Origin of the sequence: Paractinoplanes polyasparticus (genome assembly GCF_019710575.1) — a bacterium.
GTDB classification, from domain to species: domain Bacteria; phylum Actinomycetota; class Actinomycetes; order Mycobacteriales; family Micromonosporaceae; genus Actinoplanes; species Actinoplanes polyasparticus.
In genome coordinates this window covers 57,672-112,961 of record NZ_JAHWFK010000042.1, presented here as the reverse complement: position 1 = coordinate 112,961, position 55,290 = coordinate 57,672, and the positions used below count along the sequence as shown (strand labels likewise).

59 protein-coding genes and 2 pseudogenes (2 of these 61 running past the window's edge) are annotated in these 55,290 nt (G+C 67.1%); 18 read left to right on the top strand and 43 right to left on the bottom strand.

What is annotated here, in order from left to right; all coding sequences use genetic code 11:
* Positions 1-234, bottom strand: partial view of a winged helix-turn-helix transcriptional regulator gene (locus tag KXC43_RS36110; RefSeq protein WP_438870935.1) — the 5' portion only. Its footprint begins 189 nt before the window's first position; 234 of the gene's 423 nt are visible here — the first part of the coding sequence; it begins with the start codon at positions 232-234; its stop codon lies beyond the left edge, outside the window.
* Positions 235-354: 120 nt separating this feature from the next.
* On the opposite strand from KXC43_RS36110, the gene KXC43_RS36105 reads away from it, so the two are divergent.
* From KXC43_RS36105 to KXC43_RS36095, 3 genes are all read left to right on the top strand, one after another.
* The gene (locus KXC43_RS36105; RefSeq protein ID WP_221380708.1) at positions 355-1,209 is read left to right on the top strand and encodes an NmrA family NAD(P)-binding protein; all 855 of its coding nucleotides are present in this window, start codon (positions 355-357) and stop codon (positions 1,207-1,209) included.
* Positions 1,210-1,274: 65 nt separating this feature from the next.
* Positions 1,275-1,643, top strand: a complete 369-nt coding sequence (locus KXC43_RS36100) for a hypothetical protein (RefSeq protein ID WP_221380707.1) — start codon at positions 1,275-1,277, stop codon at positions 1,641-1,643.
* Between the two features lie 54 nt (positions 1,644-1,697).
* Positions 1,698-2,975 (top strand): glycosyltransferase, encoded by a 1,278-nt coding sequence (locus tag KXC43_RS36095; RefSeq protein WP_221380706.1) that lies wholly within the window; start codon positions 1,698-1,700, stop codon positions 2,973-2,975.
* Positions 2,976-3,525: 550 nt separating this feature from the next.
* On the opposite strand, the gene KXC43_RS36090 is transcribed toward KXC43_RS36095, so the two are convergent.
* The 3 genes from KXC43_RS36090 to KXC43_RS36080 form a co-directional block, all read right to left on the bottom strand.
* Complete coding sequence (locus KXC43_RS36090; RefSeq protein WP_221380705.1) at positions 3,526-4,326, bottom strand: alpha/beta fold hydrolase; 801 nt, start codon at positions 4,324-4,326, stop codon at positions 3,526-3,528.
* Positions 4,327-4,328: 2 nt separating this feature from the next.
* Complete coding sequence (locus KXC43_RS36085) at positions 4,329-5,543, bottom strand: FAD-dependent monooxygenase (RefSeq protein ID WP_221380704.1); 1,215 nt, start codon at positions 5,541-5,543, stop codon at positions 4,329-4,331.
* Positions 5,544-5,633: 90 nt separating this feature from the next.
* Positions 5,634-6,086, bottom strand: coding sequence for a MarR family winged helix-turn-helix transcriptional regulator (locus tag KXC43_RS36080; protein ID WP_221380703.1), 453 nt, complete (start codon positions 6,084-6,086; stop codon positions 5,634-5,636).
* An 83-nt stretch (positions 6,087-6,169) separates the two neighbouring features.
* Between KXC43_RS36080 and KXC43_RS36075 the strand changes: the two genes are divergently transcribed.
* Entirely contained in the window at positions 6,170-6,460 is a 291-nt protein-coding gene (locus tag KXC43_RS36075) for a hypothetical protein (RefSeq protein ID WP_221380702.1), read from the top strand.
* Positions 6,461-6,537: 77 nt separating this feature from the next.
* Here KXC43_RS36075 and KXC43_RS36070 read toward each other — a convergent pair whose 3' ends face one another.
* The 4 genes from KXC43_RS36070 to KXC43_RS36055 form a co-directional block, all read right to left on the bottom strand.
* Positions 6,538-6,933, bottom strand: a complete 396-nt coding sequence (locus tag KXC43_RS36070; protein WP_221380701.1) for a RidA family protein — start codon at positions 6,931-6,933, stop codon at positions 6,538-6,540.
* 259 nt (positions 6,934-7,192) lie between these two features.
* The gene (locus KXC43_RS36065; protein WP_221380700.1) at positions 7,193-7,807 is read right to left on the bottom strand and encodes a nitroreductase family protein; all 615 of its coding nucleotides are present in this window, start codon (positions 7,805-7,807) and stop codon (positions 7,193-7,195) included.
* 89 nt (positions 7,808-7,896) lie between these two features.
* Positions 7,897-8,685, bottom strand: coding sequence for an SDR family NAD(P)-dependent oxidoreductase (locus KXC43_RS36060; RefSeq protein ID WP_221380699.1), 789 nt, complete (start codon positions 8,683-8,685; stop codon positions 7,897-7,899).
* Between the two features lie 326 nt (positions 8,686-9,011).
* Entirely contained in the window at positions 9,012-9,311 is a 300-nt protein-coding gene (locus KXC43_RS36055; RefSeq protein ID WP_221380698.1) for a hypothetical protein, read from the bottom strand.
* Between the two features lie 182 nt (positions 9,312-9,493).
* Here KXC43_RS36055 and KXC43_RS36050 point away from each other — a divergent pair, with 182 nt between their 5' ends.
* Positions 9,494-9,685: an alpha/beta fold hydrolase gene (locus KXC43_RS36050; RefSeq protein WP_221380697.1), complete on the top strand. Its 192-nt coding sequence runs from the start codon at positions 9,494-9,496 to the stop codon at positions 9,683-9,685.
* Positions 9,686-10,126: 441 nt separating this feature from the next.
* Here KXC43_RS36050 and KXC43_RS36045 read toward each other — a convergent pair whose 3' ends face one another.
* Both KXC43_RS36045 and KXC43_RS36040 read right to left on the bottom strand, forming a co-directional pair.
* The gene (locus KXC43_RS36045; protein WP_221380696.1) at positions 10,127-11,029 is read right to left on the bottom strand and encodes a LysR family transcriptional regulator; all 903 of its coding nucleotides are present in this window, start codon (positions 11,027-11,029) and stop codon (positions 10,127-10,129) included.
* 160 nt (positions 11,030-11,189) lie between these two features.
* Entirely contained in the window at positions 11,190-11,546 is a 357-nt protein-coding gene (locus KXC43_RS36040; RefSeq protein ID WP_221380695.1) for a winged helix-turn-helix transcriptional regulator, read from the bottom strand.
* Between the two features lie 123 nt (positions 11,547-11,669).
* Between KXC43_RS36040 and KXC43_RS36035 the strand changes: the two genes are divergently transcribed.
* Positions 11,670-12,335 (top strand): hydrolase, encoded by a 666-nt coding sequence (locus tag KXC43_RS36035; RefSeq protein WP_221380694.1) that lies wholly within the window; start codon positions 11,670-11,672, stop codon positions 12,333-12,335.
* A 48-nt stretch (positions 12,336-12,383) separates the two neighbouring features.
* Positions 12,384-13,032 (top strand): annotated as a pseudogene (locus KXC43_RS36030) (transposase); the annotation flags it as partial.
* Here KXC43_RS36030 and KXC43_RS36025 read toward each other — a convergent pair.
* Together KXC43_RS36025 and KXC43_RS36020 are read right to left on the bottom strand one after the other, a co-directional pair.
* Complete coding sequence (locus KXC43_RS36025; RefSeq protein WP_221380693.1) at positions 13,030-13,620, bottom strand: GGDEF domain-containing protein; 591 nt, start codon at positions 13,618-13,620, stop codon at positions 13,030-13,032. The pseudogene KXC43_RS36030 and the gene KXC43_RS36025 sit on opposite strands and share 3 nt — an antisense overlap.
* A gap of 37 nt (positions 13,621-13,657) precedes the next feature.
* Positions 13,658-14,200 (bottom strand): hypothetical protein, encoded by a 543-nt coding sequence (locus KXC43_RS36020; RefSeq protein ID WP_221380692.1) that lies wholly within the window; start codon positions 14,198-14,200, stop codon positions 13,658-13,660.
* Positions 14,201-14,356: 156 nt separating this feature from the next.
* On the opposite strand from KXC43_RS36020, the pseudogene KXC43_RS36015 reads away from it, so the two are divergent.
* Positions 14,357-14,731 (top strand): annotated as a pseudogene (locus KXC43_RS36015) (LLM class flavin-dependent oxidoreductase); the annotation flags it as partial.
* 106 nt (positions 14,732-14,837) lie between these two features.
* Here the strand turns inward: KXC43_RS36015 and KXC43_RS36010 are convergent.
* From KXC43_RS36010 to KXC43_RS35995, 4 genes are all read right to left on the bottom strand, one after another.
* Positions 14,838-15,794, bottom strand: coding sequence for an alpha/beta fold hydrolase (locus KXC43_RS36010; protein WP_308129417.1), 957 nt, complete (start codon positions 15,792-15,794; stop codon positions 14,838-14,840).
* 183 nt (positions 15,795-15,977) lie between these two features.
* Positions 15,978-16,742, bottom strand: coding sequence for an Lrp/AsnC family transcriptional regulator (locus KXC43_RS51670; protein WP_255645420.1), 765 nt, complete (start codon positions 16,740-16,742; stop codon positions 15,978-15,980).
* A 246-nt stretch (positions 16,743-16,988) separates the two neighbouring features.
* Positions 16,989-18,023, bottom strand: a complete 1,035-nt coding sequence (locus KXC43_RS36000; protein ID WP_221380690.1) for a fatty acid desaturase family protein — start codon at positions 18,021-18,023, stop codon at positions 16,989-16,991.
* A 119-nt stretch (positions 18,024-18,142) separates the two neighbouring features.
* Positions 18,143-19,087, bottom strand: a complete 945-nt coding sequence (locus tag KXC43_RS35995; RefSeq protein ID WP_221380689.1) for a LysR family transcriptional regulator — start codon at positions 19,085-19,087, stop codon at positions 18,143-18,145.
* Positions 19,088-19,672: 585 nt separating this feature from the next.
* Between KXC43_RS35995 and KXC43_RS35990 the strand changes: the two genes are divergently transcribed.
* Complete coding sequence (locus KXC43_RS35990) at positions 19,673-20,419, top strand: acyltransferase family protein (RefSeq protein ID WP_308129416.1); 747 nt, start codon at positions 19,673-19,675, stop codon at positions 20,417-20,419.
* Between the two features lie 5 nt (positions 20,420-20,424).
* Positions 20,425-20,751, top strand: a complete 327-nt coding sequence (locus tag KXC43_RS35985) for a hypothetical protein (protein WP_221380688.1) — start codon at positions 20,425-20,427, stop codon at positions 20,749-20,751.
* A 27-nt stretch (positions 20,752-20,778) separates the two neighbouring features.
* Here KXC43_RS35985 and KXC43_RS35980 read toward each other — a convergent pair whose 3' ends face one another.
* The 3 genes from KXC43_RS35980 to KXC43_RS35970 are packed head-to-tail and all read right to left on the bottom strand — an operon-like array spanning position 20,779 to position 23,325.
* On the bottom strand, positions 20,779-21,444 hold the full coding sequence (locus tag KXC43_RS35980; RefSeq protein ID WP_221380687.1) for a response regulator: 666 nt from the start codon (positions 21,442-21,444) through the stop codon (positions 20,779-20,781).
* Positions 21,431-22,942 (bottom strand): sensor histidine kinase, encoded by a 1,512-nt coding sequence (locus KXC43_RS35975; RefSeq protein ID WP_221380686.1) that lies wholly within the window; start codon positions 22,940-22,942, stop codon positions 21,431-21,433. Before KXC43_RS35975 ends, KXC43_RS35980 begins: the two co-directional genes overlap by 14 nt.
* Positions 22,943-22,944: 2 nt before the next feature.
* Positions 22,945-23,325 carry a hypothetical protein gene (locus KXC43_RS35970; RefSeq protein WP_221380685.1) on the bottom strand — a complete coding sequence of 127 codons (381 nt, stop codon included), beginning with the start codon at positions 23,323-23,325 and terminating at the stop codon, positions 22,945-22,947.
* A gap of 643 nt (positions 23,326-23,968) precedes the next feature.
* On the opposite strand from KXC43_RS35970, the gene KXC43_RS35965 reads away from it, so the two are divergent.
* Positions 23,969-25,219 (top strand): FAD-binding oxidoreductase, encoded by a 1,251-nt coding sequence (locus tag KXC43_RS35965; protein WP_221380684.1) that lies wholly within the window; start codon positions 23,969-23,971, stop codon positions 25,217-25,219.
* A 109-nt stretch (positions 25,220-25,328) separates the two neighbouring features.
* Here KXC43_RS35965 and KXC43_RS35960 read toward each other — a convergent pair whose 3' ends face one another.
* Positions 25,329-26,582, bottom strand: coding sequence for an FAD-binding oxidoreductase (locus KXC43_RS35960; RefSeq protein WP_221380683.1), 1,254 nt, complete (start codon positions 26,580-26,582; stop codon positions 25,329-25,331).
* 476 nt (positions 26,583-27,058) lie between these two features.
* Positions 27,059-28,006, bottom strand: a complete 948-nt coding sequence (locus KXC43_RS35955; protein ID WP_221380682.1) for an NADP-dependent oxidoreductase — start codon at positions 28,004-28,006, stop codon at positions 27,059-27,061.
* A gap of 89 nt (positions 28,007-28,095) precedes the next feature.
* Between KXC43_RS35955 and KXC43_RS35950 the strand changes: the two genes are divergently transcribed.
* On the top strand, positions 28,096-28,683 hold the full coding sequence (locus KXC43_RS35950) for a MarR family winged helix-turn-helix transcriptional regulator (protein WP_221380681.1): 588 nt from the start codon (positions 28,096-28,098) through the stop codon (positions 28,681-28,683).
* 99 nt (positions 28,684-28,782) lie between these two features.
* Here the strand turns inward: KXC43_RS35950 and KXC43_RS35945 are convergent, their stop codons facing one another.
* The 3 genes from KXC43_RS35945 to KXC43_RS35935 form a co-directional block, all read right to left on the bottom strand.
* Complete coding sequence (locus KXC43_RS35945; protein WP_221380680.1) at positions 28,783-29,412, bottom strand: helix-turn-helix transcriptional regulator; 630 nt, start codon at positions 29,410-29,412, stop codon at positions 28,783-28,785.
* Between the two features lie 510 nt (positions 29,413-29,922).
* A complete protein-coding gene (locus KXC43_RS35940) occupies positions 29,923-30,546 on the bottom strand; it encodes a response regulator transcription factor (RefSeq protein ID WP_221380786.1) in 624 nt (207 codons plus the stop codon).
* A gap of 316 nt (positions 30,547-30,862) precedes the next feature.
* Positions 30,863-31,372 carry a MarR family winged helix-turn-helix transcriptional regulator gene (locus tag KXC43_RS35935; RefSeq protein WP_221380679.1) on the bottom strand — a complete coding sequence of 170 codons (510 nt, stop codon included), beginning with the start codon at positions 31,370-31,372 and terminating at the stop codon, positions 30,863-30,865.
* Positions 31,373-31,832: 460 nt separating this feature from the next.
* Here KXC43_RS35935 and KXC43_RS35930 point away from each other — a divergent pair, with 460 nt between their 5' ends.
* Positions 31,833-32,414 (top strand): hypothetical protein, encoded by a 582-nt coding sequence (locus tag KXC43_RS35930; RefSeq protein ID WP_221380678.1) that lies wholly within the window; start codon positions 31,833-31,835, stop codon positions 32,412-32,414.
* Here KXC43_RS35930 and KXC43_RS35925 read toward each other — a convergent pair.
* Both KXC43_RS35925 and KXC43_RS35920 read right to left on the bottom strand, forming a co-directional pair.
* The gene (locus KXC43_RS35925; protein ID WP_308129415.1) at positions 32,398-34,161 is read right to left on the bottom strand and encodes a sensor histidine kinase; all 1,764 of its coding nucleotides are present in this window, start codon (positions 34,159-34,161) and stop codon (positions 32,398-32,400) included. The two genes, KXC43_RS35930 and KXC43_RS35925, sit on opposite strands and share 17 nt — an antisense overlap.
* Before the next feature lie 29 nt (positions 34,162-34,190).
* Positions 34,191-34,877 (bottom strand): response regulator, encoded by a 687-nt coding sequence (locus tag KXC43_RS35920; RefSeq protein WP_221380676.1) that lies wholly within the window; start codon positions 34,875-34,877, stop codon positions 34,191-34,193.
* A 97-nt stretch (positions 34,878-34,974) separates the two neighbouring features.
* Between KXC43_RS35920 and KXC43_RS35915 the strand changes: the two genes are divergently transcribed.
* The 3 genes from KXC43_RS35915 to KXC43_RS35905 are packed head-to-tail and all read left to right on the top strand — an operon-like array spanning position 34,975 to position 37,945.
* A complete protein-coding gene (locus tag KXC43_RS35915) occupies positions 34,975-36,027 on the top strand; it encodes an efflux RND transporter periplasmic adaptor subunit (RefSeq protein WP_221380675.1) in 1,053 nt (350 codons plus the stop codon).
* Positions 36,024-36,737: an ABC transporter ATP-binding protein gene (locus KXC43_RS35910; RefSeq protein WP_221380674.1), complete on the top strand. Its 714-nt coding sequence runs from the start codon at positions 36,024-36,026 to the stop codon at positions 36,735-36,737. The genes KXC43_RS35915 and KXC43_RS35910 overlap by 4 nt, the downstream gene beginning before the upstream one ends.
* Complete coding sequence (locus KXC43_RS35905; RefSeq protein ID WP_308129414.1) at positions 36,734-37,945, top strand: ABC transporter permease; 1,212 nt, start codon at positions 36,734-36,736, stop codon at positions 37,943-37,945. Before KXC43_RS35910 ends, KXC43_RS35905 begins: the two co-directional genes overlap by 4 nt.
* Positions 37,946-37,992: 47 nt before the next feature.
* Here the strand turns inward: KXC43_RS35905 and KXC43_RS35900 are convergent, their stop codons facing one another.
* The 11 genes from KXC43_RS35900 to KXC43_RS35850 form a co-directional block, all read right to left on the bottom strand.
* Positions 37,993-38,172, bottom strand: coding sequence for a hypothetical protein (locus tag KXC43_RS35900; protein ID WP_221380673.1), 180 nt, complete (start codon positions 38,170-38,172; stop codon positions 37,993-37,995).
* A 767-nt stretch (positions 38,173-38,939) separates the two neighbouring features.
* On the bottom strand, positions 38,940-39,563 hold the full coding sequence (locus KXC43_RS35895; protein ID WP_221380784.1) for a response regulator transcription factor: 624 nt from the start codon (positions 39,561-39,563) through the stop codon (positions 38,940-38,942).
* Between the two features lie 221 nt (positions 39,564-39,784).
* On the bottom strand, positions 39,785-40,945 hold the full coding sequence (locus tag KXC43_RS35890; RefSeq protein ID WP_221380783.1) for a serine hydrolase domain-containing protein: 1,161 nt from the start codon (positions 40,943-40,945) through the stop codon (positions 39,785-39,787).
* A gap of 158 nt (positions 40,946-41,103) precedes the next feature.
* Positions 41,104-42,279 carry a helix-turn-helix transcriptional regulator gene (locus KXC43_RS35885; RefSeq protein WP_221380672.1) on the bottom strand — a complete coding sequence of 392 codons (1,176 nt, stop codon included), beginning with the start codon at positions 42,277-42,279 and terminating at the stop codon, positions 41,104-41,106.
* Positions 42,280-42,304: 25 nt separating this feature from the next.
* Complete coding sequence (locus KXC43_RS35880) at positions 42,305-42,709, bottom strand: RidA family protein (protein ID WP_221380671.1); 405 nt, start codon at positions 42,707-42,709, stop codon at positions 42,305-42,307.
* A 62-nt stretch (positions 42,710-42,771) separates the two neighbouring features.
* The gene (locus KXC43_RS35875; RefSeq protein ID WP_221380670.1) at positions 42,772-43,638 is read right to left on the bottom strand and encodes a LysR substrate-binding domain-containing protein; all 867 of its coding nucleotides are present in this window, start codon (positions 43,636-43,638) and stop codon (positions 42,772-42,774) included.
* A 2-nt stretch (positions 43,639-43,640) separates the two neighbouring features.
* Positions 43,641-44,918, bottom strand: a complete 1,278-nt coding sequence (locus KXC43_RS35870; protein WP_221380669.1) for an APC family permease — start codon at positions 44,916-44,918, stop codon at positions 43,641-43,643.
* A gap of 37 nt (positions 44,919-44,955) precedes the next feature.
* Positions 44,956-45,387 carry a DUF2000 domain-containing protein gene (locus tag KXC43_RS35865; RefSeq protein WP_221380668.1) on the bottom strand — a complete coding sequence of 144 codons (432 nt, stop codon included), beginning with the start codon at positions 45,385-45,387 and terminating at the stop codon, positions 44,956-44,958.
* A 193-nt stretch (positions 45,388-45,580) separates the two neighbouring features.
* Entirely contained in the window at positions 45,581-45,874 is a 294-nt protein-coding gene (locus KXC43_RS35860) for an antibiotic biosynthesis monooxygenase (RefSeq protein WP_221380667.1), read from the bottom strand.
* A gap of 44 nt (positions 45,875-45,918) precedes the next feature.
* Positions 45,919-46,401, bottom strand: coding sequence for an MmyB family transcriptional regulator (locus tag KXC43_RS35855; protein WP_221380666.1), 483 nt, complete (start codon positions 46,399-46,401; stop codon positions 45,919-45,921).
* Positions 46,402-46,458: 57 nt separating this feature from the next.
* Complete coding sequence (locus KXC43_RS35850; RefSeq protein WP_221380665.1) at positions 46,459-46,833, bottom strand: hypothetical protein; 375 nt, start codon at positions 46,831-46,833, stop codon at positions 46,459-46,461.
* A gap of 334 nt (positions 46,834-47,167) precedes the next feature.
* Here KXC43_RS35850 and KXC43_RS35845 point away from each other — a divergent pair, with 334 nt between their 5' ends.
* Complete coding sequence (locus KXC43_RS35845) at positions 47,168-47,926, top strand: IclR family transcriptional regulator (RefSeq protein WP_221380664.1); 759 nt, start codon at positions 47,168-47,170, stop codon at positions 47,924-47,926.
* Here KXC43_RS35845 and KXC43_RS35840 read toward each other — a convergent pair.
* From KXC43_RS35840 to KXC43_RS35815, 6 genes are read right to left on the bottom strand one after another with little or no spacing between them, the layout of a single operon-like run.
* Positions 47,900-48,787: an SMP-30/gluconolactonase/LRE family protein gene (locus tag KXC43_RS35840; protein ID WP_221380663.1), complete on the bottom strand. Its 888-nt coding sequence runs from the start codon at positions 48,785-48,787 to the stop codon at positions 47,900-47,902. The two genes, KXC43_RS35845 and KXC43_RS35840, sit on opposite strands and share 27 nt — an antisense overlap.
* Positions 48,784-49,767, bottom strand: coding sequence for a zinc-dependent alcohol dehydrogenase (locus KXC43_RS35835; protein WP_221380662.1), 984 nt, complete (start codon positions 49,765-49,767; stop codon positions 48,784-48,786). The genes KXC43_RS35840 and KXC43_RS35835 overlap by 4 nt, the downstream gene beginning before the upstream one ends.
* A complete protein-coding gene (locus tag KXC43_RS52945; protein WP_221380661.1) occupies positions 49,764-50,723 on the bottom strand; it encodes a zinc-dependent alcohol dehydrogenase in 960 nt (319 codons plus the stop codon). Before KXC43_RS52945 ends, KXC43_RS35835 begins: the two co-directional genes overlap by 4 nt.
* On the bottom strand, positions 50,720-51,685 hold the full coding sequence (locus KXC43_RS35825; protein ID WP_221380660.1) for a C-terminal binding protein: 966 nt from the start codon (positions 51,683-51,685) through the stop codon (positions 50,720-50,722). Before KXC43_RS35825 ends, KXC43_RS52945 begins: the two co-directional genes overlap by 4 nt.
* Positions 51,682-53,331, bottom strand: a complete 1,650-nt coding sequence (gene ilvD, locus KXC43_RS35820; protein WP_221380659.1) for a dihydroxy-acid dehydratase — start codon at positions 53,329-53,331, stop codon at positions 51,682-51,684. Before ilvD ends, KXC43_RS35825 begins: the two co-directional genes overlap by 4 nt.
* The gene (locus tag KXC43_RS35815; protein ID WP_255645442.1) at positions 53,328-54,347 is read right to left on the bottom strand and encodes a Gfo/Idh/MocA family protein; all 1,020 of its coding nucleotides are present in this window, start codon (positions 54,345-54,347) and stop codon (positions 53,328-53,330) included. The genes ilvD and KXC43_RS35815 overlap by 4 nt, the downstream gene beginning before the upstream one ends.
* Positions 54,348-54,436: 89 nt before the next feature.
* Here KXC43_RS35815 and KXC43_RS35810 point away from each other — a divergent pair, with 89 nt between their 5' ends.
* Positions 54,437-55,290, top strand: the 5' portion of a protein-coding gene (locus KXC43_RS35810) for a substrate-binding domain-containing protein (protein WP_221380657.1). 274 nt of this gene lie beyond the right edge of the window; the window shows 854 of its 1,128 coding nt (coding positions 1-854); the start codon lies at positions 54,437-54,439; the stop codon falls past the right edge of the window.

Genomic DNA, 55,290 nt, shown 5'->3' with positions numbered 1-55,290 from the left:
GTCACGCTCGAGCGTCCGCAGGGTTTGGGTGAGCATCTTCTCACTCACTCCCGCGAGTTGTTGCCGCAGCTCGGTAAACCGGCACGCCCCGTTGCGGCCGAGCTCGCCGATCACGAGCACCGCCCACTTGCTGCCGATCTGGTCGAGCACGTCACGTGAGGGGCAGCCGCGTGTGTACGGGTCCCATGCGGATATGGGCTCGATCACATCGTCGGTGGTGGCCACGAACGTCACCTCGAAACTCTCGTCGGGGTGGCCAGCTTACCTCGAAGTCAGTACTTACCAAAAGAGAGTGACCAGGTAATCATGGCTTGCGTACCGCGGAAAAGTCCGCGGCAGGAAGAGGGAAATCCCATGTCGATCGTCGTCACCGCCGCCTCCTCGCATCTGGGCCGGCACACCGTCGAGGCACTATTGACCCGCGGCGTGCCTGCCTCCGACATCGTCGCGACCAGCCGCGACCTCAGCAAGATCAAAGACCTCGCCGATCGCGGCATCGTGGTCCGCCGGGCCGACTTCGCGCAGCCGGACAGCCTCCCCGCCGCGTTCGAGGGCGTGGAGAAGCTCCTGCTGATCTCGACCACGGACGTGGACGAGCGCGTCGCCAATCACCGCCGCGCCATCGACGCCGCGGTGGCGGCAGGAGCGTCGCTGGTCGCATACACGAGCATGCTGCACGCCGACACGGCTACCTCGATCCTCGGCGTCACCCACTACGCCACCGAGCAGGACCTACGCGACCGCGTCCCCAGCGTCATGCTGCGCAACGGCTGGTACCTGGAGAACTACACCGCCCAACTCCCGCAGGTGCTGCGCAGCGGAGCCTTGGCCGGGGCGACCGGCCAGGGCAGGATCAGCGCCGCGACCCGCGCCGACTACGCCGCCGCCGCCGCGGCCGTGCTCACCACCGACGGTCACGCCGGCCAGGCATACGAACTGGGCGGAGATGAGGCGTTCACCCTGGCCGAACTGGCCGCCACGATGTCAGCCGTCACCGGGAAGCAGATCGCCAACATCGACCTGCCGGCCGACAAGTTCACCCAGGCGTTCACCGACGCCGGCTTGCCCGCGGCACTGGCCCGCGTCCTCGTCGACGCCGACCTCGCCATGGGCCGCGGCGAGTTGTTCACCGACTCCGGCGACCTCAAGCGACTGATCGCACGACCGACCACGACTCCGGCCGAAGCGATCACCGCCGCACTCAACTGACCGGCCTTCACGAACCTTCCAGATCCCTTGTTTTCCGGGCACGTCACCGAGGAAAGCCCTTCACGATGTCCACCGGGAGCCTTGTTTCCTCCTACGTCGTTCCCGGCACCGGCGAGCCGACGCTCGCCACCGGTGAGACCCGCCGGATCGAGACACCGGCCCTGCCCAGCGCCGACGGGATCGTGCGGCAAGGAAACAACCTCTCCATCGCCCGTACTGTGAAACAACTAGGCGCGCGTGGGCCGGGTCAATGGATTCGCTCGGGCGGCGGCCAGAGCACGAGGCGTGTCGAGAACCGCAATCGCGTGCACGGGCCGGACGCAGCAGAAACCTCACTGTGCGCGGGAATCGTCGGTGCGGCAAGGGCTGGCTCCAGCGGACCTTCGGGGCAGATCTTGAGCCGTCATAACCGACAATTGGATCATTCAGCGTAAGAGCTAACTCCTCCTGTGCCAGTTTGAAGCCCACATCGCCAAACAGGAGAACCCATGTCGAAAATCATCGTGGCAGCGCCCCCGGTACCGGGAGAGTTCGGGCCAATGCTCACTCTGGCTCAAGCGCTCGCCGCCCGTGGCCATCAAGTTACGGTCCTGTCGGGCAGCACGTTCCGGGTCGTAACCGAGGCCGCCGGGCTCGCGTTCGCGCCGCTCGCAGGAGAGGCTGACTACGATATCCGGGAAGTGGTCGCCGAGCGTGAGGCGCTGGGGCTGCCGCCGGGTCCAGCGCAGTTGAACTACGACTGGATTCGCGCGTTCGCCAACCCGATGGGCGAGGAGCACCGGGCGCTGCAGGCCTTGCTCGAAGAGGACCCGGACCAATACCTGATCTGCAACGTATTGTTCTTGGGCGCGATGCCGGTGAAGTTCGGCGCAGCGGGTCGGCGGCCGGTCAAATGGGTCGGCGTCAGCGTGGCCCCCCTGGCAGTCAGCAGCGACGATTCCACCTTCTTCGGCCCGATCCCGTCGGCCGACCCGGAGGCAGCCAAGGCCGCTAACCGGGCCGGCAACGCTGAACTCGCCGCAGCCCTCGAGCCGGCCCGCGACCGGGTGGCTACGTTGCTGCGGGAGTTGGGGGCGACGGAGCCGATCACCGCCTCGTTCGTGGACGTGCCATACACGACGCCCGACGCTACCGCCGTACTGAGCGTGCCTGGTTTCGAATTTCACCGCAGCGACCTGCCGGCCACCATTCACCTGGTGGGCACGCTCCCGCCGCAGCAGACCGCCGACTGGGAGCCGCCGGGGTGGTGGTCCGACCTGGACGGTTCACGCCCGGTGGTGATCGTCACGCAGGGCACGTTGGCCAACCACGATCTTTCGCAGCTGGTCGAGCCAACGCTTGCCGGTCTGGCCGACAAGGACGTCACGGTGGTGGCCGCGTTGGGTGGCGCGGATCCCGCGTCGCTGTCGATCCCGGTGCCCGACAACGCTCGCGTGGCGGACTACATCCCGTTCGAGGCTCTCCTTCCCAAGGCGAGCGTCCTGGTTACCAACGGAGGCGCAGGTGGAACGCACCAAGCATTGGCGGCCGGAATCCCGGTGATCGTCGCCGGGCAGAGCGAGGACAAGCCTGCTAACGCCGCCCGGGTCGCCTATCACCGGCTCGGCATCAACTTGGACACCGCGAGCCCGACGCCGCAAGCTGTGGCCGAGGCCACTGCGGCCGTTTTGGGCGACCACGAGATTCGGGACAACGTGGCGCAGCTCGCGAAGGTCTACGCCGAGCATGACGCCGTCACAGCGATCGAACGCCTCGCCCTGGGCTGATCCGCCGCCCTCCGCCGGGACCCGCCCGCGCATACCCAGCCCGGCGGAGGATTGCCGCCCCAACCAGGGCGGGTTTCATAAGTTGCACTGCCGGGTCGAGGTCACGGTGTGGCGGTCATCGATACACGACGAGGTCTCCGAAGCGGTGACGGGGCGGCACGACCTCACCGACGCGCGAGGGGCGCACAGCTTGCCCGGCTGCTGCCTGCCGCGTCGGCCAAAGGCTGCGAACCGTCAGCACGGCTTCTCGAGAGGCGCAGATTCACAGGCCGAGTTCCTTCAGTCGCTCCTCGGTGAGGGAGTGAACCCGAGCTGTGAAGGTTGCGTCGCGGGACTGCTTCGACGATCTCGTAGGCGCCTCCCTCGTAGAGGCCTCCGGTCGGACGGGTGACCTCGGAATCGAGGGCGTGAAGCACACTTCGTCCGGCGGCTTTCTCCGGAGTTGCGACCAGCGGCGGCGCCACCGGTCGGATGATGCGGTCGAGAACTGCCGGGAAACCGCTGGCCATGCGCGCCGGCCCCGAGTTCCTGAAGCACTCGTGCGGGATGACTAATGCGATGTTGCCAATGTCCGGCCGAGGAAATCCGCCACGATGCCTACGGTTTCCTGAGGCGCTTCGTAAAGCATGCCGTGCGAAGCGTCGATCGGGCGGAGCTCGATGGAGGGCTGAGCTCCAGCGAGGGCGTGGAGATCTCGCCACAAGCCGGCGCGAAACGCTGCCGTCAGCGGTTCCCATTCCGCCGGTACGTGAGGTCCGCTGGATTCCGCCACCACCATGAGGAACGGCACGCTGAGACCCTGCAACGAGGTGAAGTTGTCGGCAGCAATGGCGGCGCGTGCCGCTGCGGATGCCGCCGCCTGGGCGGACCGCAGGCGCGACTCGTGCTGGGCGAACGCCGCGTCGAACCACGCCGTGAAGCCGTCAGACAGTGCCACCACGTCGTCGTCCGTATCAGTGCCGAGGTCGCTGGTTTGCGTCCCGGCCACACGGTGGCCGTCGAGGCTGGCCGCAGCCGGACAATCGAGGTGACGACGGGTCCAACGGGCTGCCAGCAAACCCCCCACGGAGTGCCCGACCATGGCCGGTCGCGCCATGCCCAGGGCGGCGACCACCGCCTCCAGGTCGTCGAGCACCTCTTCCCAGCTCCAGAGGCCGTCGCCCGACTCGCCATGCCCCCGCAGATCGACAGCCACCGTGCGATAGCTTTCGGCGAGCGGCGGTCCGACAGCGTCCCACGATGTCCGGTCCGCACCGGCGCCATGCAGCAGCACGAGCGGATGACCGCTGCCGCCGTAGTCGCGATATCGCAGCGGAACTTCGCCCGCGTTGATGGTTTGGTCGGTGACCACGCTCAGGCTGCCACTTCGTGCGAGTGTGCACTACCGAAGTAGTCGGGAAGCGTGAATGTATCGGCCGCGGTCTTCGAAAAGCGGTCGAAGAGCGCAAGCTTCTGCACCGGCCGGCTGCCGAGCACCCGGACAGCCGTACGCAGAACCGCCAGTCCGGCCCGGCCGCTCGGGTAGGCCAGGCCGACCCCGCCGGGCGGCAGCTTCTGCGCTCGCTCGACGTAGGGTCGCAATCGACGCTCGTAGGCGTCGTATGCCGTGGGTAGATCACTGGCGGTGGACAGTTCGCCCGCGAGAACGTAGGCGCCGACCAGGGCGAGGCTGGTGCTCATCCCACTCAGCGGCGAGGCACAGTAGGCGGCGTCGCCGATCAGCCCGATCCGCCCCTCGTTCCACTTGGGTAGGCGAACCTGGCCGATGGCGTCGAAGTAATAGGGCGCGTCGAGCCCGTCCAGGACCCTGGAAGCCATCCAACCGGCATCGGAGAAGGTGCTGCGCAGCAAGGCGGTCACCTGCGGCTCAGGCAGAGTCTCCAACCCGCGCCTGTTGCTGGTGAAGCTCAGCACGGCGCGCGTCGTCCCCAGGTTGTCCGGCCGAGTCATCACGACCCGCGAGCCGGGCGCGTTGTACCAGCGCCAGTAGTCGTTGTCGTCGTCGGTGCGCGGGATGGTCAGGTACGCGGTGTACAGACCCACGCGCGAGATGTCGGCGTCAGGCATCACCATCCGTCGCGTTCGGGAGGTGAGACCCTCAGCGATCACGACGACATCGAAGGACCGCTGGGGTGAGTTCGCGAACGAAACCTCGACATGAGTGCCGACGTCCTCAAGATTGGTGATCTGATCGCCGAATACGTACTCCGTCTCGTTCCGTGTTCCCTCGTACAGGATCCGGGACAGCTCGCCCCGAAGGATCTCGAGCTCGGCCGTCGCACCGTCCACCTTGGTGGCCGAACGGGGGAACACCGCCAGCGACCGGCCGCGGCCGTCGACGAATTCAGTGCCCTCCTCTCCGGTCCGGGAGGCGAGCATCGCCTCTTCGAGTCCCATCCGACGGACAACCTCGCGGGCCGCCCCACGAACATCGATGTTGTGGCCCGCGTCGCGCAGCTGGTCGAACCGTTCCACGACGGTCGTATGCCAGCCGGCACGATTGAGCCAGAAGGCCAAAGCCGGACCGGCGATGCTGGCGCCGGAGATCAGAATGCTGGGTGCAGACATGGCAGCTCGAATCCTTGCCGCAGAGTAGCGTTGACCCGGAGAACATTACTCGATTGTCTAGCTACTAGACAAAGTGTGTGATTTGTGACACTATTGCGGTCTTGTCTCCAGAGCTTGCAGGACTCCCGCCAGATACTGCTGGACGATTCGCCGGGCATCCGGGCTCAAGGCTCGGCCGGCCTCGTCGATCGCGATGATCGTGGGACGGATGAAGTTCAACGCCGCACGATGGGCTGTGGGGGTCGGTGCCACGGTGACGCGGCGGCGATCGTGGGGATGACTGGACCGTTCGACATGGCCGACACTCTCCAGCCGGTCAATGAGGGCGGTCACCGAGGCGGTCCGGATGCCGAGCCGGTTGGCCAGCTCGGCGGGCCCCATCGGTCCGTATTGCTCAAGCAGCGACAGCGCGGCCATGTCGGTGGTGTTGACGCCAAGCTCCCGCGAGGCACGAGCAATGAGCTCGTTCGAGGCGTTCACGGTGCGCTGAACAGCGATCGTGATGTCCAACAGCGGCGGCAGGTCGAGCTCATCGTCGCCCATCGTTCTCACTCCCTACTTGGTGACCACGACAACGCTAACGGGTCTCGGGGAGTCGGTCGCAAGGCCGGCCAGAATGTCTCACGGTGACCGAGATCCGGCCTCAGGGCGCAACCCGGTCCGGCGCCGGTGCCCGGCTCGGCATGGTCCCGGCACCGGCACCGGCACCGGCGCTGTTCGCTTTCGACGGCGGCTATGACCCGGTCCAGTTGACCGTCGAGCTTTGCCCTGCGCCGGGGCGCAAATCGTGGTCCGTATCGGTGACGACCGGGTGTTCTTCGCCCGCCCGCCGTCACGCCTGCCGGGTGGCCGCGGCGGTGCGCCGCTATGCACGGCGCCCGGCTCGCCAGCGCCGACCCGTCGACCTGGCCAGGTGACGGCGGCTGTCTGCATCAGCTGCTCTTTAAGAAACACAGCCGCGGTAGACACACCGGGCCCGACAGCGCAGACGTGTTCAGAGGGCAGCCACGATGTCGATCTCGACCAGGAAGTCGGGCGAGAACAGAGCGGCCACACCGACCATGGTCTGTGCAGGCGGTGGCGTCGTGACCCCCTCTCGCAGCGCCGCGAAGATCGGCCCCGCCACCCCCGGGCGATAATCGGCGACGTAGATCGTTTCTTTGACCACCCGGGACCGATCGGTTCCCACGGCGGCAAGCGCCGTGTCGATGTTGCGGACGATCTGCTCGGCCTGCTGCCCGTGGTCGTTCGCACCGACCAGTTCGCCGGCCTCGTTCCAGGCGACCTGACCAGAAAGGTAGACCAGGCCGGCGTCCGGGACGACGACGGCGTGACTCAGGACTCCCGGCACAGGGTTCAGGCCCTCGGGGTCGACGTGGCGCAATGACATGTCCGGTGAACTCCCACTGTAGGTATGGTGTGATGACCGGTGAACGGGTGCCGCATGTTGAGGACTTCTTGATCGTGCACTGCTGCCGGTGCTCGCACGCCGGAACGTCAGATGAGGCCGGCGATGTCCAGCCGCCGACCCGGCCCTCTCGGCGAGGCTCCGTATCGGTGATGAACTGGCTGAGTGTGCGCTCGCCCGGGGTCCACGGTCTGACCAGGTCGTCCCCCGGGCCGCCGACCCGGCCCGGAGGACAGCGCAGCTAGACCAGGTCGAGCACGTTCGAGACGTGACGGCGGGGCTTCTGCACCCAGTTCTCAGGGGCCGCGTAGCCCAGGGCGACGAGCATCACCGGGAACTCGTCCTCGGCCAGGTCGAACTCCTTGGCGACGTCGTCGGCGTCGAACCCGATCATCGGTCCGGTGGCCAGGCCCATCGCGTGCGCCGCGAAGATCAGCGTGCTGACGCCGAGGGTCGCCGACCGGATCGCCTCATCCCGCTGCCGCTGGGGCTGCTCGTCGTAAAGCCGCTTCGCCGCCCCCGCCCAGCCTGTCGCGACGGCCTGCGGCATGATGTCGGCGTCGACCGCCGGCTTGAGCCGGTCGGGCACCAGCTGGTGGTCGGCCAGCTGGCCGACGACGACGAAGGTCACCGCAGCCTCGGTGATCTTGGGCTGGTCCCAGCCGATTTGGCGCAGCCGTGCCTTTGCTTCGGGCGTCCGGACGCCGATCAGGCGCCAATTCTGCAGGTTGAACGACGACGGCGCCAACGTCGCCAGCCGGACCAAGTCAGTGATCACCTCGTCACTGAGCTCCCGCGTGGGATCGAAATGGTTGACGGTCCGGCGCTCTTCGATGGCCTGGATGATGGGGTGCATGGGATGTTTCCTTTCGAAAGCCGTGCATAGTCCCGCCGCCGGCGATCGCCGGCCGGGCAGATTTCAGTGAGTAGAAGCAGAGACAGCCGTCAGGCGATGGTGTCGACCACGCCACCGTCGACCCGCAGGGCCGCGCCGGTGGTCGCTGAGGCCTGCGCCGAGCTCACGTAGACGATCATGTTGGCCACCTCGTCGACGGTGGCGGCGCGCTGGAGGATCGACGAGCTGCGGTGGGATGCGATGAAATCCGCTGCCACAGTCTGGAGATCGCCACCGGTGCGGTCCATGTCGGCCTGCAGCAGGCCGGCAACCCCCTCGGAAAGCGTAGGTCCGGGCAGCACAGCATTGACGGTTACGCCTGTTCCGGCGAGCCGCTTGGCCAGCCCCCGCGAGATCGCCAGCTGCGCGGTCTTGGTGAAGCCGTAATGAATCATGTCGACCGGAATGTTGAGCGCCGATTCTGACGAAATGAAGACGATCCGGCCCCATCCACGCTCGACCATGGCCGGCGCGTAAGCCCTCGCCAGCCGGACACCGGACATGACATTGGTCTGGAAGAAGCGGTCCCATTCACCGTCAGGAATGTCGAAGAAGTCCTGCGGGCCGTACACACCGATGTTGTTGACGATGACGTCGAAGCTCGGATGCTCGCCGATCAACTTCGAGCAGGCGAGTTCTGTGCCCAGATCACCCGCGAACCCGGTGACTGCCGCCGTAGGGCCGCCCAGCCTCGTCACGGCGTCGGCGACCGTCTGCGCACTGCGTCCGTTGATGACGACACTCGCGCCCGCCGCCAGAAAACCCTGGGCCGCGGCGAACCCGATGCCGCTGGTGGAACCCGTTACGAGGACCCGGCGGCCGGTAAAATCGATGATCACTTGTGCACCTCCTTCCCTCAAGTGGTTTACGTTACAATTAAAATTTGAAAGACATGGTTCAACAGAGTCCCGCTTAATAGGATCGAATCACTGCCGAAGCGACTGCCGGCTACTCGACCAGTGTGGCACTGCGACTCATAAGCGTCCAATACCAAATAGCTCTGACACTGAGAGCAGACCGTGCACAATCGCTGGCAGCGGCGGACCGGTCATCGCCGTTGCCGACCAGGCAGAGCTTCAAGAATGCGTTTGGCGAACAGGCCTGGTGTTTGTGCATCAAGTCGCCGGGGGCAACAACGGCTTCACCACGGAAGGCAAGGATCGGCTCATGCGCCGGCAGCCCGTTCATTACCTTTCCGCGCCTCGCCGATCCTCTCCTTGTAGTCCGGATAGACCTGCAGTGCTGAGGTGTTCCTGCGGAAACCCTCGACGTTCTTGCCGAACGCTCCGGCGGCGGCCTGAACCGTGAGGGCCTGCTGCTGCGACGCCTCAGCCTGGTTGTTCAAGCGGGTCACCGTAGTGATCGCCACAGCGCTCATGCCGGGGCCACTGAAGATCGCAATCAGCACCGCGGCACCGAGCTTCGTACGCAGCGAGCCGTTGTCGAACGCCACACCGAGCTTCATGGGACGGCCCCTCCGAAAGCATGTGGCACACAGCGGAACGGCCGTCGGGTCACCGCACATGACTTACAGTCAGCGACTCTGAATAGTGGACGCTTCCGCGAATCCGTGACGGCGGCTGAACCGCGGCGGCCGGCCGCACAGCGAGCCGGCCCAACACCTAATGCAAGGGCTAGAAGTGGCCGGTGACCGACATTACACATAGGAACCTCGACGTCAACGGCATCCGCATGCACCTCATCGAGGCTGGAGAGGCTCCGCTCGTCTTGTTACTGCGCGGCTTCCTGGAGACCGCATACCCTTACCGCCATCAGGTCGCCGCGCTCGCCGAGGCCGGATTCCACGCGGTTGCTCCGGACCAGCGCGGACATTCTTAACCGAGCAGCCACCATCGGTCGCCGACTACACCATTCACCATCTGATCGGTGACGCCGTCGGTCTTATTAACGGGCTCGACGCTCGGGACGCCGTCGTGGTCGGCCACGACTGGGGTTAGCCGGTCGCCTGGGCGTCGCGCAGAGCCGCCCTGATCTGTGCGCGGTGTCGCCTCGCTGAGCGTCCCGTTCGGGCCGCGCACACCGATCAACCCCTTGGACGCGGTATGTGCGGCACTGGATTCCGCAAGAGCGCCCGGACGAGACAAGCGCGGCCCTGAGCGCCTTCTCCCGCTCGGTCTCGTGACTCGCTGGCGTCTTCCGCTCTCCTTGCCGTGGAGTCGAGCTGGATTTGCAGCTCTTGAGACACCGCACCCGCCATTGGACGCCTCGGTGCAGTGCATCCAGGACGGCCCACACCCGTGGAAGTTCATCCGGCAACGATCAGGACACCGCGGGCGGGGTCGGCAGTTCCCGTTCGGCGATTTCGAGGACGGCCCGCAGAGCCGCCGACGGGTTGTCCGTGCGCCACGCGAGAGCCGCCTGCAGCCACACCGTTCGACCGGCAAGCGGCAGATAGACCAGGCCGCCCTGGCAGACGTGCTCGACAGACTTCAACGTCAGCGTGACTCCCACACCGGCGGACACCAGCGCCAGAACTGTGTTGGAGTCCGGCGCCTCCTGCACGACCTTGGGCGTGAAGCCTGCCTCTTCGCAGGTGCGTGTCATCGCGTCCCGCAGCGTCGAGCCTGAGTTCGCCGGAAGGCTGACGAACGGGTCGTACGCCAGGTCCGTCAGGTCGATTTCTTCCTTGCCGGCCAGCGGATGATCCGTCGGGAGGGCGCAGACGAGCTGGTCGTTCTCGAAAACCCGGGTCTGCAGACCGGGACGGTCCACCGGCATCCGGACGAAGCCGAGGTCGAGCGAGCCGTCCGCGACGCCCTCCAAGGCTACGTTGGCGTACTTCTGCACCTTCATCACCAGCTCGAGCCCGGGGTGCGCGGCGCGAACCGCCCGGGCCAGCCGGGGCAGCGCTGCATGGCTCGACGCCCCGCCGAAGCCGACGACGACCCGCCCGAACTCCCCGATCCCGGCCGACTTGGCGGCCCGCTTGGCCGTGTCGACGTCGTCGAGCACCCGCCGGGCGGGCGCCAGGAACGTCTCGCCCGCACTGGTCAACCGGACACTCCGGGTGCTGCGCTCGAACAGCTGCACACCCAGTTCCTTCTCCAGCTGGCGAATCAACTGGCTTAGCGGTGGCTGCGCCATCTGAAGGCGCCGGGCCGCCCGGCCGAAATGCAACTCCTCAGCTACGGCCACAAACGCCGTCAGGTACCGCAGTTCCATGATCACCCTTGTCGATTGGGTGGCGAGGTGTCTCGGCCGACCCACAATTGGGCTTGGTGAAATGAACAATCCGGCGGGTCCGCACACCGCTTGGTGGTTAGCCTACTTCACCTCGCAGAACTCATCCGCAAAGACTTCCTCAAGTCATTCGAGGGACGGCTCAGGCGGCCACCCGCTCCTCGTCCGGGACCTCGACCGGAGCCGGGAGCCACGTCTCAGCCCACCGGGAGAGCTCCCGAACTGCCGCTTCGAGGGCGAGGCCCTTCTCGGTGAGGTAGTAGTCGATCGTCACCGGAGTGGTCGGCTGCACCACGCGCTCGACGATTCCCTCGCTCTCGAAGCGCTTGAGCCGCTCCGAAAGCAGCTTGTCGGTGATGTCAGGGATGGCGTCGCCGATCTGGCGGAAGCGCGTAGCACCTCGGAGCAACTCACGCAGGATCACGCCGGCCCATCGACGGCCGACCATCTCGACGGCCAGGTGGTATCGGGGGCAGAAGTCAGGCTCGTAGGTGGACATGTGGCTAGCTTACCCAAAGATAGCGACTTGCACATCGACACTCGGCCCGCTAATTTCGATGGCAAGCCGCTTTCACATGGAAAGCGACTATCAAGCCATAGTTCGTACTGGAAGGTGTAACTCGTGACCAGCAGCAACACCCACGCGGACCTGCCCGACAGCGCCATCAGCAGCCTCTTCAATGCCGAGGACACGGCATTGCTCCTCGTCGACCACCAGCCCCAGATGATCTTCGGGGCGCGCAGCAGCACGGACCCGCAGGCTCTTGTCAACAACGTGGCCGCTCTGGCCAAGCTGGCCAAGCTGTACGAACTCCCCACGGTCCTCACCTCGATCTCCGCCGAGACGTTCGGCGGTGCTCTGATCCCGGAAATCACCCGGGTGCTGCCGGAGATCGACGTCATCGACCGCTCGCACATCAACGCCTGGCAGGACGGCACCTTCCGGGCGGCCGTGGAGGCCACCGGCCGGAGGCGGCTGTTGATCGCCGGGCTCTGGACCGAGGTCTGCCTGACCTTCCCGGCGCTCTCTGCCGTGGAGGCGGGCTACGAGGTCTTCGCAGTGGTTGACGCCTCCGCCGGCTCGAGCACAGCCGCGCACGACGCCGCGATCATCCGGATGACCCAGAAGGGCGTCGTACCGGTCAGCACCGCGAGCGTGATCTCCGAACTGCAGCGCGACTGGGCCCGTACGGAGACCTACGGACCCGTCAACGACATCATCCGCGACCACATGGGCGCCTGGGGACAGGGCGTCAACTACGTGACATCGGGCTTCGTCAAGGGCTAGGTTCTGTCCCGCGGATCGTGCGTGGCGATCATGGATGACGGTCGTTGAATCGGTGCGGCGCGTGGTGATCTGAGTAGCGAGGAATGGGTTGTGCTGGAGCCGTTGCTGCCGGCGCAGCCCGTCCGGGGCGGGCAGTGGCGTGATCACCGGCAGGTCATCAACGCGATCTGCTGGGTCAAGCGCACCGGCTCTCCCTGGCGTGACCTGCCCGAACGTTACGGCCCGGGGAAGACCGCCCATCAACGTTTCACCCGGTGGGCGGCCGATGGCACGGGCGCGGCCGATCCTTGGCCACGCTCATCACACCCGGGCAGGCCGCCGACACCCGGCAGCTGATCCCGTTGCTGGACCAGGTCCGCGTCGCCCGGCCCGGCGGGATTGGCCGGCCGCGCAGCCGACCGGAGTCGGTGACCGGCGACAAGGCCTACTCCTCGCGAGCCAACCGGCAGGCCCTGCGCGGCAAGCGGATCCGTACGACGATCCCAGAGTCCAACGACCAGATCGCGAACCGGCAACGCCGCGGTTCGCGCGGTGGTCGACCACCCGCGTTCAAAACGCCGATGCCTATCCGCATCGCAACCAGGTCGAACGCGACTTCAACCGGCGTAAACACCGGCGAGGGCTCGCCACCAGGTTCGACAAGCTCGGCGTCAACTATCAAGCCACCCTCGACCTGGTCGAAATGCTGGACTGGCTACGTGCCGTGCCCGACGGACATGATCCGCGGGACAGAACCTGGGCGCGCCGGCCGGATGCGCGCGGCATCCGGCCGGCGGTAGCGGCTGCGCAGCAGTGTCACACACGGCGGAGGCAGAAGCTCATTTGCGTTCCGAGACCGCGAGATCCGGAGTGAACACTCGATCCGTCCGCGACCGTTACCTTTGGCTCGATAGAGGGTGAGATCGGCGTTGTGGACGAGCGCCTCGGCGCCGACGGTGTGCGAAGCCGACACGGCGATGCCGACCGAGACGCCGATTCGCACCGTCTGCCCGTCGATCTCGACCGGCCGGGAGGGGTCGCCACGAATGCGGTCGGCCGTCGCGTAGGCCAGGTGTTCGTCGCCCATCCCCCGGCCGAGCACCAGAAACTCGTCGCCGCCGAAGCGACTTACGACGTCCTCGGGCCGGATGACCGCCACCAGACGCCGGGCCACCTCAGCCAGCAACGTGTCGCCGGCCGCGTGACCGTATCTGTCGTTCACCGGCTTGAATCCGTCAAGGTCCAGGAACAGAACCGCCACCGGCCGCTTCTGCGCGAGCGCGTTTTCGGCTTCGGTGCGGAACAACGTCCGGGTTGGGCAGCCCCGTCAGCGGGTCGTGCAATCAAGTGTGTGCCAGCCTAGCCGAGCTGATCAGGGTGGCGGCGCCGATGACCAGGATCAAGGTGACCGTGGCGGCGAGCTTCTCGTCGGGAATGGGCCGCCCTACCGGCGTGGCGTCCGAGGCGATCACCGTGGCGCCGGCGTTGTCGATGACGTAGGTCCGGCCGGTGGTCACGTTGAGGGCGCTCCGAAGAAGGCTTGCCACCTCGGCGACCGTCGCAGGAACGACTAGGACCCGCGTCCCGCCTGAAGCGCTGAACGGCTGGAATCCGTACACCACCGGCCGGCCGTCTTCCACCTTGACGTCGCCGTAGGTGAGGTGACCGGTGGTGACTGCTGTCCGGAATCCAGGGTCGGTCCCCAGGGACGCGGCGAGCGTGTCCATTGGTCGAGGTGAGGCGCCCAGCACTGTGCCGTCCTCGCGGAGAACTACCAGCCAGGCAATGCCGACGCTGCTGGAGTCCAGGACCTTGCCCAGGCCGGCGGCGGGGCCGGTGAAAGTCGTCGACGCCCACTCGCGGGTCTTGGCGTCGCTGGCTGTCATCGTGTCCCCGGTCCAGCTGGGTCACCTCGTCAGAGGTGGGTGCGTCGAAGACGAGGCGCCGTACGGCCCGGACGTGGCCGGGCGCGGCGCGCTGGATGGCGGCCCGGCCTTCCTCGGTGACGCGGACGAAGGCGCCGCGGCCGTCGTCCGGGCAGCCCGACCGCGCCGCGCGACCGCGTGGCCGAACTGGCCGAGCAGGCGGTCGTAGCCGACGAGGCCGGCGTGGCCCTGCCTGGCGTCGGCGAGCACCACCGGTCCCACTTCGTCGCGTCCACCCCGCTGGTCGTCCTGGCGGCGGTGGCGATGCGGACAAAGAACATCAGACTGACCAGCGGCGTGACCGTGCTGGGGTCGGAGGACCCGGTTCGAGTTTTCCAGAACTTTCGCGACCGTCTATCTGGTCTACGGCGGCCGCTAAGAAATCATCGCCGGTCGCGGCTCGGCACCCTGGTCCTCAACGGGGAGATGTACAGCCACATCGAAATCGGCCTGCGCGACATCATGCCGGCGCTGAAGGCGTTGGCCGGTTAAGGCTGCTCACCGCCGAGAGGACGACGACCGGGAGCCACCCACGGCGGACTCGACGTTCTTGCCGCCGCGGACATGGCCTCGACGCCAGCTGTCAGGGAACAGCGATTCACGACACCGACCGCGCGAATTCGAGCAGGGCCGCGCTCGTCTCAGCAGGGCGCTCCTGCTGGATCCAATGTCCCGCATCGGCAATCATCGCGTAGGAGGTGAGGTTGGTGACCGCCGCAGCCATCGCCTGACGCAGCAACGCGGGGTTGTACCAGTTGACCACCGGATCTCGGTCACCTCCGATGAACATCGCCGGCCTAGTGATCATGAGGCCGGCCCAGGAACTGGTCAGCTCCCAGTTGCGGGTGATGTTCCGGTACCAGTTCAAAGATCCGGTGAAGCCCCGCTCGGCGAAGGCGTCGGCGTACACAGAGATGTCTTGTTCGGAGAGCCACGCCGGTAAGACATCCGGCATGGGCAACGAACCGGTCATCCCGTTCTCGTCGCACATGAGAGTCTGGATCTCCGGGGCGTCACCGGAATACCAGTAGAACATCCGCCGGAACATCTCGGCCGTTTCGGTTTCGAATTCCCGCTCTGCGACGCCCGGCTGCTGGAAGTACAACTGATAGAAGTTGTCGCCGTAGGCTGCCCGAGCCGTGTTCAAGGGGTCGACCGGTGCGCGCGGCGCGAACGGAACGCTCAACGAGGCGACGCCTCTGACCAGATCGGGCCGACATTGCGCTACACCCCAGGCCACCGGCGACCCCCAGTCGTGGCCGACCACAACCGCGTCCGATACGCCGAGCCCGTTGATCAACCCGACCGCATCGCCGATCAAGTGGTGGATCGTGTAGTCGTCGACCGACGGCGGCTGCTCAGTCAGCGGGTAGCCGCGCTGGTCCGGGGCCACTGCGTGAAATCCGGCCTCGGCCAGTGCGACTACCTGATGCCGATACGAGTACGACGTCTCCGGGAACCCGTGCAGCATCAACACGAGTGGCCCGGTACCAGCCTCGAGCATGTGCATACGGATGCCGTTGACCTCGAGGAACCTCTGTCCGATATCGATCACGGCTTATTCCTATCGCCATCCTCAATGGCGCCGCTAACCGGCTGGCCCAAGGAGGAACCATCGGCCCCTGCGGTGTGCCCATAGGTCACGGGCCGCCTCCGACCGGCCGACGGTGCACCCGACCGCAGCGACGACGCTTTCACCACCGAACAAGACTGCCGGACCCAACAAGCCGGAAAGCGGTCAGTCGGTGAGAGGCTCAATGGTGGTCTTACCAACGTGCTGGTAGATAACGGAGCTGCGGAACCCGGCGATCTCGCGACGGCCGCTGAACTTGTCCATGAGAAAGGCGTGCAGGCTGTCGACGCTGGGCACGGCCACGTGAACGAGGAAGTCGTCTCCACCGGCCACGACAAAGACAGAAAGCACCTCCGGCAAAGACAAGGCGTACGCCTTGAACCCGTCGATAACTTGCCGGCTCAGCGGCCGGACCTGGACATGCAGCATCGCCTGCACGTCACGATTGAGCGCGGTGAGGCTGACCGACGCGTGAAAACCAGTGATGACCCCGCGTTCCCGTAAGGTCCGAACCCGTTCCAGACAGGTGGAGGGAGCGATGCCAAGCGTTCGCGCAAGGTCCCGGTTCGTTTGCCGGGCATCTGTTTGGAGGTAAGTGATGATCGCCGAATCAAGTTCGTCCACAGACTGTATTATCCACAGGACTTGCTGACTTGCCCCTCGGTCCCGCTGAGTGACCGTCCGGCGACCGCGGCTTTGATCAACAGGAGAGACCGGGCTCCGCAACTTTTTCGGTGCTCCGGCGTCCGCCAAAACATCATCGAACCCTTTAGCCGACGACGTGACAAGGCATGCGGCCCAGGCGGTGAACAGCCGCGACCACGTCAAGATGCCGCGTAAGTGAAGAACAAACCACGACCCAGAAAGAAGCACAGTTCCCAGTGCAGCGACGATCGGCAACGTAGGGATCTCGAACTGGGCATCAGACATGAAGGCTCCATGGGTGCGACAGCGACAGCCCCGACCTACCACGTTCATCGATGGCTTATCGCGCCGCATCGGCCACAGGACGGAGACTTCCGACTCCCCGGTAGGCCCAACGTATGATCGCTGACGTCGGCCCCGCCGCGGAGCCACAGCGCGATCGCACCGAGATGTCGAGAGGCACCACCCGTTGAGCCCCTCGCGCGGCGTTCCCCAGACAGGAGGATCGCTCTGCACTCGGATGAAATGGCTTCACCGCGGCATACCGGCTTGGCCACGAAGAGCAGCGCCTACTTCATGCAAGTGGCGAAGCGCCTCACGGTAGGAGTCGATCAGCCCGGTCACCTCGTAGGACACATCGATCTCTCGACAGTACGCCTGCACGATCGGTTGGGCCCGGCGCAGATTCGGCGTCGGCATGGAGGGGAACAAGTGGTGCTCGATCTGATAGTTCAGACCGCCGAGCAAGGCGTCGGTCAGCCACCCTCCGCGAACGTTGCGTGAGGTCAGGACCTGCTTGCGCAAGTAGTCCTCATCGCCGGTGGGGTGCGGCATGCCCTTGTGGTTTGGCGCAAAGGTCAGACCCAGGTAGACACCGAACAGCGCTTCGTGAACGACGAAGAAGGCTAGTGCCTGCAACGGCGACAACACGGTCACGAGTGCCACCAGATAGCCTATGACGTGCGCACCGAGCAGGACCGACTCCACCGCACGATGTTTCCCGCCGCCCCGCCACAGGGCCTTGATGCTCGCCTGATGCAGGCTGACCCCGAGCAAGGTGAGTAAGGGAAAGAAAAGATAGGCCTGGCGCCGGGTGAGGAATGCCGCCAGCCCGGTGCGCCCGGCTGCGTCCTGCTCGGACCAGATCAGCGTCCTGGGGGCGACGTCCGGGTCGAGGTCATCATGGTTGGGGTTGTTGTGGTGGCGGGTGTGCTTGTCCATCCACCAGCCGTAGCTCATACCGATAGCGAGATTGGCCACGATCACTCCGACCCGCTCGCTCAACGCCTTGGTGCGAAAAACCTGCCGGTGCGCCACATCGTGCGCGATCAGCGCAACGTGGGCGTAGGTCACAGCCAGAGCAGCCGCCACGGCAAGTGTCCACCAGGAGGAGCCGACCAGGAAGAAGGCGAGCCAGGTGCCGGCCAGTATCAGCGAAACGACCGCCAGCCGCCAGGCGTAATAGCCCGGCCGCCGCTGCAGCAACCCCTCGGCGTTGACCCGCTTGTTCAATTCAGTGAAGTCGCTACCGGAGGTAGCCGGCGGTTGTCGTGACGTTGTCGTCATGCGTCTACTTCCCCACGCTCGTCCGGCGCGATCTGCTCTGGTACTGCCGTCTCCCGTCGACTCCTGCCGGTCGACGACTCCACTCTCCGACACCGGCAACAACAGGGACCCCGGGCAAACTACGGGTGGAGTCCCGTGTCTCGCACAGAGGTGTCGGCGTCTTCCGACTCAGCCGGCTGCGTGGGAAGCGCCTGCTCAGCGACCGCAAGCACCTCTCGCAGGACCGCCGACGGGTTGTCAGCCCGCCACGCCAGTGCAGCGTGAAGCCAGACCGTGCGGCCTCGCAGGGGCAGATAGACCAGTCCGCCCTGGCAGAGATAGTCCGCCGACTTCAAGGTCAGCGTCACGCCGACACCGGCTGAGACCAAAGCCAGCACGGTGTTCGTATCCGGTGCTTCCTGCACGACTTCGGGAGTAAAACCCGCGCTCTCGCAGGCCCGCATCATCGCCTCTCGCAGGGGTGACCCCGTATTCGCGGGCAGACTGACAAACGGGTCGTGGGCCAGATCGGCGACATCGATCTCGTCCTTGCCCGCGAATGGATGGTCCGCCGGAAGTACGCAGACGAGCTCGTCGTTCCCGATGATTCGGGTGCGGAGACCGAGCCGGTTGACCGGCATCCGGACAAATCCCAGGTCCAGCTTCCCCTCCGCCAATGCTTCCAGTACGGCACTGGGGTCGGGCTGTACTTTCAGCATCAGATCCAGCCCCGGATGCGCGGCCCGAACGGACTGGGACAGCCGGGGCAGCGCCGCGTAGCTCGATGCGCCATCGAAGCCGATCGTCACCCGACCGCACTTTCCGGCTTTCGCCCCGTTCGCGGCTCGCTTGGCCATGTCTATGTCGTCGAGTACTCGGCGCGCGGGCTCGAGGAACGTCTCCCCCGCGCTCGTCAAGCGCACGACGCGGGTGCTGCGCTCGAACAACTGCACGCCGAGTTCCTTCTCCAACTGCCGGATCATCTGGCTCAACGGCGGCTGCGCCATGTGCAGCCGGCGTGCGGCCCGGCCGAAATGCAACTCCTCGGCTACGGCGACGAAAGCGGCGAAGTACCGCAGTTCCATGATCGTCCTTCGACAAGTAGTTGGCCATCTCAGCGTGTGTCCGGTTCAGCGACACCCCGCGGGTAGCCGAGCCCCTCCGCGGCTCGGACCGAGCACTTCGACACAACCCTGTTCTGAACTGGTGCGCCGGCGCCACCTCTGGGGGATCGCTGGCCCTGATGGGTAGGCCTGCGGGAGCACAACGGGCAGGGGTGGCAACGCGATCGACCGCCTCGGCGCACACCGCGTCGATGAGGTGTCAAGCAAGAAGACAAGGGCCTTCCAGTACCTGGACGGGCTCGGGACAGGCCGGACCCAAAGTGATCTGGATTACCTGTAGCACTCGGTATCGCGCTGCACATGTACGTCCGGACGCGCTCGGGCGCCCAGGACCCACCAGGAGCAGCCGATGACGACAGCCACGGTCGAGCAGGCGCCGATGCCGCTGCAAGAGCGGGGCTCTCGAGCCGAACAGGTGCCCCGGCTGTATCTGCTGGACGGGTTACGGCTGCTCTGCGCCCTTGCCGTGGCCGGTACCACTTCGGCGACTCGTGGCGACTGGACGGGGTGCACCCGCCGGCCTATTTCCTGCCGGACGCGGCCCCTGTGCTGATCTACGGATTTCCCGGGGTCGAGACATTCTTCCTGATCAGCGGATTCGTCATTCTGATGAGCGGCTGGGGCCGCACCGTACGTGAGTTCGCCGCCTCCCGCGCCGCGCGGCTCTACCCCGCCTTCTGGGCGAGCGTAGTGATAACGACCGTCGTGACCGCGGTGCTGTCGATCACCGGCGGACTGCCTTTCTCGAGCCAATCAGATACAGGCGACGTACTGATCAACATGACTATGCTCGCCGAGCCACTCAACACACCGCTGGTTGACACCGTGTATTGGACACTCTGGGTCGAGCTCCGGTTCTATCTGCTCACGGCGTGCCTGCTCGCAGCCGGGTTCACCCGTCGCGTGGCGCAGAAACCCGCGCGTGAGCTCCTTGAGCGGATCGTCAGCACCGACCGACAGGCCGGCCGCGAACCGGCACCCTCGCGCCGCCGTGCGCCGCGTCTGGCGATTGCCGGCGTGGCGAGCACGGTCGCCGCGGCCGGGGCCTTCGCGCTGGCCCTGGCCAGCATCGGCCCGGCGTACGCGTCGTGGACTCCCGACCCGAGCCCTCTCCCGGCCGCCGAGGTCAGGAAAATTGTGGATAAGTGCCTACCGGCGCGGGAGGTGGCCACCGCGCGAGTAGTCATCGGGGGGAAACGCGGCGCGTATGCGTATCTGAACGCCGTATGGCCGATGGAAGCCGGACGTGCTTCCTCAACCACGACGGAAACGTCACCGAGGCCAGCATCTTGACCGCCTTGAGCAGCACCAGGCAACTGGGCGCCGAGGGCGTCGAGCTGTACACCTGGAGTCAGCTGCGCACCGATGAAGGTTACGTGCGGCTCATGGCGGGACACCTGGGCTCGCAGGTGGTCCGTGTGGACGTCACCATCCGGGCGGAGAAGGACGACTCGTCGCGGACGGCACACGCTTTCGTCCGTGACGGCTACTTCGCCGCGTGGTATCCGGAAGGCGTGGACGAGGCGAACACCAACAGCACCACACTCACGCTCCACCTCGCCGACGGCAGTACGGTCAGCAACATCTCCGCGAGCCGATTGCACGAGCAACCGAAACTCGACTGACTACGTCGCCGGCAAGTTGGCGGCGGACTAGTCGAGCAGACCGCTCCGATGGGCAAGAAGAGCAGCCTGGACCCTGTTGTCGCATGCCAACTTGAGCAAGATTCGGCTGACGTGTGTTTTCACCGTGCTCTCGGAGATCACCAGCCGCTCGGAGATCACCATATTGGACAGCCCCTGAGCGAGCAGTCTCAACACGTCCCGTTCGCGGTCACTGAGCTGATCCAGCCGGGCCTCGACGTCGTGGCCGGGTGGCTCGGGGCGTAGTTGCTCGAGCCGCCGGACGGTCTGCCGGGTGACCGGCGGGGAGAGGAACATCTCGCCGGCCGCCGCCGCACGGACGGCCGGCCCGAGCTCCTCCGCGGCCGAGCTCTTCAGGACGAAGCCGGCCGCACCGCTGGTCAGTGCGTCCTCGATGTATTCCTCCTCGCCGAACGTGGTGAGCATGACGACGGGAACAGAGCAGGCCCGCCGGATCTCGCGCAACGCGGCCAGCCCATCCATGATCGGCATCTTGATGTCCAGCAGAGTGACGTCGGGACGGTGCCGAACAGTGAGGTCACGAGCCTCCGCTCCGTCAGCCGCCTCGGCGACGACCTCGATCCCCGAGATCCCGGCGAGAATCAGCTCGATGCCGCTACGGGTCAATCCGTCGTCGTCGGCGACGATGACCCTCAGCGGTTCACGACCCGACATCGACAGTCTCCTTGGAGATCAGTGTTCCGTCGCGGAAGCAGAACCGGTATTCGCCCTGCAACCGAGCCGGATAGGTCGTGCAGCCCGGATGAGAAGTATCTGAAGCCTGCGACCAAGACCGGGGCGGCAGCTTCGCGCGTGCAGCCGTCTCACTCTCACCTACACGGACGCTTTGGTAGGTGTCACTGTCAACGGTGATGCGCAGCCAGAGGAACACAAAGCCTCCCGCGCACAGGATGCCCAGGGCGAGAACGGACATCACCATGCCCGCCACCCAGGCGCGACGACGCTGATCGCGCCGACGGAGGGCCTCACCCACGTCATCCACAACGACCGGTTGCTCGGAAGACCAGGGCTCACGGCTCTGCGGCCCCGATTGGGTCAGAGGCAGCGTCGCGGCAATCCGGTACCCGCCGTCGGGCTCCGGCCCGTGATAGAGAACACCGCCCGCCAGCCGCACGCGCTCGGCCAGCCCATACAGACCCTGACCGCTGGTCGTACCCTCATGCGGCCGGCCCGGACCATTGACAACCTCAACGACCACCGAGCCCTCTTCGTACCGCAACGCGAGCCGGACTGCACCGCCACGAGCGTGCCGCAGCGCATTCGTGACACCCTCTTGAAGGGTGCGGTAAGCCGCGTGCTCGACCATCGCCGGAAGGTCGATGGGTTCACCCTCGCGAGTCAACTCGATCTCGGCACCCGCTGATCGAGCGTCGGTGACCAGTTCCCCGGCCTGGGCCAGACTGGTCCGCTGCGGTTCCTCGGATGACTCGTCGCGCAGAAGGACAAGGATGTGCCGTAGTTCGTCGATGGCCGAACGTGAGGTGGCGTACAGCAGATCCAGGGTGTCGGTGTCCGCCCGGCCGGAAGACTTTAGCGCGCCTGCATACAGCGTGAGCAGGGTGAGCCGGTGCCCGAGTGAGTCGTGCATCTCCCGGGCGATCCGGGTGGCCTCCCGGACGCGGGCCTGCTCGGCGATGATGCGCTGCTGGCCGGCCAGGTAAATCGTGCGCTCGTGCAGCAGATCGAGAATCGCGCGCCGCTGGGCCGACATCCGCGCGACGACGGCCGGGACGACCGCACAGCATAGAAAGATGCCAACGGAGAAGGCGAGCCCGGGGAGTCCGAATTCATCGCCTCGCAGCCGGCTGCCAGTCAGGAAGCACACGGCCGCAGCGACCAGGATGGCGCTGAGCCGGCCGGGCGGCAGCCGGTAACCGGCCGACCAGCTCAGAACAACGAGTAGCAGACCGTCCGGCCGCCCCGACGCCAAGGTGGCCGCCGAAAAGACGACCAGCGCCCCCATCGGGTACGACTTCCGGGCCGCGACGAGCACCAGGTCGATAACCGCCAACGCCAGAACGGCGGCCACCGGGATACCCAGGAGCAATGACATCCCGGCGGTGCTGCCCGCGACCAAGACGGCGAGCGTCGACTCGTACGCCAGGCGCGCCCTCCCCAGCCCGCGGACAGTGGCCACCATGCGGCTGATCATCACTACTCGGTCCTGATCTTTTTCTTCTCGACCAACTCACCAGCAGAGAAACAGAATCGGTACATCGGCTCATCGCCGACCTCCGTCAGCGGCTTCACCGGGTGGTAGACGCAGGAGGCGCCATTCGGCATACCTTGACGGGTGGGGTCAGTGCCGTAGTAGCCCGCCTCTGCTTCCTCGCTGAGTTCCAGCGGTGCCGGGAGCGCATCCTGGACCTCCTTCTGGGACTTGCCGATCTTCTGCGCATCGAACTGCGCCGCGGTGATGGCGGTATCGGCGTATTCCCTTCCCATACCGATGCCGCTGTACACCAGCGCGCCCCCAGCGCCGCAGACGAGCAGCGCGGCGACTCCGCTGACAATCAGAACGACCTTCTTACTCATAACCGGTTTCTCCTCGGAGTCCTGTCGAACGGAACGACTCCAGACTCGCGCCGTGGACGCGCCGGAACGACCGCCGATCGACGGATCTTGCCGGCTTGCCGGTGGTACGAAAGTGCTGTTGGCGACGACCGGGGGTGAGCCGAGACAGGGCGAAGACCGGTGGATACCCGCGGGACCGGTCCGGTATGCGATGCGGCGGTAAGCCGCCCGAACCGTACAAGTTGGTTTGCTCGTATCCCGCGTACAACCGCTTACAGTGCCCCGAGGTACTTGAACGCCAGGACCAAGAAGGCACCCGTGGACACAGCGGCTATATGACGCCTGGTTCTGCCAGTACGCTCTTGGGGTGAGCATGTATTGAATGGCGACGAGCGGGCAGATTCACATCCGCCGCCGGCGCCGGCACAGCCGAGCGATGATTTCGTCTCCGATCCCACATTGACCTGAAGGTGACGTGAGGTTCTGACGTCCACATTTCAGCACGGAGACAGAATTGCCGTTCGCCTGTTCCGGCAGCTTGGAATCCGTCGAAGGCCAGCATGGATCAGCAAGGAACCCGCACTCTTCCGAGCAATTCAAGGCAGTGCCGCGGGCAAGGTGGAATGCATTCCACGCAACTATCGATCAAGCAGGAGATCTTGGCATGAAGGTATGGAATCCCGCGGTCGACCACCAACCGGCGGAAGTGCTCGTCAGCGCAACAGTCGACGACGTCCGAGCCGGCCTGGCCAAGGCTACGGCGGCGGGACTCGGCATCTCCGTGCTCGGCGGAGGACACGACTGGCTTGGTCGCTCCGTCCGGCACGGAGGTCTGGTCCTCGATCTTTCCGGGATGCGCACCGTCACGGTCTCGGAGAACATCGCGGTCGTCGGTGGAGGCACCCGGTCCCTGGAGGTGGCGACCATCGTGGAAAAGGCGGGTGGCTCGGTCGTCGCGGGGACCGTCGGTTCGGTGGGTGTCGCAAGCTTCACGACCGGCGGCGGATACGGATACCTCAACAGCCTCGTGGGAACGGGATCCGACAATCTGATCGCCGCCGACGTGGTCCTCGCCGACGGCACACTCGTGCACGCCAGCGAGCAGGAGGATTCGGACTTGCTGTGGGCGCTTCGCGGCGGCGGTGGCAACTTCGGCGTCGTGACTGCACTCCACCTCCGAGTGCACCCTCTCACCACAGCCCTGACCGGGATGGTCGCCTTCAGCTGGGACCAGGCGGCCACCGTCCTGCGAGGCTTCGGGGAGATCTGCGCCGAGGCACCCGACGAGTTCAGCGCCCGGGCCGGCGTCGTCACGCTGCCCGGCGGCCCTACGGTCGCATACGTCGCCCCGGCCTGGATGGGCAATCCGGCGGACGGCGAGGAGTGGATGGGACGGGTCACCCGGCTGGGCACCCCTCTCATCGCTGACCTTCGCATCAAGCCGTTCAGTGACGTACTGCGCGAAGGCGAAGCGATGCTGGCCGGCAACGATCATCACCACAGCATGGCCACGCGCAATATTGCGGCCCTCGACCCGGACGTCGTAGCCGCCATCATCGAAGCCGCCGAGGCACGCACCTCTCCGGCCAGCGTGATCGAGATCGTCCAGTTCCACGGCGCGGCCACCCGAGTGCCCGCCGAGGCAACCGCCTTCGCCCAGCGCAGCCCACACTTCTTGATCCAGCTGATCGGCTCGTGGAACCCCGGTGACAGTGCCGAGAGCCAGGCGTGGGCCCGGGACACGTCCCGCAAGCTTGCACCGTACGCGCTTCCCGGTGGCTACCCGAACGTTCTGGGGCCCGACGACAAAGAGCAGGTGGCACACGCCTACGGTCCGAACGCCGACCGTCTTCTGTCGCTCAAGCGTCGATACGACCCGCAGTCCGTCTTCTCGGCCAGCCCGTTGCCCTACTGACACCGTTGCCTGCCTCGCCGGACGGTGAGGCAGGCAACCACAGTCGCTCCGCGAACGTAATGGGCGGCGTGGGATCTCCACGCCGCCACGTCCTGTTCCTCGGAAACAGTCAGGGCAGAGGGGTAGCGGAGAACACTCCCTCGGGGTCGTATCGCTGCTTGACCTTCAGTAACCTTGCGGCGTTCGACCCGTACGCCTCAGCGGCCTGCTGCTTCCGATCCGGGCCGATCATGTTCGGGTACCCGCCCGGCAGCGCATACGGGTCCAACAGGCGCTCGGTCTCTTCGGCCCACGAGTCGTGTGGCCCCGCCTCGCCCTCGTTCCAGACGGAAATGATCTCGACCATCAGATGCTGACGCCGGTTCGCGAAAGCCGTGCCGGCCGAGGGAACGCGGATGCCGGCTCCATGAAGATGGTGCATGTTGATCGCTGACATCGCTGATGGACGATTCGCCGCCGCCTGGGCGATCGCCGCCACGGCACTGCTGGTCAGGTCCGGCATCGGCAGGCTGCGCGTGCGGATCACATAGCTCCGGTCACTCAACCCGTAAAGCTGATCGCCCGTTCGCAGTCCTTCGCTCAGCGGGACCTGTGCCGCCTGTGACAACAAGGGTTTGCCCAGCTTCTCCAGGCGGGCGAAGAAGGCCGCGCCCTCCGTCTGATCGCCGGCCCAGGTCGAGACGAGATACACCACGGGCGTGCCGTCAGGGCCGGTCCCCATTCCCGGCCGTACGTTCAGTTGGTCCGGCAGGGTGGGCGACATGTCGATCCAGTCGCCCAGCACGTCGATGGCCTGGTCGGCGTGGAACATGATGGTGCCGGCGTACACGGTTGGAAGTGGCAGCAGTTCCACCCGCAGGGCCGTGACGACACCGAAGTTCCCGCCGCCGCCCCGCAGGGCCCAGAACAGATCCGGCTCATGTGACTCGTCGATGGTGACAGTGCTTCCGTCAGCCAGGACGACTTCCGCCGCGATGATGGTGTCGGAGGCCACGCCGCCCACCCCCGCCAGCGGACCGTAGCCACCGCCGAGGGCCAAACCGGTTGCCCCGACACTGCCCTGCGTCCCGGTCACCACCGAATAGCCCGAGTCGACGGCGGCGCCCATGACGTCGAGCGCCCGCGCGCCACCACCGAACACGGCGATCCCGTCACCGACCACGACGTCCCGCATGCCCGACATATCGATGACCAGCGCACCCGGCCGGACAGAGCGTCCGGCCCAATCGTGACCACCGCCGAGAACCGACAGCGGCAGACCACGCGTTCTGGCGTCGAGGACCGCGGCACTCACGTCGCACGCGGATCGGACACGGACCACGTCCGCCGGCTGTGCCGAATAGGATGCGTTCCAGATTCTCATGGGGCTCCTCAGACGTGTGTGCTCGGAGAGCTGCGCAGCAGCCAGCGTCGCGGTTGAGACGAGGCATTCACGGGACCGACGGCCGCGCCGGTGAAGGCGGTGAGATCGGTTCACCAGGCGCACCTTGGATCGGATGCTTTCCGTCGCCGGCGTCGACCAGCCGGTCACGACGAGCGGAGCATTCACGATGCGGGGGGTCAGGCATTCATTCCCCATGCCTCGGCACAAGTGCCACTGACCGTTCCGCATCCAGTCAGCAACTCCAGCGTGCCCTCATAAATGAAGGCCGTCCAATACTGACTTGCTATCAGATCAAGACCAGAAGCTACATAAGGACTCCGAATTCGTGACCAGGGACCAGGGACCAAGAGCCGTGCCGGGACGGCGCCAACACCTTTTACCGGCGGGCGAAGTGCCGCCGGCTACGTCTTGGGTTGGGGGCCGCTGTGCGGGCGGGGTGATGGTTGGGGGTGGGGTCAGGAAATGGTGATGACGATTTTGCCGTGGTTGGGGCCGGTGGCGAGTTGGCGGAGGCCGTCGATGGCGTCGGCGAGGGGCAGGGTGCGGGTGATGTCGGTGTGCAGGGTGCCGGTGGCGGCGTGGTGGGCGAGTTCGGTGAGGGTTTTGTGGTCGGGGTTGGCGATGGTCATGCCGGTGCTGTGGAGTCCGTGGGTGGTGGCGGTGTCGGCGTCGGGGGTGCCGGTGATGGTGGAGACGGTGCCGCCGGGGCGGACGGTGGTCAGGGGGACGTCGTGGGGGTTGGTCGCCCAGAGGTTGAGCAGGACGTCGACCCCGTCCGGGTAGAGGGTGCGGACTTGGTCGGTGATCGGTGCGGTGGTGTAGTCGATGATGGTGTGGGCGCCGAGTTCGCGGAGTCGTTCGGCGGTGGCGGGGGTGGCGGTGGCGAGGACGGTGGCGCCGCGCTGGGCGGCGAGTTGGACGGCGTAGCGGCCGACGCCGCCGGAGGCGCCGCAGATCAGGACGCTCTGGCCGGATTGCAGGCCGGCGGCGTTGATGATGGCCAGGGCGGCGCCTGCGGCCAAGGGGAGGGCGGCGGCGGTGGCGTCGTCGAGGGTGGCGGGTTTGAGGGCGACGGTGCGGGCGTCCACGACGGCGTATTCGGCGAGGGTGCCGGCTTGGAAGGGTGCTTGGAAGCCGATGTGGCCGATCACGGCGTCGCCGATGGACAGGCCGGTCACGTCGGGGCCGAGGGCTTCGATGGTGCCGGCCACGTCGCGGCCCAGGGTCAGGGGGTAGCGGTGTTCCATGGCCGGGGCCAGGGCGCCGGCGGCCAGCACGTTGTCCATCGGGTTGAGCGCGGCCGCGTGGACCCGGATCAGGACCTGTCCGGCAGCGGGTACGGGGGTGGGGATGTCGGCGATCTCGGCGGGTTTGCCGGGGGCGGGGACGATGACAGCGCGCATGGCGGGGCTCCTCAACGGTTCGAACTTCACTCTTGAAGAAGCTACTCCGAACTTAACGCGTGAACAAGTCGGTGTCATAGACTGCCACCATGTCGTCGATCACGCCGCGCAAGACCGCCCGCCAACACCGAGCGCCCGAACCGGAGCACCGGACAGCGGAAACTCGCTGGCTCGACGACGCGCAGCAGTCGGCCTGGCGGGCCAACGCAGCGATCATGATCAGGCTGCCGGCGGTGCTCGACGCCCGGATGCAGGCTGAGGCGGGCCTGACTTTCTTCGAATACACGGTGTTGTCGACCTTGTCCGAAGTGGACGACCGAACGTTACGGATGACCGCCCTCGCGGCTCGCACGTCGTCATCTCTGTCACGCCTTTCCCAGGTGGCCGGCCGCCTCGAGAAGCGAGGATTTCTCCAGCGAAGCCGGGTTCCCGGCTCCGGCCGGCGTACCAACGCCACCCTGACCGAAGCCGGGTACGCCAAGGTCGTAGCCGTGGCACCCGGACACGTCGCCGCAGTCCGGGAGTACTTCATCGATGTACTCGAGCCGGGCGACCTGTCGGCCCTCGGACGGATCGGTAGCGCCGTCGGGATCGCCATCGATCAGAACACCCCCGACCTCGGTGCCGCCGACTCCTCTCCTCGAGGCGCCACGCCAGAAACGGGGTCCGGTGTTTGACAGGACGGCGGTGGGCCGGGCTCGCTACGCCCGCGAAATCCCCAGAGAAGACCGGATGCGATTGACTCGTCGGTCGGACTCGGTGAAGCGGCGGGGGGATCAGATGATGCCCGCACGAAGCGCGTAGGCCACCGCATGCGAGCGGTTGCGCAGATCGAGGCGGTGGGTCATGCCATAGACGATGTTCTTCACGGTCCGTTCGGAGACCGACAGTTTGCCGGCGATCTCGACGGTGTCGAAGCCATCGGCCATGAGCCGCAGCACCTCGATCTCGCGAACGTTCAGCCCGGAAGCATCGAGACCGTTCACCGCGAGAACGTTCTTGTGCAGTCGCTGAATGTGGTTCAGCAGGCTGCCGACCAGGCTCGGCGACATCACGGCACCGCCCTCCGCGGCGGCCCTGATGGCGTGGTGCAGGCGGTCGGCGGTGACCGCCAGGCGCGGCAGGATGGCCACCACCCGGCACTCGACCGCGACCAGCAGTTCCGACTCATCGATGCCATCGACGACCAGGATGACCGGCACGCCCACCTCCCTCGCGGACCGCCGCAGCATGGCAACGACATCGACGGTGAGGCGCCCGGTTCCGACCACGAAGACCTGCGCCTGGTCGGGCCGGTTACCGGGTACGACCACGAACTCAGGCCGTTGCTGAAGAAAACTGACAAGACCCGCCTGGCTCAGGGCGTCGGCGCCCTGGACAGCGACACGAACCTGCTCAACCGCCATTCCTCCGGTCCTTTCGCTGGTACGACCGTCGTTGCGCCCGAAGCGGCCGAACGATGACCGAAGCAGCCAGGTGCGACTGGGACACTTCCCGTGCCACAGCGCCGGCAAGCTCTTCCAGGTCTCATCCCTGCTCCTTCTCGGAGTGCTGCTCGACTCTGCCGACGTTGCTGGGTCGATGGATTCAGCCTGAGCCAGGAGGGCAGAGCCCCACCCCGGGTATGTCACGGGGGGATCCCCGTGTGAATAACCCGGGTCCGTCTCATCGGGCGGTTCCTCCCGCCTCGGCGCCTCGGGGTCGTACTCGCTGAGACGCCATCCCATGACCGTCACCCGCCGCGCACGGAGACCAGCACGCCAGCCACGCTTGACGCGATAACAGCGGCCTCGGGAGTAGCTACTGCACCACCGAACCGCCCCCCGCTGCCGGCAACGGCCGTAAGGCGCCGTGCCGTCACCTTCGAGGGTCTTCAAGACGGTGGCCGGAGATCGGCGCACCCGGCGAAGCCGTTTTCAAATCATGCCGGACCGAAGCGCGTATGCCACGGCGTGGGATCGGTTGCGCAAGTTGAGACGGCGGGTCAGGCCGTGCACGATATTCTTCACGGTTCGTTGGGAGTAGGACAACTTGTGAGCGATCTCGGCCGTGTCCAAGCCCTCCGCCGTCAGCCGCAGTACGTCGACCTCGCGGGAGGTCAACCCGGAGATATTGAGGCCGTTCGGCACCAGTATGTCGTTCTGCAGTCGTTCGATGTGCCGGAGCAACTCGCCGACCAAGTTCGGCGGCATCACACCACCGCCGGCCACGGCCGCCTTGATGGTGTGCTCCAGAAGATCGGCGGTGATGGACGGACGGGGAAGGATTGCGACCACCCGGCACTCCACTGCGACGAGAAGCTCCGACTCGGTGATTTCGCTGACGATCAGAACCACCGGCACCCCGACCTCGGCTGCCAAGCGACGCAGTGTGGTGATCACGTCGACGGTGAGCCGTTCGGTGCTCACCACCTTGACCTGTGCCTTATCGGGACGGTTGCCCGGGACGACCGTGAAATCGGGCCGACTCCGCACGAGGCTGATCAAGCCCTCATGGCTCAGCGGGTCGGTGCCTTGGACAGCAACTCGAAATTGCTCCACAGCCGTTCCTTCGTTGTTCACCCAATGCAGGCGACTCTTCATCGGACGCGGCCACGCCGGCCCTGGTCTGGGCCGGTGGGGCGGATGGTGACAGTTGGTAACCTTGCCCCACCACAGAAAACCTCTCCACAGGACAGCCAGAGAGCCCGCTGCCGTCGCCCTTTCGCGAGCACGATCATGGCAACGTGACGGAGAACCGTCCAATATGAGTTAAGTCCTACAGCAAGACCCGAAACCTCATAGTTGTGAGCTCGGCGACCGGTTTGCCGGCCATCGTGGTGTGCGGGCGCAACCTGGTTGACGCGATCACGCTGGGTCACAGATGCAACCACGCGCGAGACCGGGCCGGATCCGGCCCGCCACCGGCGAGCAGCCGAGTGGCGGCCGTTACCGTCTGCACAGTGTCGGGATCGAGGAGACTCGTGGTGTGGCGGCGGACGCTCGAGGCGTACGACTGCTCGGCGGAGCGGAGCCACTCCAGCCCTGAATCGGTGGCGATCGCGTACCAACCTCGCCGATCGTCCGATACAGGCTCCCGCCGCACGAGATTGCGCCTGACCAACTTCAGCACGGTCCTACTCATCCAGCTGATCGAAATATTGGTCGCCACGGCAAGCTCGTTGATACGCATTCGGTAGCCTTGCGCGCGGGCGAGACGCCGTAACACGTTGAATTCCATGAGGTTGCCGCCGGGCTCGTCCGAAAAGTCGGCTTTGATATTGCGCTGGATCGTGACTGCAGCATTCAGAAGATTTTCGAGGAATGCTTCCTCATCTGCCGACAACGTATCGTTCGTAGTCTGCTCGCTCGAGAATCGACTTTGCATGTCCCCATCTCTCGCGGTGTGCGACTTGCCCAATTTCGGTCATACCCCTGCGGTCGATACCGGTCGGCTACCGCGGAACGCCTCAACTTCTCGACGACCCGGCGAATCGGCTGCCCCGACGCCGGCAGGGAGATTCGATGACGGCGACAATCGAACGGCTTGGAGCAGTCCGGAACCTATATGAATATGTACTTGTCACTGAGCGCACGAACAGGGCACTCAGGCGCCGCCGTTATACACCGACGGCGGTGGGCCCTGGTATTCGGGTTTCCTTGCCCCCGAAACGTTGTGCCCCGACCATGCTGACATGACCGCTCACGCCACGTCCAAGACTGAATCGCTCTTGTGGTGAGAGCATTTACTTCATAATCGGTCAGCCCCGGTCGGGCGCATCCTCCCGTAGGCCGACTGTTGGCGGACGCTAACCAGGTGCTGACATCCCTTTGACACATTCGTCGGCATGACCCACCACAAGACGCTTGCGTTTGTCATGGCGACCGTCGCCACCCTGCTCCTGTCGGCCTGTGGCGACAAGACTGAGCCGCGTGCCGCGGCCGGCAACGAAGCCCAGGTCGCGACGCTGCAGAGCAGCGCGGCGGTCGCACCTTCACCGAGCTCCGACGGCCGACCGATCATCCGGCCGGACGCTACCCGTGAGGACATCGACAGACTCGACCAGGCCTACTTCAAATGCCTGGACGACCACGGGGTCCCGCAGGACAAGGACGAGGACGGGAACTTCGTCAAGGGAGATGCTCTGGAGACCACCAGCAAGGCGAAGGTCGACGCGGGCCGAGCTGCCTGCGCGGACAAGGATCCGGAGAGCTGGCTCGATGTCGAGCGCCGGACCAATCCCGAGTTCCCCGACACGATGCGCATCGCGGCCAATTGCATGAAGGACAAGGGGTACAACGCCCGGGTAGTTAAGGATCCGCAGTGGCGCATCGCCTACGGCACGACCGCTGAGTTCATGCGGGCCGACGAGGACGAGACGAACTGCATCGAGGATGCGTTCGCGGAGCGGATCAAGACATATCAGTGAACAACGCATCGTCTGCATCGGCCTGACCCGGAACCCGGACCGTGACGGTCGTGCCTTGGCCGAGCGTACTGGCAGCGTCCACCGTGCCGCCGTGCGCTCGCATGAGATCACGGACGATAGCCAGCCCGAGGCCACTGCCGCCGGTGGCGCGCTGACGGGAGCCGTCGGCGCGCCAGAATCGGTCGAAGATGTGCGCCAGATCGTCGGGGGCGATGCCCGTACCGGTATCAGTGGTGGTGATGACGAGTTGCTCGCCGATCACTTCGCCTCGAAGCGTGACAGTGCCGCCGGGCGGCGTGTGCCGCACCGCATTGGAGAGCAGATTTCCGACGACCTGACGCATCCGCACCGGGTCCACGGTCACCGGCAGAACGGGGTCGAAGGTCGTGATCAGCCGTAGGCCGGCGGACTCCGCCTTCCGGCTGTGCGCCTCAGCTGCCGGGCCGAGCACATCGCCGAGCCGGACCGGTTCCGGGTACAAACGCAGTGTGCCGGCGTCGGCGGCGGCAAGGTCTCGCAGATCGTCGACGATGCGTGACAGCTGACCGGTCTCGTCGAGCAGTAGTGCGACGAGTCGGGCGTCGGTGGGATTGACTCCGTCCTCGGCCGCCTCCAGCAGGCTCCGAATATTGGTCATCGGATTGCGCAACTCGTGCGCGATATCGTTGATCATCGCCTTGCGCTGCTGTTCGGCGCTAAACCGGCGCGCAGACAGGTCGTTGAGAACTGTGGCCAGCCGGCCGATCTCATCACGACCGGTCACCGGCATCGGCGTCGGGGTATCGATCGGTGCGCCGGCGGCGTCGGTCAGGGCCCGCAGCGGACGGGTCAGCCGCAGACCGACGAAGACCGTGAACGCCACGGTGACAGCGAGCACGCCGCCGGTCACCACAACGATCCTGACAATGTTGGGCCGAGAAAGAGTGAATGCTTCCGGTCGAGAGTTGCCCGCGATCGGGTCGCTCACATAAAGCAACGCGGGCGGGGCCGCGTACCGGCGCAACTGGTCCTGGCGGGAGAGCATGACGCATGCACGGATCTCCGCCTCACTGGCGTGCGTCCTGTCGAAGCTGTCCATGGCGACCTCGAAGTTCGGAAGCCAGAAAGCGGTCGCACCCGGAGCAGGGAGCCCTAAGCACCTCGCCACCCGTCGGGACAGATCGGCGAGCGCCTTCTCCTCGGTCGTCGTCGGCGCACCCACATTGATGATGCCGCAGTTCAAGTCGGAGCGCTTGGGATCGGCGCTGAGAATGCGTACCTCCGTACGCCCGCTGGGCGAGGGCACGATCTCGGCGCGGACTCCGTCGCGGGCCATGCAGTCGACCACCGCGGTGGCTTTCCTACGCAAGGCGTCGCGCTCCCCTGTCGGCAGCCGGTACGGGCCGACGATACGCGGGTCGAGCTGTTGCTCGTCGTTCGGCTCGAGCGGGTCTATGACGGCGGTCGGCGGGCCGTTCGGCGTTGGTAGCCGGAGGTCGGAGTCCGCAATCAGCCGCCGGTTCGAGGTCAACAACGTGATGCGGCTGCCGGTCCGGTCGGCGAGCCGAGCGACCATCGGGCCGACGCCCTTCCAATCGGGGTACGTGGTGGCGTAACCCATGAGCGTCTCGTACACAGCGTTGTCGTCCTCGAGGGAGCGGCCCTGCTCCTGCTGGATCACCCGGGTCGTGGTTTGTACGGCGAGCCAGGACGTGCCGACTGTCGCGCAGATCGCCACGAGCGTCGAGGTCGCCAGCAGCCGCACCACGATGCTGCGGTGTTTCGGCACTGGGCGCATCAGGCGCCCGCGCTCAGTTTGTAGCCGACGCCGTACACCGTCACCAGCAACGCGGGCCGGCGCGGATCTTGCTCGATCTTGCGACGCAGGTTCAAGACGTGCACATCCACCGCGCGCGGGGTCGCGGAGCGTTCGAACCCGCTGGTGACGGTCAGCAGTTGCTGCCGGGTGAAGACGCGTTCGGGCTGCTCGCTCATGGCCTCGATGATCGCGAACTCACTGCGTGTGCATTCGATCCGGCGACCGCCGACGCTGATCTCGTGCCGCCCCGGGTCCACCATCAGCGAACCGATAAGGCGCAAGCCGGTCGGTCCCGGCAGGGCTGTCGCCCGGCGCAGCAGGCTGCGGATCCGGGCCATCAACACCCGTGGGCTATAAGGCTTCGCCAAATAGTCGTCCGCGCCTAGTTCCAGTCCGACCAGCTGGTCTTCCTCGTCGGTGCGGGCGGTCAGCATCAGCACCGGCAACGCCGATTGCCGGCGCAACTGGCGACATACCTGAAGCCCGTTCAACAGCGGAAGCATGACGTCAAGGACCAGAAGGTCCGGTTCGGTCCGCAGCGCATAGTCAAGGGCCGCGCGGCCGTCGTGGACCACAACCGCTCGGTAACCACCCGCCTCCAGGTACTGCTGCAGGACTTCTGCTTGACGTCCGTCGTCCTCGGCAACCAACACGTATGCACCCACGCGGCGAACTATAGGCACATCGGTCCGGTGTTTGCGCCGTCCGGATCGTTGCCCCGGGCTAACCACTTTCTGACCGCCCGGCACGACGATCGAGGAGATGAAAGCGCGAATCGCAGTGACGGCAGCGGTGGTGGTGATCGCCGCGACCGCGGCCGGTGGCTCCTTCTGGAAGGGGCGTCAGGAGTCTGCTCAGGATCCCGCGCCGACACCGGCGGCCGTCGCTTCTGCGAAGGTCATACGGGCCGACCTGGCAGAGACCAAGACTTTGCGTGGGACGCTCGGCTACGGCAGTCCACGACAGATCAAGGGAAGGCAGGGAACGGTAACCTGGTTGCCCAGGCCGGGTGCCACCATCCGACGCGGCGAGCAGATCGTCCGGGTCGACGATCGCCCCGTCACGGTCTTTTACGGTGATCTGCCGCTCTACAGAAACCTGACCGGGCCGCTCATGGCCGGCAACGATGTCGCCGTGGTCGCCCAGAATCTCGAGGCCCTCGGGTACGCGGTCGGTGACCTGGGCGGGAAGAAGACCGCGCCCCGCTTCACCGAGAAACTGACTGCTGCGGTCAAGAGCTGGCAAGCCGACACTCTGCGACCGGTCACGGGAGCGATTGCGGTCGGTGACGTCGTCGTGCTTCCTGGAGCGGTACGGGTGGACTCCGTCGCCGCGCAGACCGGGGACGACGCCACCGCCGCGATCTTGTCTGTCACGCCGACGAAGAAGATTGTCACAGCCCAGGTAGAACTGGGCGAACTGGCCATGGTGAGAGCCGGCCGAACTGTGTCGCTCGCCCTTCCCGATGGCGGCGCGACCCCCGGCAAGGTCACTGATGTCGGCACGACGCTGCGCAGCGAGGCCGGCACGCCCGACAGCCCGCAGACTTTCGCTGTCACGATCACACCCGTTGATGCCCGCAAGTTCGCCTCTTTTGACGCCGGGGATGTTCAGGTCACCATCACGTCCAAAGCTCGGAAGAACGTCCTGGTGGTACCGGTCGGAGCTCTGCTCGCGCTCAGCGAGGGTGGGTATGCCGTCCAGCTCGGCGACGGCAGACTGGTCGCCGTGCGGACCGGTATGTTCTCCCGAGGACTCGTTGAGGTCACCGGCACAGGGCTGACCGAAGGGCAGAGCGTGGTGACCACCTCATGACGGTGATCGCTGTTCACGACGTAGCCGTGCGCTATCCGGGCGGGGTCGTCGCGCTCGACAGCGTCTCGCTCACCATCGACGCCGGTGAGCTCGTCGGCATCGTCGGTCCGTCCGGCTCCGGCAAATCCAGCCTTCTCACCATCATGGGTACTCTCGCGCGGCCCACCAGCGGAACCGTACATGTCCACGGCGAAGACGTCGCCCGGCTGAACGATCGGCGGCTGTCCGCGCTGCGCAGCCGAGTCCTCGGCTTCGTCTTCCAGCAATGCCGTCTGGCGGACGGGCTGACCGCGGTCGAGAACGTCGCCACCGGGCTGCTCTACGCGGGTGTGCCGCGCAAGCACCGCCGTGCGATGGCTCTCGAAGCGCTGCAGCGCGTGGGACTCGCGGAGCGCACCGGCCACCGCGCCAACCAATTGTCCGGAGGCGAGAAACAGCGCGTCGCCATCGCCCGCGCGCTGGTCAACAACCCGGCACTGGTGCTCGCGGATGAGCCGACCGGTGCGCTCGACAGCAACAACGGCCATGCCGTCCTGGATCTATTGCACCGGCTCCACCGGGAAGGAACCACCATCGTAGTCATCACCCACGACCGGGACATCGCAGCGCGTCTGCCGCGCCGGATCGAGATCCTGGACGGCCGTCTGGTCCACGACTCCCGAACCGACTTCACCGTCGCATTGCCGGCAGTCGGCGGAGTCGGCCGGTGATCAGCCCCGGCCGCGGAGGGATCACTCGTCCCGTCCGGCTCTCGCTCCTGGACATCCTCGCTCTGGGGCTGATCGGTATCCGGACCCGCGTGGCCCGCGCCGCACTCTCCGCTCTCGGCATCTCCATCGGTATCGCCACCGTCATCGTGGTGACCGGGATCCCGGCGTCCAGTGAAAGAGCCCTGATGGACGAGCTTTCCCGGCTCGGTACCAACATGCTGCAGGCAGTACCGCAGGATCCCGAACAGGACAGGTTGTCCGAGAACTCGGTGGAGATGGTGGCCCGGATCGGCCCGGTCACCGGAGTCAGCGCCGTGGCGAACACGCACGCCGTGGTCCGCCGCTCCGCCGGTATCGACATGCTCGACGGCTCGGGTTTGACCGTCTTGGCCGGGCGCCTCGATCTGCTGCCGATACTCGACGCGCGGATCGCACACGGCCATTGGCTCAGCCCGGCGACTGAGCCGTTCCCCACAGTCGTACTCGGCGCCGTCGCCGCTACCAGGCTCGGCATCACCTCTGTCTCCGTCGGCGGTCGAGCGCCCCTGGTGATGATCGGCGATCAGTACTTCACCGTCATCGGGGTCCTCGATACTCTGCCCAGGTTCGCCGATATTGATCGATCGGTGCTTGTCGGCTGGGCCGCAGCCGCTAAGTACCTGCAGTTCGACGGCCATCCCACCGTGCTTTATGTCCAAGCCCGCGAGGACGCGATCGAGACGGTCCGACGCGTGCTGCCGGAAACGATCAACCCCGAGAAACCGAGCGCCGTACAGGTCAGCCGTCCGTCCGACGCGCTCACTGCGAAGCGGGCCGCATCGACCACGTTCTCGTCACTGTTCCTCGGGCTGGCGGCCATCGCGTTACTGGTCGGAGGCATCGGCGTCGCCAACACCATGGTCATATCCGTGCTAGAACGCCGCGCCGAGATCGGCCTGCGCCGTGCCCTCGGCGCCAGCAAAGGACAGATCCGTAGTCAGTTTCTGACGGAATCGACCGTTCTCGCTACCCTCGGCGGTCTCGGGGGTGTCACGCTCGGTGTGCTGGCCACGATCGGCTACGCCGCCTACCAGAACTGGCCGATCGTCGTCCCGTTGTCCTCCGCCGGGGCCGGTCTCGGCGGAGCGCTGATAGTCGGGATGCTGGCCGGGCTGTACCCGTCCGTCCGGGCCTCCCGCATGACACCCACCGAGGCTCTGGCCACGTGAGGTGCGCCGGCGCCGGGGTCCCGCCGTCGAGGCACCGCGGGCCGGTCTCAGCCGGTGGTGGCAGAGCGGAGGCGGCGCAACCAGCCCTCGGCGGTGTGACGGGGCACCTCGTAGTGCTCGGCGATGACGGAGGCACCGTTGAGCCGGCGCGCGACGGCGGCGAAGTCGTCGGGCATGCGCCGGTAGGCGCGTCCCTTGCTGCCCTCGGTCTTCTTGGAGTCGGCCACGACGCTGTCCTTTGGCGTCACGGTCACTGCAGACGCGTCGGAACGGGCAGCCCTTCGGCGCGCCCGTGGCTTCACGGTCTTTGGCGCCCCGGTTGCTGTAGCCTCCTTCGCGGCGCCCCGTCGTCGTCCCCGCCCAGCTGCGGGACGATCCGACTGCGCGACGTCGGCTGAACCAGGAACGTCAACGGTGGTGACGGCGCTCCGGTCGGGGTCAGTGGGCACGCTGGTCACGTGGTCGGTCTTCCGCTTGGCGGTTGCGGCGGAGGTCGTGGAGGAAGGCGCCGAGGGGGTTTGCGCGGCCTTATCGGTGCGGGACTGCAGCGGCACTGCGGGTGACGCTGTGGCCAACGCGAGCTGAGGCGCGACGGCCTGCATCAGAAGGTTGACGTCGACAGCGGGAAGTTGTGTCGCGGTGAGCCCTCCGGCGGCGTGCAGGTGCACATCGGTGATACGAGTCTCGTCACCACTCACATCAACGATGATCGTGGTGGTGCTGCCATTGTCGTCGGTCGGCGCGACGGTGACGGTGTAAGAGGTCATCGCAATCCTTGATCGTCTAACGCAGCCACACTCGGCCGTGGATGCTCGGTGAACGGATCGACGCTGCCACAATGGCTCAGTCGTTGCTAAGGCAACGTCGTCCGGCATGACGATATCCGCTGGCCGCGATCTCGGCGAGGGCACCTCACCCGCCAGCCTCAGGGATGGGCCGCAGACTCTGGCGCAGACACGTTGCCGCAATGTCGTCCTGGCGGCAGCACGGTCGTTCAGATGATGCCGGCACGAAGCGCGTATGCCACCGCCTGCGAGCGATTGCGTAGATTGAGCCGGCAGGTCACGCCGTACACGACGTTCTTGACGGTCCGCTCGGAATAGTTCAGTTCCCGGGCGACCTCGGAGGTGTCGTAGCCGTCGGCCACCAGACGCAGCACGTCGATCTCGCGCGAAGTCAGGCCGGAGAGGCTCAGCCCGTTGGGGACCAGCACGTCGCGCTGCAGCCGCTCGATGTGTCGGAGCAGTTCGCCCACGAGGTTCGGCGGCATCACGCCTCCACCCGCGGCTGCGGCCTTTACGCTGTAAACGAGCAGATCGGCGGTGACCGTCCGGCGGGAAAGGACGGCCACCACCCGGCACTCCACCGCGACGAGCAACTCCCTCTCGATGACTTCCCTGACCACGAGAATGACCGGCTTACCAACCTCGTTGGCCGACCGGCGCAGCGTAGCCGCGACGTCCACACTGAGTCGCTCGGCGCTCATCACCACGACCTGCACAAGGTCGGGGCGATCATCCGGGACGATCACGACCTCGGCCTGTGCTTGCAGAAAGCTGACCAGACCCGCATGACTCAGCGGGTCGGTGCTATGAACGGCCACTCGAAGTCGTTCCACAGCCGTTCCTCCGGTCGGTCGCTGTGCAAGGCGACCTCCAGACTCGCGGCTGGGACGTCTCGGTACGACCGCCCATTGACGGATCTCCGCATTCCAGCAGTGGTACCAAAGTTCCACTGTTCAGGTCTGAATTCGTCGCCGGACACTCGACGTCAGAAGTGGTCAGCTCTCCGCCCTCGCACCCCGACCCACGCTGCGCCTGGCCTTGCCCAGTCGGCAGATCACCGACACAAAGCGGTGTCCAGCGACTGCTCAAGGTGCTCCACAGCGGAGATTTCGGAGATCATCGAGTTCACCGCGATTGACGCTGCCCGACCGGACGGCGCGACGCCCACGTAGGTCACATAGCCTGGGGCAACGCCGCCGTGAGTCCATGCGAAGCCGCCGCAGCTGAGGTTGAAGGTGGCGATGCCGAGGCCGTAGCGGGAGCCACCGACCGTGTCGAAGCCGGGCGCGTCGACTGTCTTCTTCATCTCGGCAAGCTCGGCCGGCTTGAGCAGCTTGCCGCCGAGCAGACCGGCCAGGAAGACGTTGATGTCGCTCGTCGAGCCGATGAGGGCACCTGCGGCCCAGCCGCCGGACGGCTCCGACCGGGTGATGTCGATCGGGTCGTTGCCTTCGACACCCGGGAAGTAGCCGCGCGGATGAATGCCACGGATGGCGGTGTCGCCGTCGGCCGGCCAGTACGTGTGCCGCAGCCGCAGCGGTTCGATGATGCGCTCGGTGATCTGCTCACCGACCGGTCGGCCGGTAATTTTCTGCACGAGCAGGCCGGCCAAGATGTAGTTGGTGTTGGCGTATCCGAATCGTTCGCCCGGTCGTGATTGCGGCGCCTTGGCGAAAGCGATCCGGAGCAGGTCGTGTGGCTCGTGATAGGTCTGCAGCGAGTTGACGAAGTCGGCGTACACCTCGTCGTCGTAGTCCAGCAGGCCACTGGTCTGCTGGAGGAGCTGACGTACGGTGATCTGCCGACCGTCGATACCGCCGGCGCCACGGACCAGACCCGGCAGGTACGTCTCGATCGGCTCGTCGAGTTCGACCTTACCCTCGCCGACGAGCTGAAGGACCACCGTGGCGGTGAACATCTTGGTGTTGCTGGCGATCCGGATCCGGCTGCTTACCGGCATCTTTTCCTCGGTCTTCAGGTTGCCGACCCCGGCGGTGTAATTACGTACGCGGCCGTCTGCTTGTCGGACCGAGGCCAACGCCCCGGGGAAGTTGTCGACACTCACCAGGCTGTCGAGGCTGCGCTGCACGGCGTCGCGAGGACCATGCGACGCCGGAGACGCCGACGCTGAGAGGCCACTGCCGACCGTGAGACCTCCCAACGCCACCAGCGAGACGAGGACCCGGCGGCGGGTGAGCGTAAGTACCTTCAGCATCGATGCTCCTACAACGGTGTGGGACTGATGACACGAACATTTCCATTCGCAAGCCGCGCTCACCCAGCTACGCCTGGCCCGTCTCAACCGCAACGAAACGGGAGCCGCCCCTGGCAGCTGCCTCGATGACTTCAGGCCATGCCCAAGTACACGTCGCGTCATCCCGCCTGGTCGGCCAAGGCTTTGCCGAGGGCATCTCGCAGCGCCGCTCTGGTCGATATCCCGAGCTTGTCGAAAACCCGAGACAGGTGAGTGCTCACGGTCCGGTGCGACAGGTAGATCCTCGCGCCGATCTGCTTGTTGGTGAGCCCGGAGGCGGCCAGTTCGGCGATCGCCAGTTCCTGCGGCGTGAGCGTTTCGACGCGTGCGGTGGCTGTCCGGGCCGAGACGAGTCCAGTACCACGCAGCTCCCGATCCGCACGAGATTGCCAGGGTAGGGCGCGAAGATCGCGAAAGATGCACAGGGCATCGGTCAAGTGGCTGCGCGCGGAGCGAAGCGATCCTCCTCCCCGGCGAAGCCGCTCAGCGTATGCGAGTTGAACGCGTGCGCGGTCGAACGGCAGGTCGTCCAGGCCGGGGATGGCCAGTGTCCTCTCGATATGGCCGACCTTGCCCGAATGAGCCAAGGCGATGGCGCACTCGGTCAGCAGCTTCAACCGGGGTGAGAAGACGCGGAGGTCAACGGCCTGGACCATGCTTACGTAGGCGCGGGCAACGTCTGGACGGGCGGTGCGGATGGCGCATTCGACGAAGTCCAACGAAGCCGCCAGGGCGAGTGGGAGATTGCCGGCGAAGGTGTCGGGCCCGGCGATTCTGGAGATGCACTGGAATGCCTGCTCGAAGTCTCCCCGGGACTGGGCGAGCAAGCAGTGCACGTAAAGCGCGTACAGCTGAACAATGGCGGACCCTCTGCGGCGCGCCCAGTCCGTGATTTTGTCGGCGAGTTCTCGGGCCTGCTGGTCGTCGCCGCGGAGGGCGGCGATGATGGCGGCGACCGCCCAGAATGGCCACTGGAGCTCGTGGTAACCGTGCAGGTCACACAATTCCAGGCCGGTCTCGGCCAGCCGAAGTGCCTCGTCCCAGGCACCGGTGAGCAGGTCGTCGATGCACAGTGCCATGACGGCGTGGATCGCGGTCTCGGTCGTGCAGGATGCGTGGCCACGCCTGGTGAGCGCTTCGTTCATCAGGTCTCGAGCCGGCATGTCACTGAATGCCGGACCCTCGGCCCGGCGAACCGGCCCGACGGCCGACAACCGTTGGCCTCCGGTAGGAACAAACGCCGCGGATGCGGGTTCTTCATCCTGCAATGTCTCCGCAAGACCCTTAGCTGACATGCCGGCTCCTCTGAGCGCTTCTCGATCAGGCGACGACTGCCGTGACCTCGGCCTCAATAAGGATGCCGGGCTCGAAAAGAATGTCGACGCCGATCAAAGCGAGTGGTGGGGTGGCCAGATCAAACTCTTGTGCGGCCTGTTGGATACCTGCGGCGAAGTCGTCGTACATGTCTTTCTTCCACCCCGCGGCATACCAAGTTATGCGGACGACATCGTGGAATGTCGCCCCCGCGGACTGCAAAGCCCTGGCCACATTTCGATAGACCTGAGCGACCTGACCGGCGAGGTCACCCGGCGCCACGAGAACGCCATTTTCGTCCCAAGCGACCTGACCGGCGATAAAGATGTGTCTGGCGCCGGTCGCGACCGCGACGTGATGATAGATCGGAACCTGAACGTGCCCATCAGGATTGGAAAGCAAAACAGTCACAATATGCTCCTAACAATTGACATCGACTCTTGCCCGCGCCGGCCGGTTGCGTCGCCGGCTCCTCAGCTCCCGTACCGGCTCCCTGAGTGAGCCGAGCCGACCCGCATGTCGACGAGTCCACCGTTGCCCATGGGCAAAGAGTGCGACCCCGGGTAACTCACGGGGAGGACCCCGGGCAGCGCGCGTTCCACCGATTTCGATGTCAAGGTCACGCCTGTACCAGCCGATACCAGAGCCAGGACCGTGTTCGAGTCCGGCGCCTCCGGCACGACCCTGGGCGTAAAGCCGACCTGATCGCAGGTCCGTATCATCACATCCCGCAGCGTCGATCCAACATTTGCGGGAAGGCTGACGAACGATTCATGTGTCAGATCCTGGAGATCGATCTCCTCCTTGCCGGCCAGCCGATGGTGTTTCGGGAGCGCGCAGACGAGATGGTCGTTGCCGACGACCCGGGTTCGCAGGCCGGGCCGGCTGACCGGCATCCGGACGAAGCCGAGCTCGAGCGTCCCGTTGGCAACTCTCTCGAGGGCCCGGTTGGCATGCTTGTGCTCTCTCATCACCAGATCGAGCCCGCGGATGGGCGATCTTGACCGCCCGGGCCAACTGGGACAACATCGCATGACTCGACACCCCGCCAAACCGATGACGACCTGTCCGTACTCGCTGGCCCCGGCTGACCTGGCAGCCCGCGTCGCCACATCGACGTCCTCGAGCACCCGACGGGCGGGCTCAAGAAACGTATCGTCCACACTGGTCAATCGCACCCAGCGGGTGCTGCGCTCGAACAGTCGCACGCCGAGTTCTCTCCCCAGCTTACGAATCGTCTGGCTCAGCGGCGGCTGAGCCATCCGCAGCCGACGAGCGGCCCGGCCGAAGTGCAGCTCTTCCGCCACGGCGACGAAGGCGACCAGGTAGCGCAGCTCCATCGTTATCCTTCGACCTGAGTTCCGGCCACGTCGGCCGGACGGGCCCGCGGCGCCGACCGTACGGTGACGAGCGCGCCCAGGCCCAGAACGATCGGGATGATCAGCAGTAGGCCGCAGAACACCAGGACCAATGCGGTGAAAGCCAGGCCGGCGAGGGCGCCGTACCACGAGAGGGAGCCTCGAGGCAGCAGCCGGTGAGCGGCGGCCATCCCGGCGAAGGAAACAGCCGCGAGACACGCGGAGGTGACCCGCATGAGGCCGTCCAAATCGATCGTCAGCTGCCAAGTGACGAAGACGGCGATCGCACACAGGGCCACCTGCACGGTAAGGCTGCGCCGCGGCACGTCACCGGCAGTGCCGCCTTTCGCCAAAGCCCGCGGCAGCGCGCCGTCTCGTCCCAGCGCCGCCCCCAGCCGAGCCCCGCCGGCGATGTACGTGTTCACCGCTATGAAGCTCAGGAAGACCGCCGCGACAGCGGTGACCACCCGACCGGCCGGCCCGAAGGCGGCTTCCAGCATCAGGCTCAGCGGCACCGACGTGGCCGCCGCACCGACGCCGAGGACGCCCACGGTGGTGATGGTCAGCGACAGATAGAGCAACGAGACGAGGACCAATGTCAGTCCGGTCGCCAGGGGCAGATGGCGGCGCGGATCGCGGAACTCGGCGGACAGGTGACTTGCCGCCTCCCAGCCGGAGAAGGCATAGAACAGCACGGTGGCGGCCGCGCCGACAGCGGCCCAGCCGTGCGGGGCGAACGGCGTGAAGTTCACTGCACGGCTGGTGGGCGCCGTGACGATCACGGTGACCAGCAGCAGCACAGTCAGCACGACAACCATCGCCAACTGCACCCGTCCGGACAGGTGCAGTCCGACGTAGTTGGTGCCGAAAGCGGCGGCCAGGATCGCCACCCCGATCCACAGCGCAGTGGCCGGGCCGGCACCGAGTGCCGCCGCGACATACTCACCACCTACCAGCGCCCCGGCCAGGACCCCGACCGGCACGACGAAGAAGAACCACCAGCCGACCGGGGCGGCGAGACGAGGACCGAAGGCGCGGGAGACAAAGGTGGCGACACCGCCACCGTCGGGATGGCGCGCGCCGAGGGCCGCGAACGCGGCGGCCACCGGCACGCTGAACACCAGCAACACGACCCACGCCAGGATCGAGGCCGGTCCCGCGGCTCGTGCCGCGAGCGCCGGCAGAACCATGACCCCGGGGCCCAGGACCGCCCCGATGAACAGCACAGTGCCCTCGACCAACCCCAGCCGATGCCTTGCCATCAGGACTCTCCCCGGCTTGCCGATCCGGTATCCACCGTCACAGCAGCGGGAATCGCTTCGTCAGCGCAGTGACTCGGTTGCGCGGGCCGAATACCGCGACGCCGGCGTAGTCGACGTCATCGCCGGGGGTCTCGGCGAGCGTCGCCAGGTAGTCCTCGTACACGCGGGCGCGCCGGGCGACCTCGTTGAATCCGACGACAAGCAGGTCCGGGCGCTCGGTTGCTTTGCGGTACAGCTCGCGCAGCTGCTCCTGGCCCGCCGTGACGACCGGCACGGGGTGGGTGTTCAGGCCCAGATGCACCTGGCCGGAGGCGTCCTTGCCGTCGAGGCCGAGAGAATCCGTGAGCCGGCCGCCGATGGCGAGCCCCAGCACGGCTGCGGCGTTGACGGCGTGACCGGAGGTGAGCGTTTCGTCGACCACGACGACCAGCTTGGTCGCTGGTCGTCCGTTTTCCGTTTCGATAGACACAGCGACGAAATGTAGCCGGGTGGACATGTCCGACGGCCAGATTCCGAACGTCGTTCGGGCAATCCCCTGGATAGCCGGCAGAGGCCGAATCTACTTCGGCGTTTGCCCCGGGACTGCGACCGGACGGGACCTCCGGCCGTACTGACCCGAGCCGACGTTGCCTCTCCGGTGACCTTCCCGCCGGGAACGCGGCCTACGTGATCGCTGGCTCAGTGCCTTCCTCGGCGCTCACAAGTTCCGCGATGACGTCGAAGAAGGCGCGGATCCCCGGGAGATTGGCGCCCTTGGCCCGGGAAGCGGCGAAATCCTCTGAGCTTCGCCACGTCACGATGTCGAGCCATTGATCCCCGGGAAGTTCCACCAGTCGGGCGTCGAGAAAACCAGTGCGGTCGGCCCGAAAGTCAGCCAGCATGCCCGGTCGGGTCCGCAACAGGTCAGCGGACCGACCGGGCTCGACCCGAAATCGAGTAAGTTCGACGGTTGTCATGACTTCCTCCCGACCGTGGCGCTCAGGTGATCCGGCCCAGCCTCTCACCTGGAGCCCGGGAGCACATACGTCAAATGAAGGTGTCTCGCTCGGGGTCGGTCGAATGGCTCTCCGGTGGTCACCGCGTCCGCTACGGACCAGCTCGCGAGCAGGCGTAAGCCGTCCTCGGACGGCTGGTCGGTCGGCGCGTAAGCGATCAGGAGCAGTCCGCGATCGTTGGTGAGCTCCATGCCCTCGCAGCCGAGCTCGGGATCGCCGACGACCGGATGGCGCACGCTCCTGACCCCGGCGCGGTGCTCGCGAACGTCGTGCGCGGCCCAGAGCTGCCGGAACGTCTCGCTGCGGGTCGAAAGCTCACCAACGAGGTCGATGAGAAGACGATCGTACGGAGCTCGTCCGGCCTCGGCGCGCAGCAGAGCGACGGTCTGCGCCGCGGCGTCATCCCATTCTCGGTAGAACGTCTCCGCGCGCGGGTCGAGGAACGTGAAGCGACCGAAGTTCGCCGGTCGTTGCGACTGCTCATACATGGGTGACAACGTTGGGGATCCTGGCGACGGGGGCGATGGCAGTCCATCAGGCACGCCTCAGGGGTGCTGAAGACGATGTCCACGCCATGCTCTGCTGGTCGCCGGCCCTGACGACGTCCGCGCCCGACGCAGAGCTTGGATGTATTTCGGGAACTCCGCTGCGGCTCGTTCCAGTTGACCGGGAGCGACCTGATCGGCGAACAGTGCCTCCACGACGAACGATCTGAGTTCATCGGGCAATTCATCGATCCGCGTAGTCACCTGGTCCCGCCAGAAACGAAGGACTCGTAACCGCGATTTTACCTGTGCCAGGGAGTGTTCAAGACCGGCTATGGCCTCATCGGCCTGGGTCGCGTCGACGACCAACCGGCCCTCGTTGGCCAGACGGAGCAGGGCCTCCCCGAAGAAAGGAACCGACTCGTTCTCGTTCACTTGTGCTCCTCGCCTCGAGTGGGCTCGGCCGGCGACCGCGTACGCCCTGTCAACGCCGGCAACTGAGTTCACCCGAGCAGCTTGGTCGAGGGGAGTTGTTACTCGCCGCATTGCCCCGATGACCGGGAACCTCTGCCCTGGTAGTCGAGGGGGTCTGAAGGATGCCGGCCCGGACGGCGTAGGCCACCACGTGCGAACGGATGCGCAAGTTGAGGCGTCGAGTGGTTCGAGATGACTGAGCAGGCCCTCCGGGCCGAGAAGTTCGGTGCTGCGCACGGCGCTCGGAAGCTTCTTCACGACGATTCCTCCGGTCGCCTTCGTATAGAGTTCGCTTATGCGAACAGTGCGGACCGTGGAGCGAGCCCTCGCTCTGCTCCGGACCATCGCCATCAGTCCCACGCCGATGACTTTCGGTGAGCTGCACAAGGCATCCGAGCTTCCCAAGGCCAGCGCCCACAATCTGCTGGCGACACTCGAGGAAACCGGTTTCGTCGTGCGCGACCAGAACGGTCGCTATCGGGTCGGCCTGACGGCCTTCGAGGTGGGTTCGGCCTATCCCGTCCGGGCTGGTCTGCTCCGGCTGGCGGAGCCGATACTGCGCGATCTGGTCCGGCGGCACAACGAAACGTGCCACCTCGGCATCCTCGACCACGGTGACGTGCTCTATCTGGAGCGTCTGGAGTCCTCGCAACCGGTTCGCCTCACCACTGCGACCGGGGTCCGCGTCATCGCGTACGCCACCGGCATCGGCAAGGCGCTGCTGTCGCTCCTCCCCGATTCGGAGGTCCGGGAGCTCTATCCGGGCAAGCTGCTCCCGCTGACCCCGCAGACTCTGGCCGGCATGCCGGCGCTGCTGCGCGATCTGGGTGAGACGCGCCGCCGCGGTTATTCCATCGACAACGAAGAGTCCACCGCCGGCGTTCGCTGTGCCGGGGCGGCGGTCAGCGCGCCGGGCTGGCCCGCCGCCGGGATCAGCCTGTCCGTGCCGCTGCAACGGATCCCCGACGACCGGCTGGCCGAACTGGGTGCGGACGTGCAGGCGGCGGCGGACGCCCTGGGCGCGCGACTACGCGAGGTCAAGACCGGCATGTAGCGGCGCGGCGGCCGGACCGCCGACCGGCAGGTCGATGGCATAGAGCCGCCCGGCGCCCGGGTACCGATCCGAGTCGGCGGGGTCGTATCCCTCCTGCGACGTGGTGATGAACAACGTTTTCCCGCCGAACGCGCAACTGGAGACCTGCGGCGCCGGCACCTCGACGCTCGCCAGCTTCTCGCCGGTCGGGGCATACCGGCAGACCTGGCCGCCACCCCACAGGGCTACCCAGAGGCAGTCCTCGTCGTCGATGCACATCCCGTCGGGTGCGCCGTCAGCCGGGTCGATCACGAACGCCGGCCGCCGACCGACCGGCTCGCCGTCCTCGTCCACGGTGAACACGTCCACCTGCCCGGTCGGGGTGTCGATGTAGTACATCCGATCGCCGGCCGCCGACCAGGCCATGCCGTTGGAGATGGTGACGTCCCGCAGGATGGTACGGACCGTGCCGTCATAGCGGTACAGCGAACCGGCACCGGGCCTTTTCGACCAGGCCATGCTGCCGGCGTAGAAACGGCCGCGCGGGTCGCACTTGCCGTCGTTCATCCGGTTGGTGTCACGGACCGCTTCCTCCGGCTCGGCCATCACCCTGGTCCGGCCGTCGGCCGACAGGCGCATGAATCCGGCGCCGGCGGCCAGCATCCAGCCGTCCTCACCGGCGATGGGCACCACAGCACCCACCGGCCGGCCCACTTCGTACGTCCGGACCGGGCGCAGCTCCCCCTCGGCGTACCGGGCCCGGTGGACCAGCCCGGCGAACTGATCCACCCACAGCAGTTCGTCGTGACGCGCGTCCCAGGCCGGCCCTTCGGCGTGCTCGGCCCGCGTATCGGTGACGGCCCTCGCCGTACGCCTGATCACCGAGGCCTCACCAGGGCCTTGCTGACCCGGCGATCGGCCACAGCGGCGAACGCCCGCTCCCAGTCGGCCAGGTCGAACACGCTCGTGAGCCGCTCGGCCGGCAAGGCGCCGCGGCGCATCAGGCTGAGCACGCCGCGCCAGTCGTCGTACCCTGAACTGAAGCTGAACTTGACGTCCACCGAGCGGAAAAGCGTGTCCCGCCAAGGAATCGCGAACGTATCGTCGCCGACCCCGACAGTGACCAGCTTCCCGGCGCGGCGCAGCGCGGCGATGCCGGCCGTGACGGCCGCGTTCGACCCGGTGGTGTCGACCACAACGTCGACCTCGCCGTCGATGCCGGTCGCGCATTCCAGGCCCAAGCCGGCGGCCGTCCTCATCCGGCCCGATTCGACGTCGCGTCCGATGAGGACGGCCCGGTCGGCACCCCGGGCGGAGGCCTGCAGCGCGGCCAGGATGCCGATGGGGCCCGGTCCGAGAACGGCCACCCGGTCCCCCGGACCGATCCCGACGCGGTTGAGAGCGCGGGCGGCGACCGCGGCCGGCTCGCACCCGGCGGCCCGTTCGTCCGGCACCTCGTCCGGCACCCGGTGCAGCAGGGCGACCGGCACGGCGACGTAGGGCGCGAACGCTCCGTCGATCCCCCAGCCGGGCGCCCGCTTGGAGGTGCACAGCCGAACCAGCCCGCGCCGGCACTGGTCGCAGTGGCCGCAGAACAACGCGTGCGGCTCGCAGACCACCCGGTCGCCGGCCGACCACCCGGTCACCCCGTCACCCACCGCCTCGATCGCGCCGACGAACTCGTGACCCAGCACCACCGGCGGGTAGTACGGGTGCCGGTCGGCCGCGATGTGCAGGTCGGTGCCGCAGATGCCGCCGTACCGGACGGCCAGCACCACCCACCCGGGCCGGGCCTGCGGCTCGGGCACGTCGGCCAGCTCCAGATGCCCCACGCCGGCCGCGGTCTTCACCAACGCCTTCACGACGCCACCTCGATCAGCACCTTGATCTCCGATCCCGAGCGCAGCAGGTCCAACGCGGTGTCCGCCGCCCGCAGCGGCAGGGTCCGGGTCAGCAAGGGCCGCGGGTCGAACGCGCCGGTGTCGAGCAGACGGATCGCTGTCCGCAGGTCGTCGCGCTCATAGACCCGCGTGCCGATCATCTCGAGCTCGGCGAATGTGACCCGCTGCAGATCGACCGGAGCCGGCCGGGCATACACCCCCACGAACACGATCCGGCCCCCGGGCTCCACCCACCCGGTTGTCGAAGCGGCTACCGATGGCACCGCCGCGGTATCGAAGACCACCTGTCCGACCGCGCTGTCGACCACCTCGAACCCGAGTGCCCGGGCCCGCTCGCCCCGCATGGCGGCCGGCTCCACCACGAGCACCTCGGCGGCTCCGGCCAACCGGGCGCACAGGGCCACGGCCAGCCCGATCGGCCCGGCTCCCACCACGACAGCCACCTCACCCAGGCGGAGCCGGCTGCGCCGCACGGCGTGCACTGCCACGGCGAGCGGTTCGACGAAAGCCCCGAACCGCAGGTCCATCGCCGGGGGCAACGGCAGGAGCAGCTCGGCCGGGACGGAAACCTGCTCGGCCACCGCTCCCGCCTCGTCTATGCCGATCATCCGCAGCCGCTCGCAGACGTGCCGGGCCCCCCGCAGGCAGGCCGGGCAGCGGCCACACCACAGCAACGGTTCGACAGTGACCGGGGTGCCGGCGGCCAGCCCGCCGGCCGGTTCGGCGAGCCGCCCGGCGAACTCGTGGCCGATAATCAGATCGGGCTTGGCCCGCGGGTGCTCACCGTCGCAGATGTGCAAGTCGGTGCCGCAGATCCCGGCGTACGCGACGTCGATGAGCGCGCGGCCGGCGGCCCGGGCCGGGGCCGGGACGTCGGCCACGGCGACGTCGGCGCCCCGCCAGGTGAGGGCCTTCACCGGCCGGCTCCGGCGCGCACGTCGTTCACCGGGTTGCGGGGTGGCTCGCCGTCGAGCACCCGCACCACCTCCCGTGCGGCGTCGTCCTTCAACATGCGGAATGCCTCCTCGGAGTACCAGGCGCTGTGCGGGGTGACCACGACCCGCTCGTGGGCGATCAGGCCGGTGGCCGGCGGCGGCTCGTCGGCCAGCACGTCGAGCCCGGCACCGGCGAGCCGGCCGTCATCGAGGGCCGCCAGCAGCGCCGCCTGGTCCACCAGCGCACCCCGGGCGGTGTTCACGAGATAGGCGCCCGGGCGCATGGCGGCGATCTCGGCCGGGCCGAGCAGGACGCCTCCGTCGGCCCCGGCGGGCACGTGCACCGAGATCAGATCGGCCTCGGCCAGCAACTCGGGCAGGGACACGGCGACGGCACCGGGGAGAAGCTCGCCGGCATCGAGGCGCCGCACGTCAGCCACCACGATGCGGGCGCCGAGCCCGGCGGCCATCCGGGCGTACGTGGCACCGATCCGGCCGTAGCCGATCACGCCCAGCGTCAGCCCACTGATCCGCCGCAGCGGCCGGGCGGGCCGGTAGTCCCACTCCCCGGCCCGGACCCGGCGGGCCAGCCGGTCGACTCCCCGCAGCAGCGTCAGGCTGAGCGCGAGGGCGTGCGCGGCGACCTCCTCAACGCCGTAGTCCGGCACGTTGGCCACCCAGATGCCCCGCGCGGCGGCTGCCTCGGTGTCGATGTTGTCGTAGCCGACGCCGTAGCGGACCACTACCCGGCAGCGCTGGAGCCCGGCCAGCACGCGGTCGGTGATCGGCGCGTACTGACAGATGACCGCGTCGGCCTCGGCCGCGACGGCCAGCACGTCGTCCTCCGTGCGGCAGTCGGCCACGGTCAGCCCGAACCTCGGTTCGAGCAGGGCCCGTTCCCGGTCCACGTCTCCGTGGTCGCAGTCAGTGATGACGACGTTCATCTGACGGTCACCGCCCCGGTCGAGGCGGGACCCACGACCGCCGCATACTTGGCCAGCACGCCCGGTTCCGGAACGCGGCCGCAACGTACGGTTTCGCGCGCGGGCAGATCCACGTCGAGCACCTCCAGGGTCCGGTCGGCCACGTCGATACGGATGATGTCGCCTTCACGGACCGCGGCCAGCGGACCGCCGGCGGCGGCCTCGGGGCAGACGTGCCCGATCATCAGGCCGCGGGTGGCGCCGCTGAAGCGACCGTCGGTCACCAGGGCCACGTCGTACCCGCGACCGGCGCCGACGATGGCTGCGGTGACCCGCAGCATCTCCGGCATGCCGGGCGCACCGCGGGGGCCCTCGCCCCGGATCACCACGACGTCACCGGGCTCGATCAGCCCGTCGGTGACCGCGGCGTAGGCGTCGGCCTCGTCGTCGAAGACCCGGGCCGGGCCGGTGTGCCGCCGGGGCGTCGTGGCCGTCACCTTGACCACCGCACCGTCCGGGGCGAGGTTGCCGCGCAGCACGACCAGGCCGCCCTCAGGTTGCAGCGCCTCGTCCACCGCCCGGATCACCACCCCGTCGCCGCGAGCTCCCGACACAGCCCCGTCCAGATTCACGCCATCCACAGTGGGCACTGTGCCGTCGAGCAGTCCCGCGTCCAGCATCCGGCGCAGCAGCAGCGGTATGCCGCCGGCCTCGTACAGGTCGGTCGCCAGATAGCGCCCGCCCGGCTGCAGATCGGCCAGCAAGGGCGTGCGCCGGCTGATCGCATGGATGTCCTCCAGATCCAGCGGTACGGCCGATTCGCGCGCGAGGGCCAGCAGATGCAGGACGGCATTGGTGGATCCGCCGGAGGCCGCCGTGACCGCCACCGCGTTCTCGAACGACGCGCGGGTGAGCAGTCTCCGCGTGGTGGTGCCCGATTCGAGCAGCCCCATGATGGTCGCGCCGGCCCGCTCGGCCGCCGGCGCCTTGGCCGGGTCGGCGGCCGGGATGGAGTTGAACCCGGACGGGGAAAGTCCCATCGCGTCGAGCACGGTGGCCATCGTGTTGGCGGTGAACTGGCCGCCGCAGGCGCCGATGCCGGGACAGGCCGCGCCTTCCAGATCGCGCAGGTCCTCGTCGGTCAGCTCACCGGCGGCGACCGCGCCCAGCGCCTCGTAGACGTCGGCCGAGGTGACCCGGCGGCCCCGCCAGTGCCCCGGAGCCATCGCGCCGCCGTGCAGGATCAGCGCCGGCCGGTCGAGGCGGGCCATGGCGAGCGCGGCGGCCGGGCTGGTCTTGTCGCAGGCGACCAGGCAGACGTACGCGTCGAAGCTGTGCGCCCGGCCCATCAACTCGATCGAGTCGGCGATCACCTCCCGGCTCACCAGCGAGGCCCGCATGCCGGGCGTGCCCATGGTGATGCTGTCCGAGACCGCGATGGTGTTGAACTCCATCGGGGTGCCGCCGGCCGCCCGCACGCCGTCGGCCACCGCCGCGGCCAGGTCGCGCAGCCCGGCGTTGCACGGCATGGTGCCGGTCCAGGTGTTGGCGATGCCGATGATCGGGCGGCGCAGGTCGTCGTCGGAAAGTCCCATCGCCCGGTAGTTGGCCCGGGCCGGGGCGCGGTCGCGCCCGGCGAGTACCGACCGGCTCGGCAGCTCGGTCACGCCGCCCCCGCCCCGACCCGGATCTCGCGCCCGCCCTCGGCCAGCGACCGGGCCGCGGCGAGCACTACGTCGAGGTCGGCCCCGGCGTCGGCCACGTCCACCACGGGCGCGTGGCCGTGCCGGATCGCCGCAGCGAAGTCGGCCACCATCGCGGCGTGGCTGTCGTAGTAGTACTCGCCGGCGGCCAGCGTCTCCGGCGGCTTGCCCGCGGCGGTCAGCACCGCCGATCCGTCCGCGGTGTCGTAGGCGACGTTGATGTCGATGCGCCCATCCGTGCCGTACGCGGTGGCCTCGGTCTGGACCACCGTCGCGGGCGTCTGCCAGGTGTACAGCGACTGGGCCAGGACCCCGGAGGCGAACCGCAGGGAGAGTCCGGCGGTGTCGCCGGCCGACAACCCCGGTGACGCCGACACCGCGGCGACCTCGCCGGCCAGGCGGCGCAACAGGCTGGTGTGGTGGGTGCCCTGGTCGAGCAGGATCCCGGCCGCCGGACCGACCCCGGTGCGCCAGCCGTCCCGCACCCAGACACCGCCGATCCGGTAGGCCCGGGTGGAACGGAGCGCCACCAGCTCCCCGATCCGGCCGGCCGTGATGGCTTCGGCCGCGGCCCGTACCGCCCGCAGATGCGGGTAGTTCTCGGCCACCGCGACCACTCGCCCGCTGCGCTTGACCGCCTCCACCATCGCCTGCGCGTCGGCTGCGGTGGTGGCCAGCGGCTTCTCCACGAGGACGTGGAGACCGGCGGCGAGTGCCTCGAGCAGCGCGGCGGCGTGCCGGTCGTGCGGCAGCCGCAGATCAGCCGCATCCGCCTCGACGGCGGCCAGCGCCTGAGCCAGGGAACCGTACGCGGGCACGCCGAGTGTCTCGCCGACTGCGGCAGCGCGATCAGACTGCACGTCCACCACCGCCACCAGTTCGCATGGCGCATCCGGAGCGGCGTAGACGAGCTGCGCGGCCATCTCCCCCATGGCGCCGCATCCGACGAGGACGGTCCGGGGTCTTCCCGGGCCGGGCATTGACATCGATGAAGCCATAGGTCGATAGTCACGTAACCGAACAGAAATGTAAACAGCGTTCGTATATGCGAATTGCTTTGGGAGGCATCATGCGGCAGAGATATCGCCGGACCGCCATCGCCATGACAGCGGCTCTGGCCGTCGTCATGGCCGCCGGGTGCAGCAAGAGTGGCGGTGACGGCGCCGGTCCGGCGGCCGCGCCACCGGCCGACCTGCCCGGCTCGATCACGTTCAACGACGACGATCTCGGCAAGATCGCGGCCGAGATCAAGACGCAGGTGGCGGGCAAGAACCTGGCCGACGTCCGGGTCGCGATGGTCATCAACAACCCGTCGGCCTTCTGGCGCGAGGGCGAAGCGGGGCTGGACAACGCGGCCAAAGAACTGGGCGTGAAGGCCGAGTTCCAGGGCCCGCAGGGCGGCGACCTGACCCGTCAGCTGTCCATTCTGGACACCCTGCGCGCCCAGAAGGTGGCCGGTTACACGCTTTCCGCGGTGGACCCGGCGGCGGCCCGGGCTCCGGTCGACGCCGCCATCAGCGCGGGGATCGACGTGGTGGCGATCGACTCACCGCTGCCCGGCACCCGTGAGCCCGTGCTCTACCTCGGCACCCCCAACTTCGAGGCGGGTCAGCAGGCCGGCGAGGCGATGAAGAAGCTGCTCGGCGGCAAGGGTGAGGTGGCGATCCTGACCGGCTCGCTGACCGCCACGAACGCCACCCAGCGGATCGCCGGCTTCCAGAAGGCGCTGGAGGGCAGCGAGATCAAGGTCGTGCAGACCCTCGCCGACGACGCCGACCCGGCCAAGGCCTTGTCCAACGCGCAGACCGCACTCCAGGCGAACCCCGGCCTGGGCGGCATCTACGCCGTCTGGTCCTACGTCGGACCCGCGGTCGGGCAGGCCGTTCAGGCGGCCGGCAAGGCGGGCAAGGTGTTCGTGGTCGC

Bases quoted from the DNA above. Each gene is read 5' to 3' on its own strand.
- KXC43_RS36105 (WP_221380708.1), top strand. From the start codon at position 355: ATGTCGATCGTCGTCACCGCCGCCTCCTCGCATCTGGGCCGGCACACC.
- KXC43_RS36100 (WP_221380707.1), top strand. From the start codon at position 1,275: ATGTCCACCGGGAGCCTTGTTTCCTCCTACGTCGTTCCCGGCACCGGC.
- KXC43_RS36095 (WP_221380706.1), top strand. From the start codon at position 1,698: ATGTCGAAAATCATCGTGGCAGCGCCCCCGGTACCGGGAGAGTTCGGG.
- KXC43_RS36085 (WP_221380704.1), bottom strand. From the start codon at position 5,543: ATGTCTGCACCCAGCATTCTGATCTCCGGCGCCAGCATCGCCGGTCCG.
- KXC43_RS36080 (WP_221380703.1), bottom strand. From the start codon at position 6,086: ATGGGCGACGATGAGCTCGACCTGCCGCCGCTGTTGGACATCACGATC.
- KXC43_RS36070 (WP_221380701.1), bottom strand. From the start codon at position 6,933: ATGTCATTGCGCCACGTCGACCCCGAGGGCCTGAACCCTGTGCCGGGA.
- KXC43_RS36065 (WP_221380700.1), bottom strand. From the start codon at position 7,807: ATGCACCCCATCATCCAGGCCATCGAAGAGCGCCGGACCGTCAACCAT.
- KXC43_RS36055 (WP_221380698.1), bottom strand. From the start codon at position 9,311: ATGAAGCTCGGTGTGGCGTTCGACAACGGCTCGCTGCGTACGAAGCTC.
- KXC43_RS36045 (WP_221380696.1), bottom strand. From the start codon at position 11,029: ATGGAACTGCGGTACCTGACGGCGTTTGTGGCCGTAGCTGAGGAGTTG.
- KXC43_RS36040 (WP_221380695.1), bottom strand. From the start codon at position 11,546: ATGTCCACCTACGAGCCTGACTTCTGCCCCCGATACCACCTGGCCGTC.
- KXC43_RS36020 (WP_221380692.1), bottom strand. From the start codon at position 14,200: ATGACAGCCAGCGACGCCAAGACCCGCGAGTGGGCGTCGACGACTTTC.
- KXC43_RS51670 (WP_255645420.1), bottom strand. From the start codon at position 16,742: ATGTCTGATGCCCAGTTCGAGATCCCTACGTTGCCGATCGTCGCTGCA.
- KXC43_RS36000 (WP_221380690.1), bottom strand. From the start codon at position 18,023: ATGACGACAACGTCACGACAACCGCCGGCTACCTCCGGTAGCGACTTC.
- KXC43_RS35995 (WP_221380689.1), bottom strand. From the start codon at position 19,087: ATGGAACTGCGGTACTTCGCCGCTTTCGTCGCCGTAGCCGAGGAGTTG.
- KXC43_RS35980 (WP_221380687.1), bottom strand. From the start codon at position 21,444: ATGTCGGGTCGTGAACCGCTGAGGGTCATCGTCGCCGACGACGACGGA.
- KXC43_RS35975 (WP_221380686.1), bottom strand. From the start codon at position 22,942: ATGATCAGCCGCATGGTGGCCACTGTCCGCGGGCTGGGGAGGGCGCGC.
- KXC43_RS35970 (WP_221380685.1), bottom strand. From the start codon at position 23,325: ATGAGTAAGAAGGTCGTTCTGATTGTCAGCGGAGTCGCCGCGCTGCTC.
- KXC43_RS35965 (WP_221380684.1), top strand. From the start codon at position 23,969: ATGAAGGTATGGAATCCCGCGGTCGACCACCAACCGGCGGAAGTGCTC.
- KXC43_RS35960 (WP_221380683.1), bottom strand. From the start codon at position 26,582: ATGAGAATCTGGAACGCATCCTATTCGGCACAGCCGGCGGACGTGGTC.
- KXC43_RS35955 (WP_221380682.1), bottom strand. From the start codon at position 28,006: ATGCGCGCTGTCATCGTCCCCGCCCCCGGCAAACCCGCCGAGATCGCC.
- KXC43_RS35950 (WP_221380681.1), top strand. From the start codon at position 28,096: ATGTCGTCGATCACGCCGCGCAAGACCGCCCGCCAACACCGAGCGCCC.
- KXC43_RS35945 (WP_221380680.1), bottom strand. From the start codon at position 29,412: ATGGCGGTTGAGCAGGTTCGTGTCGCTGTCCAGGGCGCCGACGCCCTG.
- KXC43_RS35935 (WP_221380679.1), bottom strand. From the start codon at position 31,372: ATGCAAAGTCGATTCTCGAGCGAGCAGACTACGAACGATACGTTGTCG.
- KXC43_RS35930 (WP_221380678.1), top strand. From the start codon at position 31,833: ATGACCCACCACAAGACGCTTGCGTTTGTCATGGCGACCGTCGCCACC.
- KXC43_RS35915 (WP_221380675.1), top strand. From the start codon at position 34,975: ATGAAAGCGCGAATCGCAGTGACGGCAGCGGTGGTGGTGATCGCCGCG.
- KXC43_RS35910 (WP_221380674.1), top strand. From the start codon at position 36,024: ATGACGGTGATCGCTGTTCACGACGTAGCCGTGCGCTATCCGGGCGGG.
- KXC43_RS35890 (WP_221380783.1), bottom strand. From the start codon at position 40,945: ATGCTGAAGGTACTTACGCTCACCCGCCGCCGGGTCCTCGTCTCGCTG.
- KXC43_RS35885 (WP_221380672.1), bottom strand. From the start codon at position 42,279: ATGTCAGCTAAGGGTCTTGCGGAGACATTGCAGGATGAAGAACCCGCA.
- KXC43_RS35875 (WP_221380670.1), bottom strand. From the start codon at position 43,638: ATGGAGCTGCGCTACCTGGTCGCCTTCGTCGCCGTGGCGGAAGAGCTG.
- KXC43_RS35870 (WP_221380669.1), bottom strand. From the start codon at position 44,918: ATGGCAAGGCATCGGCTGGGGTTGGTCGAGGGCACTGTGCTGTTCATC.
- KXC43_RS35860 (WP_221380667.1), bottom strand. From the start codon at position 45,874: ATGACAACCGTCGAACTTACTCGATTTCGGGTCGAGCCCGGTCGGTCC.
- KXC43_RS35855 (WP_221380666.1), bottom strand. From the start codon at position 46,401: ATGTATGAGCAGTCGCAACGACCGGCGAACTTCGGTCGCTTCACGTTC.
- KXC43_RS35845 (WP_221380664.1), top strand. From the start codon at position 47,168: ATGCGAACAGTGCGGACCGTGGAGCGAGCCCTCGCTCTGCTCCGGACC.
- KXC43_RS35825 (WP_221380660.1), bottom strand. From the start codon at position 51,685: ATGAACGTCGTCATCACTGACTGCGACCACGGAGACGTGGACCGGGAA.
- KXC43_RS35815 (WP_255645442.1), bottom strand. From the start codon at position 54,347: ATGCCCGGCCCGGGAAGACCCCGGACCGTCCTCGTCGGATGCGGCGCC.